The sequence below is a fragment of the Xanthomonas sp. AM6 genome, from assembly GCF_025665335.1.
In the GTDB taxonomy this organism is placed as follows: domain Bacteria; phylum Pseudomonadota; class Gammaproteobacteria; order Xanthomonadales; family Xanthomonadaceae; genus Xanthomonas_A.
Window position 1 is genome coordinate 4,718,821 of sequence record NZ_CP106869.1, and the last position, 57,671, is coordinate 4,776,491.

47 protein-coding genes (2 of these 47 only partly in view) are annotated in these 57,671 nt (G+C 70.7%); 15 read left to right on the forward strand and 32 right to left on the reverse strand.

What is annotated here, in order from left to right; genetic code table 11:
* The 5 genes from OCJ37_RS20235 to OCJ37_RS20255 all read left to right on the forward strand — a co-directional run.
* Window positions 1–171 carry the 3' end of an endonuclease/exonuclease/phosphatase family protein gene (locus OCJ37_RS20235; protein ID WP_263111469.1) on the forward strand. The gene continues 573 nt to the left of window position 1, outside the view, so the window shows 171 of its 744 coding nt (coding positions 574–744); the start codon falls outside the window, past its left edge; it ends in the stop codon at window positions 169–171.
* Window positions 168–1,388, forward strand: a complete 1,221-nt coding sequence (gene clsB, locus OCJ37_RS20240) for a cardiolipin synthase ClsB (RefSeq protein ID WP_263111470.1) — start codon at window positions 168–170, stop codon at window positions 1,386–1,388. Before OCJ37_RS20235 ends, clsB begins: the two co-directional genes overlap by 4 nt.
* Window positions 1,385–2,374 carry a lysylphosphatidylglycerol synthase domain-containing protein gene (locus tag OCJ37_RS20245; RefSeq protein WP_263111471.1) on the forward strand — a complete coding sequence of 330 codons (990 nt, stop codon included), beginning with the start codon at window positions 1,385–1,387 and terminating at the stop codon, window positions 2,372–2,374. Before clsB ends, OCJ37_RS20245 begins: the two co-directional genes overlap by 4 nt.
* Before the next feature lie 437 nt (window positions 2,375–2,811).
* Window positions 2,812–3,318, forward strand: coding sequence for a hypothetical protein (locus tag OCJ37_RS20250; protein WP_263111472.1), 507 nt, complete (start codon window positions 2,812–2,814; stop codon window positions 3,316–3,318).
* Between the two features lie 124 nt (window positions 3,319–3,442).
* Complete coding sequence (locus tag OCJ37_RS20255) at window positions 3,443–3,829, forward strand: VOC family protein (protein WP_263111473.1); 387 nt, start codon at window positions 3,443–3,445, stop codon at window positions 3,827–3,829.
* Window positions 3,830–4,500: 671 nt separating this feature from the next.
* Here the strand turns inward: OCJ37_RS20255 and uvrD are convergent.
* From uvrD to OCJ37_RS20275, 4 genes are all read right to left on the reverse strand, one after another.
* Entirely contained in the window at window positions 4,501–6,702 is a 2,202-nt protein-coding gene (uvrD, locus tag OCJ37_RS20260) for a DNA helicase II (protein ID WP_263111474.1), read from the reverse strand.
* 315 nt (window positions 6,703–7,017) lie between these two features.
* Window positions 7,018–8,451 (reverse strand): FAD/NAD(P)-binding protein, encoded by a 1,434-nt coding sequence (locus tag OCJ37_RS20265; RefSeq protein ID WP_263111475.1) that lies wholly within the window; start codon window positions 8,449–8,451, stop codon window positions 7,018–7,020.
* Window positions 8,452–8,565: 114 nt separating this feature from the next.
* The gene (gene cls, locus OCJ37_RS20270) at window positions 8,566–9,984 is read right to left on the reverse strand and encodes a cardiolipin synthase (RefSeq protein ID WP_263111476.1); all 1,419 of its coding nucleotides are present in this window, start codon (window positions 9,982–9,984) and stop codon (window positions 8,566–8,568) included.
* A gap of 62 nt (window positions 9,985–10,046) precedes the next feature.
* Window positions 10,047–11,306: a LysR family transcriptional regulator gene (locus OCJ37_RS20275; protein WP_317633202.1), complete on the reverse strand. Its 1,260-nt coding sequence runs from the start codon at window positions 11,304–11,306 to the stop codon at window positions 10,047–10,049.
* 100 nt (window positions 11,307–11,406) lie between these two features.
* Here OCJ37_RS20275 and OCJ37_RS20280 point away from each other — a divergent pair, with 100 nt between their 5' ends.
* The 6 genes from OCJ37_RS20280 (at window position 11,407) to OCJ37_RS20305 (ending at window position 17,894) form a co-directional block, all read left to right on the forward strand.
* Window positions 11,407–12,081, forward strand: coding sequence for a 4-carboxy-4-hydroxy-2-oxoadipate aldolase/oxaloacetate decarboxylase (locus tag OCJ37_RS20280; protein ID WP_263111477.1), 675 nt, complete (start codon window positions 11,407–11,409; stop codon window positions 12,079–12,081).
* A 73-nt stretch (window positions 12,082–12,154) separates the two neighbouring features.
* On the forward strand, window positions 12,155–13,189 hold the full coding sequence (locus OCJ37_RS20285) for a 4-oxalomesaconate tautomerase (protein ID WP_263113750.1): 1,035 nt from the start codon (window positions 12,155–12,157) through the stop codon (window positions 13,187–13,189).
* A 35-nt stretch (window positions 13,190–13,224) separates the two neighbouring features.
* On the forward strand, window positions 13,225–14,538 hold the full coding sequence (gene dctA / locus OCJ37_RS20290) for a C4-dicarboxylate transporter DctA (protein WP_263111478.1): 1,314 nt from the start codon (window positions 13,225–13,227) through the stop codon (window positions 14,536–14,538).
* Between the two features lie 71 nt (window positions 14,539–14,609).
* Window positions 14,610–15,944, forward strand: a complete 1,335-nt coding sequence (locus OCJ37_RS20295) for a carbohydrate porin (RefSeq protein WP_263111479.1) — start codon at window positions 14,610–14,612, stop codon at window positions 15,942–15,944.
* Window positions 15,945–15,972: 28 nt separating this feature from the next.
* Window positions 15,973–16,995 (forward strand): amidohydrolase family protein, encoded by a 1,023-nt coding sequence (locus OCJ37_RS20300; RefSeq protein ID WP_263111480.1) that lies wholly within the window; start codon window positions 15,973–15,975, stop codon window positions 16,993–16,995.
* Window positions 16,995–17,894 carry an amidohydrolase family protein gene (locus tag OCJ37_RS20305; RefSeq protein ID WP_263111481.1) on the forward strand — a complete coding sequence of 300 codons (900 nt, stop codon included), beginning with the start codon at window positions 16,995–16,997 and terminating at the stop codon, window positions 17,892–17,894. Before OCJ37_RS20300 ends, OCJ37_RS20305 begins: the two co-directional genes overlap by 1 nt.
* Window positions 17,895–18,150: 256 nt before the next feature.
* Here the strand turns inward: OCJ37_RS20305 and rpmG are convergent, their stop codons facing one another.
* From rpmG to OCJ37_RS20390, 17 genes are all read right to left on the reverse strand, one after another.
* Window positions 18,151–18,318: a 50S ribosomal protein L33 gene (gene rpmG / locus OCJ37_RS20310; RefSeq protein WP_170874102.1), complete on the reverse strand. Its 168-nt coding sequence runs from the start codon at window positions 18,316–18,318 to the stop codon at window positions 18,151–18,153.
* 10 nt (window positions 18,319–18,328) lie between these two features.
* Entirely contained in the window at window positions 18,329–18,565 is a 237-nt protein-coding gene (rpmB, locus tag OCJ37_RS20315) for a 50S ribosomal protein L28 (RefSeq protein WP_145704052.1), read from the reverse strand.
* 173 nt (window positions 18,566–18,738) lie between these two features.
* Window positions 18,739–19,404 (reverse strand): cation efflux transmembrane domain-containing protein, encoded by a 666-nt coding sequence (locus OCJ37_RS20320; protein ID WP_263111482.1) that lies wholly within the window; start codon window positions 19,402–19,404, stop codon window positions 18,739–18,741.
* 3 nt (window positions 19,405–19,407) lie between these two features.
* Window positions 19,408–22,620, reverse strand: a complete 3,213-nt coding sequence (locus OCJ37_RS20325) for an efflux RND transporter permease subunit (RefSeq protein ID WP_263111483.1) — start codon at window positions 22,618–22,620, stop codon at window positions 19,408–19,410.
* 143 nt (window positions 22,621–22,763) lie between these two features.
* On the reverse strand, window positions 22,764–24,053 hold the full coding sequence (locus OCJ37_RS20330) for an efflux RND transporter periplasmic adaptor subunit (RefSeq protein WP_263111484.1): 1,290 nt from the start codon (window positions 24,051–24,053) through the stop codon (window positions 22,764–22,766).
* Window positions 24,054–24,460: 407 nt separating this feature from the next.
* On the reverse strand, window positions 24,461–25,729 hold the full coding sequence (locus OCJ37_RS20335) for a TolC family protein (RefSeq protein WP_263111485.1): 1,269 nt from the start codon (window positions 25,727–25,729) through the stop codon (window positions 24,461–24,463).
* A gap of 54 nt (window positions 25,730–25,783) precedes the next feature.
* A complete protein-coding gene (locus tag OCJ37_RS20340) occupies window positions 25,784–26,158 on the reverse strand; it encodes a hypothetical protein (protein WP_263111486.1) in 375 nt (124 codons plus the stop codon).
* Window positions 26,159–26,472: 314 nt separating this feature from the next.
* Window positions 26,473–28,308 carry a DUF885 domain-containing protein gene (locus OCJ37_RS20345; RefSeq protein ID WP_263111487.1) on the reverse strand — a complete coding sequence of 612 codons (1,836 nt, stop codon included), beginning with the start codon at window positions 28,306–28,308 and terminating at the stop codon, window positions 26,473–26,475.
* Between the two features lie 329 nt (window positions 28,309–28,637).
* Complete coding sequence (locus tag OCJ37_RS20350) at window positions 28,638–29,135, reverse strand: REP-associated tyrosine transposase (RefSeq protein WP_263113751.1); 498 nt, start codon at window positions 29,133–29,135, stop codon at window positions 28,638–28,640.
* A 183-nt stretch (window positions 29,136–29,318) separates the two neighbouring features.
* Window positions 29,319–29,660, reverse strand: a complete 342-nt coding sequence (locus tag OCJ37_RS20355; protein WP_263111488.1) for a lipid-A-disaccharide synthase N-terminal domain-containing protein — start codon at window positions 29,658–29,660, stop codon at window positions 29,319–29,321.
* A gap of 1 nt (window position 29,661) precedes the next feature.
* Window positions 29,662–30,384 (reverse strand): glycosyltransferase family 2 protein, encoded by a 723-nt coding sequence (locus OCJ37_RS20360; RefSeq protein WP_263111489.1) that lies wholly within the window; start codon window positions 30,382–30,384, stop codon window positions 29,662–29,664.
* A 108-nt stretch (window positions 30,385–30,492) separates the two neighbouring features.
* Window positions 30,493–31,458, reverse strand: a complete 966-nt coding sequence (locus tag OCJ37_RS20365) for an NAD-dependent epimerase/dehydratase family protein (protein ID WP_263111490.1) — start codon at window positions 31,456–31,458, stop codon at window positions 30,493–30,495.
* 55 nt (window positions 31,459–31,513) lie between these two features.
* Window positions 31,514–32,239: a suppressor of fused domain protein gene (locus OCJ37_RS20370; protein ID WP_263111491.1), complete on the reverse strand. Its 726-nt coding sequence runs from the start codon at window positions 32,237–32,239 to the stop codon at window positions 31,514–31,516.
* 82 nt (window positions 32,240–32,321) lie between these two features.
* The gene (locus OCJ37_RS20375; RefSeq protein WP_263111492.1) at window positions 32,322–33,248 is read right to left on the reverse strand and encodes a ParB/RepB/Spo0J family partition protein; all 927 of its coding nucleotides are present in this window, start codon (window positions 33,246–33,248) and stop codon (window positions 32,322–32,324) included.
* On the reverse strand, window positions 33,248–34,045 hold the full coding sequence (locus tag OCJ37_RS20380) for a ParA family protein (RefSeq protein WP_263111493.1): 798 nt from the start codon (window positions 34,043–34,045) through the stop codon (window positions 33,248–33,250). Before OCJ37_RS20380 ends, OCJ37_RS20375 begins: the two co-directional genes overlap by 1 nt.
* A gap of 101 nt (window positions 34,046–34,146) precedes the next feature.
* Window positions 34,147–34,788, reverse strand: coding sequence for a 16S rRNA (guanine(527)-N(7))-methyltransferase RsmG (gene rsmG, locus OCJ37_RS20385; protein ID WP_263111494.1), 642 nt, complete (start codon window positions 34,786–34,788; stop codon window positions 34,147–34,149).
* A gap of 208 nt (window positions 34,789–34,996) precedes the next feature.
* Entirely contained in the window at window positions 34,997–35,620 is a 624-nt protein-coding gene (locus OCJ37_RS20390) for a 4'-phosphopantetheinyl transferase family protein (RefSeq protein ID WP_263111495.1), read from the reverse strand.
* A gap of 129 nt (window positions 35,621–35,749) precedes the next feature.
* Between OCJ37_RS20390 and OCJ37_RS20395 the strand changes: the two genes are divergently transcribed.
* Window positions 35,750–36,001, forward strand: a complete 252-nt coding sequence (locus OCJ37_RS20395) for a GlsB/YeaQ/YmgE family stress response membrane protein (protein WP_009573531.1) — start codon at window positions 35,750–35,752, stop codon at window positions 35,999–36,001.
* A 66-nt stretch (window positions 36,002–36,067) separates the two neighbouring features.
* Here the strand turns inward: OCJ37_RS20395 and OCJ37_RS20400 are convergent, their stop codons facing one another.
* From OCJ37_RS20400 to OCJ37_RS20425, 6 genes are all read right to left on the reverse strand, one after another.
* Window positions 36,068–36,499, reverse strand: coding sequence for a GFA family protein (locus OCJ37_RS20400; RefSeq protein WP_263111496.1), 432 nt, complete (start codon window positions 36,497–36,499; stop codon window positions 36,068–36,070).
* Complete coding sequence (gene xth / locus OCJ37_RS20405) at window positions 36,496–37,275, reverse strand: exodeoxyribonuclease III (RefSeq protein ID WP_263111497.1); 780 nt, start codon at window positions 37,273–37,275, stop codon at window positions 36,496–36,498. The genes OCJ37_RS20400 and xth overlap by 4 nt, the downstream gene beginning before the upstream one ends.
* Before the next feature lie 56 nt (window positions 37,276–37,331).
* On the reverse strand, window positions 37,332–38,768 hold the full coding sequence (locus OCJ37_RS20410) for a coniferyl aldehyde dehydrogenase (RefSeq protein WP_263111498.1): 1,437 nt from the start codon (window positions 38,766–38,768) through the stop codon (window positions 37,332–37,334).
* Between the two features lie 331 nt (window positions 38,769–39,099).
* Window positions 39,100–39,810 carry a pyrimidine 5'-nucleotidase gene (yjjG, locus tag OCJ37_RS20415; RefSeq protein ID WP_263111499.1) on the reverse strand — a complete coding sequence of 237 codons (711 nt, stop codon included), beginning with the start codon at window positions 39,808–39,810 and terminating at the stop codon, window positions 39,100–39,102.
* A gap of 213 nt (window positions 39,811–40,023) precedes the next feature.
* Window positions 40,024–41,682 carry an MFS transporter gene (locus OCJ37_RS20420; protein WP_263111500.1) on the reverse strand — a complete coding sequence of 553 codons (1,659 nt, stop codon included), beginning with the start codon at window positions 41,680–41,682 and terminating at the stop codon, window positions 40,024–40,026.
* A 131-nt stretch (window positions 41,683–41,813) separates the two neighbouring features.
* Window positions 41,814–43,220: a DcaP family trimeric outer membrane transporter gene (locus tag OCJ37_RS20425; protein WP_263111501.1), complete on the reverse strand. Its 1,407-nt coding sequence runs from the start codon at window positions 43,218–43,220 to the stop codon at window positions 41,814–41,816.
* Window positions 43,221–43,487: 267 nt separating this feature from the next.
* Between OCJ37_RS20425 and acs the strand changes: the two genes are divergently transcribed.
* The 3 genes from acs (at window position 43,488) to OCJ37_RS20440 (ending at window position 47,663) form a co-directional block, all read left to right on the forward strand.
* Window positions 43,488–45,431, forward strand: coding sequence for an acetate--CoA ligase (acs, locus tag OCJ37_RS20430; protein WP_263111502.1), 1,944 nt, complete (start codon window positions 43,488–43,490; stop codon window positions 45,429–45,431).
* Window positions 45,432–45,576: 145 nt separating this feature from the next.
* Window positions 45,577–46,242 carry a response regulator transcription factor gene (locus OCJ37_RS20435; protein WP_263111503.1) on the forward strand — a complete coding sequence of 222 codons (666 nt, stop codon included), beginning with the start codon at window positions 45,577–45,579 and terminating at the stop codon, window positions 46,240–46,242.
* Window positions 46,243–47,096: 854 nt separating this feature from the next.
* On the forward strand, window positions 47,097–47,663 hold the full coding sequence (locus OCJ37_RS20440; RefSeq protein ID WP_263111504.1) for a manganese efflux pump MntP: 567 nt from the start codon (window positions 47,097–47,099) through the stop codon (window positions 47,661–47,663).
* A gap of 75 nt (window positions 47,664–47,738) precedes the next feature.
* Here OCJ37_RS20440 and OCJ37_RS20445 read toward each other — a convergent pair whose 3' ends face one another.
* From OCJ37_RS20445 to OCJ37_RS20465, 5 genes are all read right to left on the reverse strand, one after another.
* Window positions 47,739–48,335, reverse strand: a complete 597-nt coding sequence (locus OCJ37_RS20445) for a 2OG-Fe(II) oxygenase (protein WP_263111505.1) — start codon at window positions 48,333–48,335, stop codon at window positions 47,739–47,741.
* Window positions 48,336–48,606: 271 nt separating this feature from the next.
* Window positions 48,607–51,363, reverse strand: coding sequence for a TonB-dependent receptor (locus tag OCJ37_RS20450; RefSeq protein WP_263111506.1), 2,757 nt, complete (start codon window positions 51,361–51,363; stop codon window positions 48,607–48,609).
* 283 nt (window positions 51,364–51,646) lie between these two features.
* Window positions 51,647–53,497, reverse strand: a complete 1,851-nt coding sequence (locus tag OCJ37_RS20455; protein WP_263111507.1) for a tetratricopeptide repeat-containing sulfotransferase family protein — start codon at window positions 53,495–53,497, stop codon at window positions 51,647–51,649.
* A gap of 260 nt (window positions 53,498–53,757) precedes the next feature.
* Window positions 53,758–57,195, reverse strand: coding sequence for a hybrid sensor histidine kinase/response regulator (locus OCJ37_RS20460; RefSeq protein ID WP_263111508.1), 3,438 nt, complete (start codon window positions 57,193–57,195; stop codon window positions 53,758–53,760).
* 45 nt (window positions 57,196–57,240) lie between these two features.
* Window positions 57,241–57,671, reverse strand: partial view of a sensor histidine kinase gene (locus tag OCJ37_RS20465; RefSeq protein WP_263111509.1) — the final stretch only. It continues 973 nt past the right edge of the window; only the last 431 of its 1,404 coding nucleotides appear in the window; the start codon falls outside the window, past its right edge — the gene reads right to left on this strand; its stop codon occupies window positions 57,241–57,243.

Here is a 57,671-nt window from a genome sequence, read left to right on the forward strand (position 1 = left end):
GAGCACGCGCACGGGCGCGTGGCGCGAACCTTCCCGTCGCGCTGGCCGCTGCTGCCGGTCGATCGCATCTACCTGCGCAACCTGCGCATCGAACAGGCGCAGGTGCTGTCCGGGCGGCCGTGGTCGCACCTGTCCGACCACGCGCCATTGCTGGCGAGGATCGCGCTGTGAAGGGCGCGCGCGGCATCGAGACGTGCTGGCGCCGCGGCCACCGCCTGCGCCTGCTGGAGAATGGCGAGGTGTTCTTCGCCCGCGTGTACGAGGCCATCGACGCGGCGCAACGCGAGGTGCTGCTGGAGACCTTCATCCTGTTCGAGGACAAGGTCGGCATCCCGCTCAAGGATCGCCTGGTGGCCGCGGCACGGCGCGGCGTGCGCGTGCACCTGCTGGTGGATGCGTTCGGCTCGCCCGACCTGTCGCCGGCGTTCGTCGGCGAGCTGCTCGACGCAGGGGTCGAACTGCGCATGTTCGACCGCACGCCGCGGCCGCTGGGCATGCGCCTGAACGTGTTCCGGCGCATGCACCGCAAGCTGGTGGCCGTGGACGGGACGATCGGCATGGTCGGCGGCATCAACTATTCGGCCGACCACCTCGCCGACTTCGGCCCGGAAGCCAAGCAGGACTACGCGGTGGAGGTCGAAGGGCCGGTGGTGGCCGACATCGTCTCCTTCATGCGCCACGCGATGGCCAGCCACGGCACCGGCGAAGGCTGGGCGCCGCAGGGCGCGAGCGCGGCGCCCGATACCGGCGCCGACGCCGGCACCGCCGACGTGTGCTTCCTGCCGCGCGACAACGGACGCCGGTCGCGCAGCATCGAGCTCGCCTACCGGCAGGCGTTCGGCGAGGCGCAGCGCGAGATCGTCATCGCCAATGCGTACTTCTTTCCCGGCTACGGCTTCCTGCGCGACCTGTGCGCCGCGTCGCGGCGCGGGGTCAAGGTCTGCATGCTCTTCCAGGGACAACCGGACACGCCGCTGGCGCTGATCGCCGCGCGCGCCCTGTACCGGCACCTGATCGACGCGGGCGTGCACATCTACGAGTACTGCGAACGCCCGTTCCACGGCAAGGTCGCGGTGATCGACGAGGAATGGAGCACGGTGGGATCGAGCAATCTGGATCCGCTGAGCCTGTCGCTCAACCTGGAGGCGAACCTGTTCGTCCGCGACGCGGCGTTCGCGCGCGAGCTGCGCGGGCGCCTGCGCCGGCTGATGGACACGCACTGCCGCGAGGTCGCGCCGGAGAGCGTGCCGCGGCGGCGCTTCTGGCAGGCGCTGACGCGGCCGTTGCTGTTCCATGTGCTGCGCAACTTTCCGCAATGGGCCAGCCACCTGCCCACGCGCACGCCGCGCACGGCGTTGATCCGCCAGGAAGGCGGTCCGGCGCCATGAGCGCCTCGCGCCAGCGCTGGCGGCGCGTGCGCCGGGTTGCGTATTTCGCGTTCCTGGCGCTGGTGGCGGTGCTGCTGGTGCGCTATGGGCGCTCGGTGGACTGGCCGCAGGTCGGCGCAACGCTGGCCGGCTACGGCGCCGGCACCCTGGCGCTGGCGGTCGGCCTGGCGCTGGGCAGCTACGCGCTGTACGCATGCTACGACCTGGCCGCGCGCCGCTACGCGGGCCATGCGCTGGCGACGCCGCGGGTGATGGCGATCGCGACGATCGCCTACGCCTTCAGCCTCAACGTCGGCGCGCTGGTCGGCGGCGCTGGCTTCCGCTACCGGATGTATTCGCGCGCGGGGCTGGGGTTGGGCACCATCGGCCGCATCGTCGCCTTCGCCATCGGCACCAACTGGATGGGCTACCTGCTGCTGGCCGGCGCGCTGTTCGCGTCCGGCCGCCTGCGCACGCCGCCGCAGTGGCCGGTGAGCGGTGCGCAGCTGCCGTGGCTGGGGACGGCGATGCTGCTCCTGGTCGTGGCGTACCTGCTTGCCTGCCGCCTGTCGCGCGGGCGCGAGTGGCAGGTGCGCGGGCACGCGCTGCGCCTGCCGCCGGTGACGCTGGCACTGCTGCAGCTGCTGCTCGGCAGCGCCAACTGGGCGCTGATGGGTGCGCTGCTGTTCGTGCTGATGCCGTCCGGCGTGGACTACGCCACGGTGCTCGGCGCGCTGCTGGTGTCGGCGGTCGCCTCGGCCATCGCGCACATCCCGGCCGGCATCGGCGTGATGGAAGCGGTGTTCCTGCCCATGCTCGGCCACCAGGCGCCGCAGGCGCAGCTGTTGGCCGCCCTGCTTGCCTATCGCGCCTGCTACTACCTGGGGCCGCTGCTACTGGCGGTGGCCGGCTACGCCGCAACCGAAGCACGCAGGCGACGCGGCAATGCCGCGATGTCGGACAGCCAGGGAACCGGCCACCGCGACGACCGCGCGCCAACGCGGTGACTCATGTGGCCGGCCCGCGGTCGATCCGGCAGGCGCCGCCGAGCAGCGACCAGGTGCGCATCCCGTTGCCGTCGCATGCGATCCCGGCCTACCCGAGCTGCACCCTCGTCGGCACGGCCGGCCTCAAGGAACTGGTTGGACATTTCGCCGGCGGATAGCTGGCACTGGTGCGCAAGTACCGCTTCGAGAACGAGCGCTCCCCTGACCCGGCCGTGTTTGTGAGGAGATGGGCGGGAATGCTAGTGTCGCACCGCACACGTCCAAAGTAGGAGTTCCCTCACGCACGCACGGACGGCGCCTTTCCTTTGGACGCGCTGGCGCGATGACGCGGTTGCGCGTGGCGGGCGCGGCGCTGCCCGGCTCGTGTGCGCGCCCTACTGCCGATCGACCCGTTGGCTTCCTCGTCCACTGCAGCCGTAACATCCTTGGGAGGTCGCATGAAAATGCTGTTTTCCGTCGCATTGGCGGCGGTCTTGATCCCGTGCTCGCCTGCGCACGCCGATTCGCCGAAGCCCTCGCCCTTGCTCGGCAGTTGGGCCGTGGATGTTTCGCGGTTGCCGATGCCGCCGCAGGAGCGGCCGAAGAGCGTCACCCTGACATTCGGCGAGGCCGGCAAAGGCAAGTGGGTCGCAAAGGTCGACATCATCGATCAGGGCGGAGGAAAGATGCATGCCGAAGGCGTCGCCGCCCTCGACGGACGCGCCACCCCGGTGAAGAACAATTTCGAAGCCGACACCTTCGCCTTGCGGACGCCTGCGTCCAATGTCCTGGTGATGATGCTGGCCAAGGACAGAAGCGCGGCATCGACTCGCATCTACACCGTTGCCCCGGATGGCCGATCGATGACCGAGATCGTCGCGGCGTTCGCGCCGGACGGCAGCCCGACGATGCGCACCAATTATTTCACCCGCCTCCCGACACCAGCGGCGCCGCCACGCCGCTGAGGCAGGCGCTATTCAACCGACCCGGGCCGGGCGCCGCGCCGGGGGCGCGTGGCACGCGGCGCTCCGCTCTGCCCGAAAGCGCATCCCATGCGCCTTCGCCATCCATTCTTTTCCGGAGGTTGCAATGAAGCGAGTCACCGGCATTGGCGGCATCTTCTTCAAGGCCCACGACGCTGCGGCGCTGCAGGCCTGGTACAAGCGGCATCTGGGCATCGATGTGCAGGAATGGGGCGGCACCGCGTTCGCCTGGACCGACGGCACAGGCCAGCCGGTGGCCGGCAGCACCATCTGGTCGATCGGCTCCGCGCAGGGCGAGCAGTTCGCGCCCAGCACGGCGCCTTTCATGATCAATTACCGGGTGGACGATCTGCACGCCCTGGTGAAGGTGTTGCGCGAGGAAGGCTGCAACGTGCTCGACAGGGTGGACGATTCCGAATACGGGAAATTCGCCTGGGTGATCGACCCGGAAGGCAACAAGGTGGAGCTTTGGCAGCCGCCTGCGGGGCAGTGATTGCACATCCGTGTGGCCCGCAGAACGCCGGACATCCAACACCACTCCTGTTGCCCCTGCCGGGTCATCGGCAAGACTTGCGGCGAGCTTGCCGGATGCACGGGGGCTGCGGCGCCGCCCGACTCCGAAGCCGGGTGGCTGCATAGCATCGTTCGTCGCGGCTGAAGTCGCTTCCACAAGGGACATGCGACGCGTTGACTGGTGCACTGTAGGAGGGACTTCAGTCCCGACTGTTCCCGAAGCCGGATGCCGGTATGGCGTCGTTCGTCGCGACTGAAGTCGCTCCCACAAGGGACTTGCGGCGCGTTGGCTGGTGCACTGTAGGAGGGACTTCAGTCCCGACTGTTCCCGAAGCCGGATGGCTACATGGCGTCGTTCGTCGCGGCTGAAGCCGCTCCTACAAAGGACTTGTGGCGAACTGGCGGGGTGCACTGTGGGAGGGCCGCAGTCCCGACTGCTTCCGAAGCTGGATGGCTGAAGCCGCCTCTACAGACACTCGTAGCGATGTGACTGGGTGCACTGTGGGAGGGACTTCAGTCCCGACTGCTTCCGAAGTCGGGGCTGACACGGCTGCGTGCGCCTTGCGGTGCCGCGCGCCATCGGTGCCATGGTCGGGGCGGCAATGCACTCGCCGCCCTTGCACTAACGAAACGCGATACAGCGCCCAGCCGTCAGATCACCGTCAGATTCGCGTACGCCATCACCAACCACTTCGCGCCGACTTCGTCGAACTGCACCTGCACGCGGGCGTGGGCGCCGTTGCCTTCGTAGTCCACGACCACGCCGCCACCGAACTTGGGGTGCTGCACGTTGGCGCCGAGCTTGATCGCCGGCGCTTCGATGACGCTGTGGCCGAGGTTGCGCTGCGCGCCCAGCGAGGCGGTGCGCGACACCTGCACCTTCGGCCGCACTTCGTGCAGCAGCTCGCGCGGAATCTCGCGCAGGAAGCGCGAAGGCACGTTGTAGTTGTCCTGGCCGTGGATGCGCCGCGACTCGGCATAGCTGAGCACCAGCTTGTGGCGGGCGCGGGTGATGCCGACGTACGCCAGGCGCCGCTCCTCCTCCAGCCGCCCGCTCTCTTCCAGCGAACGCGCGCTCGGGAACAGGCCGTCCTCCATGCCGGCCAGGAACACCAGCGGGAATTCCAGGCCCTTGGCCGAGTGCAGGGTCATCAGCTGCACGCCGTCCTCGCCGGCCTGGGCCTGGCCTTCGCCGGCCTCCAGCGAGGCGTAGGCCAGGAACGCGACCAGTTCGGTCATCGCCTGGCGGCCTTCGTCGGCGTCGTCCTCGCCGTCGGCGCGGACGAAGCGCGACGCGACCGAGACCAGTTCGTCGAGGTTGTCGGTGCGCGATTCCGAATCCAGCCCGCCGCGGCTTTCCTTGCTCCAGTGCTCGCGCAGCGTCGAGCGCGCCAGCACCTGGTCGATCTGCTCGGGCAGCGGCAGGCCGGCCACCTCGGCGGACAGCTGCTCGATCAGGCCCAGGAACTGCGCCAGGGCGTTGCGCGCGCGCGCCGCGAGGTCGCCACCCTGCTGCGTGGCCTGCTGCGCGGCGGCCCACAGCGACAGCGACTGCGCGCGCGCCAGGCGCCGCACTTCGTCCAGGGTGCGATCGCCGATGCCGCGGGTCGGCGTGTTCACCGCGCGCTCGAACGCCGCGTCGTCGGCGCGGTTGGCGACCAGCCGCAGGTAGGCCAGGGTGTCCTTGATTTCGGCGCGCTCGAAGAAGCGCATGCCGCCATAGACCCGGTACGGCACCTGCTCGGCGATCAGCGATTCTTCAAAGGCGCGCGACTGCGCATTGCTGCGGTAGAGCACCGCCGCCTCGCTGTAGCTGCCGCCGTCGCGCACCCACTGGCGCACGCGCTCGACCACGTAGCGCGCCTCGTCGATCTCGTTGTAGGCCGCGTACAGGTCGATCGGGTCGCCGTCGCCCGAATCGGTCCACAGCTGCTTGCCGATGCGGTCCGGGTTGTGCGCGATCACCGCGTTGGCGGCGTTGAGGATGTTGGCGCTGGAGCGGTAGTTCTGCTCCAGGCGGATGGTCTGCGCGTTCGGGAAATCCTTCAGGAAGCGCTGCACGTTCTCGACCTTGGCGCCGCGCCAGCCGTAGATCGCCTGGTCGTCGTCGCCGACCACGAACACGCGCCCGGTGTCGCCGGCGAGCACGCGTACGAACGCGTACTGGATCGCGTTGGTGTCCTGGAACTCGTCGACCAGGATCTCGCCGAAGCGGCTGCGGTAATGCGCCAGCAGCGCCGGGTTGTCGCGCAGCAGTTCGTGCGCGCGCAGCAGCAGCTCGGCGAAATCGACCAGGCCCGCCCGGTCGCAGCGCTCCTGGTACAGCGCGTAGGCGCTGCGCAGGGTGCTGGTCCACTCGTCGCGCGGCTCGGGCTGGATGTGCTGCGCGCGCCGGCCCTCGTCCTTCTGCTGGTTGATCCACCACACGATCTGCTTGGGCGGGAACTTGCCCTCGTCCAGCTCCAGCTGCTGCACGACGCGCTTGACCAGCCGCAGCTGGTCGTCCGAATCGAGCACCTGGAAGCTTTCCGGCAACTTCGCGTCCTGCCAGTGCAGGCGCAGCAGGCGGTGCGCCAGGCCGTGGAAGGTGCCGATCCACATGCCGCGGCTGCCGTTGCGCAGCTGCAGGTCGGTGCGGTGGCGCATCTCGCCGGCCGCCTTGTTGGTGAAGGTGACCGCGAAGATGCCGTGCACCGGCACGCCGTGGACTTCATTGAGCCAGGCGATGCGGTGGGTGAGCACGCGCGTCTTGCCGGACCCGGCGCCGGCCAGCACCAGGTAATGGCCGGACGGTGCGGAGACGGCCTCGCGCTGGGCGGGGTTCAGATCATCGAGCAAATGGGAGACATCCACCCGGGTATTTTACCGGTTGCGGCGGCGCATCGGCTGCGACGGCAGGCGCCGCCGCAAAAAAAGTTCGGCAGCACGCACGGTCGACCTGCCGGGAACCGGCGTTCGGCCCACGAAACCACGCTTTCGCGTGCGTCCGTACGGTGGCGAAGAACGCCCAACACGTTTCGGCAGATGTTCACGCGCCACTAACCTGGGGGCGCGACTTCAGTCGCGACGGGCTCCACCGGTAAAGCCCGTCGCGACCGAAGCCGCTCCCACAGCGGCCGGCGGTACGCTGGCGCGCTGCGCAAGCGCCCTGCCGCCGCCAAGCCACCGTCACTTCGTGCCGGCGCTCGCCGGCAGCAGCTCGCGCAGCAACGCCTGTGCCTGCTGTTGCGCCTGCACGCGCAGTTCCGGGATCGCCAGGCTTTCCCACAGGCTGCCGATACGCAGGCTGCCGAGCACGCGGATGCGCGGATCGGCGCGGCCGTCGGCGTCGCGCAGCGCGCCGTCGGGCGCGGTGGCCACGCCGATGCCGTGCGGGCCGGGCATGGCGTGACCGCAACCCAGCAGCTGGTGCAGCAGCGGGCTGCGCATGGTCTGCGCACGCAGTTCCACGCCGGTGGCGTTGACCAGGTAATGGGCGTCCAGTTGCAGCGCCAGGCCGTCGGGGCCGACCGCGTTGACCTGCACGCAGGCGCCGACCGGGAACACCGTGTCCAGCCGCGCGCGGTGCACGCGCAGCTGGCCGGCTTGGCGCATCGCCTGCAACTGATCGAATACCGGCGCGGCGATGCGGTGCCGGTGCACGTCCCAGTAGCGCACCGCATGGCGCAGGAAACGGCGTTGCTCGGTGGCCGACAGCGATTGCCACAGCGCCTGGCCCAGCGGCCGCAGCCGATCCATCACGCTCTGCCACGGCAGGCCGCGCGCCTGCGCGGCGGCCGCATGCCGGCGCAGCGCGCGCAGGCGGTGGCGCAACGGCAGCGCCAGCAACGGCTGCGGGTCGAAATCGGCCGCCGCGTGGTCGGCGTGCACGACATGCGGCAGCGGCAGCAAGGCATGCCGCGAGATCACGTGCACCGGGCCGCGATGCGCATTGGCCAGCAGGGTCAGCACGCTGTCGGCCATGCTCAGGCCGGCGCCGACGATGCACACGGTGGCCTCGCGCGGGATGGCGCGCAGCTGGGCGTGGTTCCAGGCGTCCACGCGCGCCTGCGCGGGCAGGCTGGAGGCGCCGCGCGCCGGCAGCGGACGCAGGCTGTTGCCCAGCGCCAGCACCGTCGCCTGCGCGCGCAGCGTAGCGCCGCCGTGCAGCCGCAATGCCTGGCCCCGGTCGTCGCGGTCCAGCGCCAGCGCCCGCTCCTGCCGCCATTGCAGCTGCGCCGGGCTTGCGGCCTGCGCCTGCGCCAGGCGCGCGCGCAGGTAATCGGCGTAGTGGCGGCGTTGCACGTAGGCCTGCGCCAGCGCGGCGCGGTCCAGCGCCGGATACAGGGCCTGCTGCTGCAGCCAGTCGAGGAAATCGTCGGGCAGCTCGGCGAAGGCGCTCATGCGCCCGGCCGGCACGTTCAGCAGGTGCTCCGCGCAGGGCGTCGCATAGGCCACGCCCTGCGCCAGCGCGGCCTGCGGTTCGACCAGCTGCAGCCGCAGCGCGCGCGTGGCCTGACGCAGCACCTGCAACGCGACCAGGGTGCCGGCCGCACCGCCGCCGACGATGGCGATATCGCAGTCGCAGTCGCCATCGGATGCAGTGGGCAGCAGGTCGCTCATGCCGGCGATTGTAAGGGATGCCCGCGCCGGCTCCGTTCGCGACTGAGAACCATCGCGCATGTGGCGACAAGGATCGCGCATGGCGGCGACATCATGCTGTCACCTGCGCGCATTTCACATCAGCGCGTCGGCCAGCCGCGCGATGCCTTCGCGGCTGCGCCGCCATGCCGGGCGCTTGCGCCACGCCGCCAGCGACAGGACGCGCGCATCGGCCAGGTAATCGGCCTCCACCGCGCGCAGCCGCTTCACCACCTCGCTGCAATAGCACAGCACGCCGATCTCCGCGTTCAGCGCGAAGGAGCGGATGTCCAGATTGATCGAGCCGACCAGGGCGATGCCTTCGTCCACGCTCAGGTGCTTGGCGTGCAGGAAGCACGGCCGGTACAGCGCGATCTTGACCCCGCTGCGCAGCAACTCGTCGTAGTAGGCCTCCTGCGCCCAGGCGGTGAGCCGCTGGTTGCTGCTCTCCGACAGGATCAGCTGCACGTCCACCCCGGACAGCGCGGCGATGCGCAGGGCGCTGAGCGTGGCCTCGTCCGGCACGAAGTACGGCGTCACCATCACGATCCGCCGCCGCGCCAGGTGGATCAGCGCATTGACCGCATCGCGCGCGTTCTCGAACGGATACGCCGGGCCGCTGGGCAGCAACTGGGTGGCGGTGTCGGCCCCGTGCACCGCGGTGACCTCGGTCACGCGCAGGCGCTGCCCGGTCTCGATGAACCAGTCGCTGGCGAACACCGCCTCCAGGTGCGCGACCACCGGCCCCTGCACCCGCGCCACCAGCTCGCGGTTGGGGTGGCCGCGCACGAACTCGGCGGCGGCCAGGTTCTGCGAGCCGATGTAGCCGACGCGGTTGTCGATCACCGCGATCTTGCGGTGGTTGCGCAGGTCCATGCGCCCGCTGCGGCGCCAGCGCAGCCCGCCCGGCAGCAGCGCCTGCACCTCGACCCCCGCCGCACGCAGGCGCTTGCGATAGCGGCGCAGGCCGCGGCGGCCGCCGCGCGCGTCGAGCAGCAGGCGGCAGCGCACGCCACGCGCGGCGGCGCGCAGCAACGCGGCCACCACCGCGTCGCCGACCGCATCGTCGAACATCAGGTAGTACAGCAGGTGCACGCGCTCCACCGCCGCATCGATGTCGTCGATCAGCGCCTGCAACGAGGCCGCGTAGCGGTCCAGCAGTTCCACCGTGTTGCCGTGGGTCGGCATGAAGTCGCCCTGGCGCTCGATCAGCGGCACCACCTCGGCGATCGCGGTGTCGGCCGGCGGGGTCCAGCGCAACGCGGTCAGCGGCACCTGCTGCTCGCGGATCACCTGCGAGGCCTGCGCCTGGCGCTGGATGCGCTCGCGCGACAGCCACGGATGGCCGAGCAGCAGATACAGCGGCAGCCCCAGCACCGGCACGAAGCCCACCAGCAGCAGCCAGCTGCGCGCCGCGCCGGGCGTGGTCCGCGCAGGGATCCACAACAGCGCCACCAGCCGGATCAGCCAGTCCAGCGCCAGCAGCCAGGTGCCTTCCAACCAGAACGGCAGCATCGCGACCCTTCGCAAGCCAAGTCGCCCGATTCTGCGGGCTGCGGCGGCAAACGCAAGCCTTCTCAGCGGTCCGGCGCCGGATGCCGGAACGGCCACGGGGCCAGCGCCGGCGATGCCTCGCGTTCGGCGCATACCCTGCGGAAGGTGGCCACGAACGCCGACTGCAGCCGCGTGGGATGCCAGTCGGCGCGCGTGGTCATGCCGATCCTGCGGCGCACGCTCGGGCCCGCCGTGCCGATTTCGCACAGCAGGCCGGCGCGGCGCTCGAACAGGAACTGGTCGCGCGACATCAGCGTCAGCCAGTCGTCCTCCAGCAACAGGCCGCGGATGATCAGCACTGAGCCGCACTCGATGCGCAAGCGCGGCGGCTCCAGCGCCTGCTCGCGGAACATGCGCTCCCAGCGCGCGCGCACCGGCGCGCCGGTGGCGGCCACCACCCACGGAAACTCCAGCAGCCGCGCGAAGCCGAAATCGCGCCCGGCCAGCGGATGCCCGGCGCGGCCGACGATGACCGGGTCGTCGTCGAACAGGCCTTCCTGCACCACGTCGCGCACCGGCAAGCGGTCGCGCAGCGCACCGATCAGCAGATCCAACCCGCCTTCGCGCAGATGCCCGAGCAATTCCGCGTACGGGCCTTCCACCACGTTCACGGTGGCGCCGGGGTGCGCGCGCGCGAAGCGCGCCAGCACCTGCGGCAGCAGGATCGCGCGCGCCAGCGGCATCACCCCCAGGGTGACGCGGCCGGCGTCCTTGGAGCGCAGCCCGGCCACTTCCTCCATGCCGGCGCCCAGTTCGGACAGCGCCAGCCGCACCAGCCTGAGCATGCGCATGGCCGCCGGCGTGGGCTGCACGGTCCTGCCGCGACGCACTGTCAGCGGCACTTCGATCGCCTCGGCCAGCTCGTGCACCGCGCGGTAGATCGCCGGCTGCGACACGCCCGAGCGTTCCGCCGCCAGCGAATAGCTGCCGGCGGTGTCGACCGCGGCCAGCGCGCGCAGCTGGCCCAGCGTCACCCGCCGCTCCACCGCCGCGATCGCCGGCAGGCGCTGCGAACGCCGCGCCAGCTGCACGCCGCGGGCGATGTAGCCCAGTGCGCGCTCGATCCGCGGCACCAGCAGCTGCGCCGCCTCGGTGGCGGCCATGCCGCCGGGCTGGCGGTCGAACAGGGCCAGGCCGAACTGGCTTTCCAGGCGTGCGACCGCCTGCGTCAATGCCGGTTGCGAGAGATTGACCAGCGGCGCGGCCGCGCTGATGCCGCCGACGTGGCGCACCACGGCCAGCGCGTGCAGGTGCCGCAGGTTGAGTTCGGTTTTCGCTTGCACGTCCGAACTATAACCAAAGCCAATGGGCGTGTCGCAAAACGATCTTGAGCTGTACGAGGTTCCACACACAGACTTCGCCACCCCTAACGAGGATGGATGGATGTCCAAGGTCGTCACCCGGATCGAGCGCGCCGCGCCGGCACTGCTCCACGGCCTGGCCCAGGTCGGCGTCGCCACCGCGCACGAGGCGCAGGGGCGCAACGGCCTGCTGCACCACCGGCTGCGGCCCGTCTATGCCGGCGCACGCATCGCCGGCAGTGCGGTCACCGTGTCGGTGCCGCCGGGCGACAACTGGATGATGCACGTGGCGATCGAGCAGCTGCGCGACGGCGACGTGCTGGTGGTGGCGCCGACCAGCGACTGCTGCGATGGTTATTTCGGCGACCTGCTCGCCACCTCGGCGCAGGCGCGCGGCTGCCGCGGCCTGATCATCGATGCCGGGGTGCGCGACGTGCGCGACCTCACCGCGATGCGCTTCCCGGTCTGGAGCCGCGCGATCTGCGCGCAGGGCACGGTCAAGGAGACGCTGGGCTCGGTCAACCTGCCGCTGGTCTGCGCCGGCGCGCTGGTGCAGCCCGGCGACGTGGTCGTGGCCGACGACGACGGGGTCTGCGTGGTGCCGCGCGCCGATGCCGCGCGCGTGCTGGCCGAGGCGCAGGCGCGCGAGGCGCGCGAACAGGCCAAACGCGCGCGCCTGGCCAACGGCGAGCTCGGCCTGGACATCTACGCCATGCGCGAGCGCCTGGCGGCCAAGGGGCTGACCTATGTCGACTGACCCGGTGCGCGCAACCACGCCGGCGCCAGCCGCGACGGCGGCGCGCGATCCGCACGGACACGGCGTGCGTGCGATGTGGATGCGCGGCGGCACCTCCAAGGGCGGCTTCTTCCTGGCCGACGACCTGCCGGCCGACGTCGCCGCGCGCGATGCGTTCCTGCTGCGCGCCTACGGCTCGCCGGATGCGCGCCAGATCGACGGCATGGGCGGCGCCGATCCGCTGACCTCCAAGGTCGCGGTGGTATCGCGCTCCAGCCGCGACGACGCAGATGTCGACTACCTGTTCCTGCAGGTCTCCGTCGAGCAGGCGCTGGTCAGCGATGCGCAGAACTGCGGCAACATGCTCGCCGCGGTCGGCCCGTTCGCGCTCGAGCGCGGCCTGGTCGCCGCCAGCGGCGAGCGCACCGACGTGCGCATCTTCATGCGCAACACCGGCAAGCTCGCCACCGCCACGGTGGAGACGCCCGGCGGCCGCGTGCGCTACGACGGCGACGCGCGCATCGATGGCGTGCCCGGCAGCGCCGCGCCGGTCCCGCTGGCGTTCGCCGATATCGCCGGTTCGTCCTGCGGCGCGTTGCTGCCCAGCGGCAACGCGGTGGACACGATCGACGGCATCGCGGTGACGCTGATCGACAACGGCATGCCGTGCGTGGTGCTGCGCGCCAGCGACGTCGGCATCAGCGGCTACGAAGACCGCGCCACGCTCGACGCCGACGCGGCGCTGAAGGCGCGGCTGGAGGCGATCCGCCTGCAGGCCGGCCCGCGCATGCGCCTGGGCGAGGTCGCCGACAAGACCGTGCCGAAGATGATGCTGGTCGCCGCGCCGCGCGACGGCGGCACGATCTGCGTGCGCTCGTTCATCCCGCACCGCTGCCATGCCTCGATCGGCGTGCTCGGCGCGGTCAGCGTCGCCAGCGCCTGCCTGTTGCCGGCGTCGCCGGCGCATGCGCTGGCGACGCTGCCCGGCGGGCGCCGCCAACAGCTCCAAGTCGAGCACCCCAGCGGCAGTACCGCCTGCGTGATCGATCTCGACGAACACGGCGCGGTGGTCCGCGCCGCGGTCCTGCGCACCGCACGCAAGCTCTTCGACGGCCGCCTGTTCGACTGAACCGGCGTACACCATCATTGCCTGGGAGGGTAGTCATGACAATCGTGGAGAAGCGGCCGCGCCGCTTCGGAATCTTCGGGCAACTCTGGTTCCAGGTGCTGATCGGCACGCTGATCGGCGTGTTGCTGGGCTGGCTTGCGCCGGGCACCGGCACTGCGATGAAACCGTTCGGCGATGCCTTCATCAAGCTGATCCGGATGATGATCGGACCGATCATCTTCGTCACCGTGGTGCACGGCATCGCCGGCATGCGCGACATGCGCAGCGTGGGCCGGCTGGCACTGAAGTCGCTGATCTACTTCGAGGCGATCACCATCCTGGCGCTGATCGTCGGCCTGGTCGCGGTCGACCTGTGGCAACCCGGCGCCGGCATGAACATCGACCCGGCCAGCCTGGACGGCAGCAGCATCAAGAACTACGTCAACACCGCGCACGATCAGTCGGTCACCGCGTACCTGATGAACATCATCCCCACCACGCTGGTCAGCGCGTTCACCGAGGCGCACGTGCTGCAGGTGCTGTTCGTGTCGGTGCTGTTCGGAGTGGGCCTGGCGGCGATCGGCGAGCGCGGCGAGCCGGTGATGCGGGTGATCGAAGGCACGTCGCAGACGCTGTTCCGGGTCATCGGCTACGTCATGTACTTCGCTCCGGTCGGCGCGTTCGGCGCGATCGCCTTCACCGTCGGACAGTTCGGCGCCGACTCGCTGATGGCGCTGGGCGAACTGATCATCGAGTTCTTCTTGGTCTGCGCGCTGTTCACCGCGGTCGTGCTCGGCGCGGTGTGCTGGTGGTGCGGGGTCAGCCTGTGGCGGCTGCTGGTGTACATCCGCGACGAGATCGTCATCGTCGCCGCCACCACCTCCACCGAGACGGTGCTGCCGCGGCTGATCGAGAAGATGAAGGCGCTCGGCTGCGAGGAGGGCGTGGTCGGCTTCGTGATCCCCGCCGGCTATTCGTTCAACCTCGACGGCACCTGCCTGTACCTGACCACGGTGGCGGTGTTCCTGGCCCAGGCGACCAACACGCCGCTGACCGTCTGGCACGAACTGGGCCTGATCGCGGTACTGCTGCTCACCTCCAAGGGCGCGGCCGGGGTGGCCGGCGCGGCATTCGTGGTGCTGGCGGCGACGCTGTCCACCACCGGCACCATCCCGGTGGCGAGCATCGCGCTGATCCTGGGCATCCACCGCATCCTGGCCGAAGGCCTGACCTTCGTGAACCTGGTCGGCAACTCGGTGGCCACCATCGTGATCGCCAAGTGGGAGGGCAAGCTCGACCACGCCGTGCTCGCCGAACGCGTCGGCAACCGCGCGCTGCGCCGCCGCTACCTGGCCGCCACCACGCCCTGATCGCATGCCCCGGTCGCACCGGGGCGCCGCCCGAACCGTCGTTCCGGCCGCCAGGCCGGACAGGAGGCTCCGTGTCTCGCATCACCCCTTCCTCGCTGACCCTGCTGCTGGGCGGACTCGCCGGCGGCGGCATCGCACCGGCGCTGGCGCAGGTCCAGACCGCCCCGCCGTCCACGCCGGCCGCCAAGGTCAAGGCCGGCAAGGCGCCGGACGGCATCGATCTGACCTTCGACTTCGTCGGCAACCTGGCCGGCAATCCGGTCGGCGGCGTCGATCAGGGCACCGCCGCCTCGTACTGGTTCATGGCCCAGTCCAGGCTCGACCTGGACACGCTGTTCGGCGTGCGCAAAACCGAGGTCGACGTGCAGGCCGCGTGGTTCGCCGGCGACAACCTGGCGCGCGAGGAGATCGGCAGCTCGATCAGCGTGCAGCAGACCTGGCGCCCGGTCGCCGGCGGGCGCCTGACCCGGCTCACCGTCAAGCACCGCTTCGACAACGGGCTGAGCGTCACCCTCGGCCGCGCGCCGTTGAACAGCTACTTCAACAATTCGCCGCTCAACTGCGCGTTCATGAGCAACGCGATCTGCCTGACGCCGTTCGGCCCGATCACCGACATCGGCATCACCGCCTACCCCAACTCCTCGTGGGCGGCGATGCTGCGCTACGACGTCGATGCGCGCTGGTACGCACAGGCCGGCGTGTTCGACTACGACAACGCGCTCAACGCCGCCGGCAAGAACGGCGTGGACTTCTCGCTCGGCAAAGGCACCGGCACCCTCAGCGCCGGCGAGATCGGCTACCAGACCAGCTTCGCCAACGCGCGCCTGCCGCGTACCGTCCGCATCGGCGCCTATCGCAACAGCGACGGCGGCAAGAGCCCGTACTTCGACGTCAACGGCAACTCGGCCGGGCGCACCGGCAAGGCCTTCGCCAGCCTGGACGGCGCCCGCACCGGCGCCTACGCGATGCTCGACCAGACCGTGTGGCGCGGCGCGGGCAAGCGCAACCTGGCGCTGTTCGGGCGCTACTTCGTCAACACCGGCAACGTCGCTCCAGTGCAGTACTTCGCCGCCGCGGGGCTGGTGAAGACCGGCACCTTCGCCGGCCGCGACCAGGACACGTTCGCGATGTTCGTCTCCGATACCCACTTCGACCCCGAGCAGATGGCCTACCTGCGCGACCGCCGCATCCGCCACGGCGGCAGCGGCACGCCGCACAACGACGAGATCCTGGGCGAGATCAGCTACGGCTACGCGCTGCGTCCCGGCATCGTGCTGATGCCCAACATTCAGTACGTGATCAATCCCGATCCGATCTACGCCCCCACCCGCACCACCGACATCCCCGATGCGCTGATCCTGGGATTGCGCGTGGACGTGCATTTCGCCCAGCTGTTCGGCTGGTGACTCCTCCCCTCCCCCACCGAGGCTTCCCATGATCATCGACTGCCACGGCCACTACACCACCGCCCCGGCCGCACACGACGCCTTCCGCAAGGCGCAGGTCGCGCATTTCGACGACCCCGCACAGCCGGCACCGGACTATCCGCGCATCTCCGACGATGCGATCCGCGACAGCGTCGAGCAACACCAGCTGCGGCTGCTGCGCGAACGCGGCGCCGACATGACCATCTTCTCGCCGCGCGCCAGCGCCATGGCCCACCACATCGGCGACGAGGCGGTGAGCCAGGCCTGGACGCGGCGCTGCAACGACCTGATCGCGCGCGTGGTGCAGCTGTACCCGGAGAGCTTCATCGGCGTGTGCCAGTTGCCGCAATCGCCGAACGTGCCGATCGCGCGCTCGATCGCCGAACTGGAGCGTTGCGTGAACGAGCTCGGCTTCGTCGGCTGCAACCTCAACCCGGACCCGTCCGGCGGGCACTGGACCGGCCTGCCGCTGACCGACAGGGCCTGGTATCCGTTCTTCGAGAAGATGGTCGAACTGGACGTGCCGGCGATGGTGCACGTGTCCGGCAGCTGCAACGGCAACTTCCACGCCACCGGCGCGCACTACCTCAACGCCGACACCACCGCGTTCATGCAGTTCCTGCAGGGCGACCTGTTCCGCGATTTTCCGGACCTGCGCTTCGTCATTCCGCACGGCGGCGGCGCGGTGCCCTACCACTGGGGCCGTTTCCGCGGCCTGGCCGACATGCTGGGCAAACCGCCGCTGTCCGAGCACGTGATGCGCAACGTGTTCTTCGACACCTGCGTCTATCATCAACCCGGCATCGACCTGCTGTTCGAGGTGATCGACATCGACAACATCCTGTTCGGCTCGGAGATGGTCGGCGCGGTGCGCGGCATCGATCCGCAGACCGGCCACCATTTCGACGACACCAAGCGCTACATCGACGCGCTGGCGATATCCGACGCCGACAAGCGCAAGGTGTTCGAGGCCAACGCGCGGCGCGTGTATCCGCGCCTGGATGCGCAGCTGAAGGCGAGGGGTCTGTGATGGGTACGCTGGCGACGGGCACGTTCCAGAAGGATGCCGACTGGCTGGATTTCGATCCGGCCCCGAGCAAACCGCGGTTCGTGCCGCCGCCGGGCGCGGTGGACGCGCACTGCCACGTGTTCGGTCCGGGCGAGGTGTTCGCGTATGCGCCCGAGCGCAAGTACACGCCGTGCGACGCCGGCAAGGAACGGCTGTTCGCGCTGCGCGATTTCCTCGGCTTCGAGCGCAACGTGATCGTGCAGGCCACCTGCCACGGCGCCGACAACCGCGCTATGGTCGATGCGCTGCGCGCCGCCGGCGCGCGTGCGCGCGGCATCGCCACGGTGCGCGACAGCGTCGGCGACGCGGAGCTGCAGGCACTGCACGACGCCGGCGTGCGCGGCGTGCGCTTCAACTTCGTGCGCCGGCTGGTCGATCCCAAGCCCGATGCCTACTACCGCCGCATCATCGACCGCATCGCCGCGCTCGGCTGGCAGGTGGTGGTGTATTTCGAGGCCGCCGACCTGGCCGAGCGCTGGGATTTCTTCACCTCGCTGCCGACCACGGTGGTGGTCGACCACATGGGCCGGCCGGATGTGACCCAGCCGGTGGACGGACCGGAATTCCAGCGCTTCGTGCGCCTGCTGGCCGAGCACGGCAACATCTGGAGCAAGGTCAGCTGTCCGGAGCGGTTGTCGCGCTCCGGTCCGCCCGGCTACGACGACGTGGTGCCGTTCGCCAGGTACCTGGTCGAGCGCTTCCCGGATCGCGTGCTGTGGGGCACCGACTGGCCGCATCCGAACATGAAACAGCACATGCCCGACGACGGCGCGCTGGTCGACGTCATCCCGCGCATCGCGCCGACCGCCGAGCTGCAGCGCAAGCTGCTGGTCGACAATCCGATGCGGTTGTATTGGTGAGGCCGGGAGTCGGGAGGGGGGAGTCGGGATCGGCAGAAGCGGGGCGTGCGCGCCGAAGCCGACGGCACGGATGATGCGCGGGGCTTGCGCGCCGGCAGCGCGTCGCTGATTCCGATCCGGCGCCGCCGGCCTCTGTCGCGCGGCGCACACACCGCTTGGGCCGATGCTCACAAGTGACACCGCACGCCACAAAGACGAAACCCGCCTTGCGGCGGGTTTCGTGTCGACCTCGAAAAGCGATCCAGCGATCAGGCGATCACTTGATCTTGCCTTCCTTGTACATCACGTGCTTACGCACGACCGGGTCGTACTTCATCATTTCCATCTTCCCCGGAGTGTTCTTCTTGTTCTTGTCCGTGGTGTAGAAGTGGCCGGTGGCGGCCGAGGAAATCATACGGATCTTGTCACGCTTGCCTGCCATGATTGCTTGCTCCTCAGACCTTTTCGCCGCGCGCGCGCAGCTCAGCCAGAACGGCGTCGATGCCGTTCTTGTCGATGGTGCGCAACGCGTGCGCGGAAACCTTCAGCTTGACCCAGCGGTTCTCGCTGGCGACCCAGAAGCGGCGCTCGTGCAGGTTGGGCAGGAAGCGGCGACGGGTTCTGTTGTTGGCGTGGGAGACGTTGTTACCCGTCTGCACACGCTTGCCGGACACTTGGCATACGCGGGACATTACGCACCTCGATAGATAGTTTGAGTCGCCCATAGCCTGGGAGACGGCGGCCCCGGCAGCCTTGCGGGCCGCCACGCGACGTGGGAAATCAAGCAGTTACGCTGGGGAAGGCCGGCCGGAGATCGCGTGTCCGGCCGCCGTTCCGACCGAAGCCGGGCACAGCGAGCCGCGCATTATGCATGGCTTTCCTTTGTGCCGCAAGCACTTACCGGCAGCGCGCGGGCCTGGCGCAGCTCCGCCCAGGCGCGCCGCGCCACCCGCCAGGCCGAGCGCAGGAACAGCAGCAGCAGCGCCGCGGCGATCAGCAGGTCCGGCCAGCCGGCGCCGAACGCCCACACCGCCACGCTGGCGGCGATCACCGCGCCGCCCTCGTAGACGTCGTTGAGCGAGCACGCCCAGGCCGAGGCCAGGTTGATGTCGCCGCGGCGGTACGGCCACAGCAGGCGCAGGCACAGCAGGTTCGCCGCCAGGTTCAGCGCCGCGGCCACGCCCATGCTCTCGAACAGCGGCAGCTGCGGATGCAGCAGCTTCCAGCCGATGCCGGCGGCCACCGCCAGCGCCGCGGCCAGGATCAGCGCGGCCTTGAGCAGGGCCACCCGCGCCTTGGCCGCCAGGCTGGCGCCGACCACCGCCAGGCTCAGCGCATAGGTCAGCGCGTCGCCGAGGTTGTCCAGGCTGCCGGACAGCAGCGAGGCCGAGCCGCTGTGCCAGGCGCTGCCCAGCAGCATCGCGAAGGTGCCGGCGTTGATCGCCAGCACCCACCACAGCACCCGCCGCTGGCGGGCGTGCAGCGCCGCCACGTCCACGGTTTTGCCGCACCCGCAGCAGCTGTCGGCCATCGCTCACCTCGCCAGCGTCGCAGCATCCGCGGTGGCGGACGCCGATGCGGCATTGTCGCGCCGGTGCAGCCAGCGGTACAGCACCGGCAGCACCAGCAGGGTCAGCAGCGTGGAGGAGACGATGCCGCCGATCACCACCGTGGCCAGCGGCCGCTGCACCTCCGCGCCGGCGCCGACGTTGAACGCCATCGGCACGAAGCCCAGCGCCGCCACCAGCGCGGTCATCAGCACCGGCCGCAGCCGCGCCAGGGCGCCCTCGCGCAGCGCCTGTTCCAGCGCCAGGCCGTCCTCGCGCAGCTTGCGCACGAAGGCGATCATCACCAGCCCGTTGAGCACCGCCACCCCGGACAGCGCGATGAAGCCGACCCCGGCGGAGATCGACAGCGGGATGCCGCGCAGCGCCAGCGCGACCACGCCGCCGGTCAGCGCCAGCGGCACGCCGCTGAACACGATCGCCGCGTCGCGCAGCGAGCCGAACGACCAGTACAGCAGGACGAAGATCAGCAGCAGCGTGGCTGGCACCACCCAGGCCAGGCGCTGCCCGGCCGAGATCAGCTGCTCGAAGGTGCCGCCGTAGCCGATCCAGTAGCCGCTGGGCAGGGCGACGTCGGCCTCGACGCGGCGCTGCAACTCGGCGACGAAGCCGCCCAGGTCGCGGTCGCGCACGTTGGCGGTGACCACGATGCGGCGCTTGCCGTCGTCGCGGTTGATCTGATTCGGCCCCAGCACCGTTTGCACCTTGGCCACCTCGCGCAGCGGCACGGTGATCGGCGCGCCGCTGCGCCAGCCGGGCGCGCGGCTGGACTCGTCGGCGTCGCCGCGCTCGCCGTCGCCGCGCAAGGGGATCGGCAGGTCGGCCAGTGCCGCCGGATCCTGCCGCAGCGCTTCGGGCAGGCGCACCACGATGGCGAAACGGCGGTCGCCTTCGAACAGTTGCCCGGCGTCCTGCCCGCCCACCGCGGCGGCCACCGTGTCCTGCACCACGCCGGGATTGAGTCCGTAGCCGGCCAGCGCGGTGCGGTCCGGCAGCACCGTCAGCATCGGCAGGCCGGTGGCCTGCTCGAGCTTGACGTCGGCCGCGCCGGGCACGGTGCGGGCGACGTCCTCGATGCGCCGGCCGACCGCCACCAGCGTGTCCAGGTCGTCGCCGTAGAGCTTGATCGCCACGTCCGCGCGCACGCCGGAGATCAGCTCGTTCATGCGCATCTGGATCGGCTGGGTGAACTCGTAGTTGTTGCCGGGCAGCTGCTGCACCGCCGCCTCGATCTCGGCCAGCAGCTGCGCCTTGGGCTTGCGCGGATCGGGCCACTGCGCGCGCGGCTTCATGATCAGGAAGGTGTCGGCCACCGACGGCGGCATCGGATCGGTGGCGACCTCGGCGGTGCCGAGCTTGCCGAACACGTGCGCCACTTCCGGGAACCGCTTGATCCGCCGCTCCAGCGTGGCCTGCATGGCGATCGCCTGTTCCAGGCTGGTGCCGGGAATGCGCAGCGCGTGCAGGGCGATGTCGCCTTCGTCGAGGTTGGGAATGAACTCGGTGCCCAGGCGCGTGGCCAGCACGCCGCACAGCAGCACCAGCGCCAGCGCGCCAGCGCCGATCCAGCGCGCGTGGCGCAGCGCGCCGTCCAGCAGCGGCGCGTACGCCTGCCGCGCCCAGCGCATCGCGCGGTTGTCGTGCTCGGCGACCTTGCCGCCCAGCGCCAGCGCGATCGCCGCCGGCACGAAGGTCAGCGACAGCAGCATCGCCCCGGTCAGCGCCAGCACCACGGTGATCGCCATCGGGTGGAACATCTTGCCTTCGATGCCGGTCAGCGCGAACACCGGCAGGTACACCGCGGCGATGATGCCCACGCCGAACAGGCTGGGACGGATCACCTCGGCGGTGGCCTGCGCGGTCAGCTCGAAGCGCTCGGCGGCGCCGAGCACGCGGCCCAGGCGCTGCTGCGCGTCGCCGAAGCGGCGCAGGCAGTTCTCCACGATGATCACCGCGCCATCGACGATCAGCCCGAAATCCAGCGCGCCCAGGCTCATCAGGTTGCCGGACACGCCGCCGCGGACCATGCCGGTGAGGGTGAACAGCATCGCCAGCGGGATCACCGCCGCGGTGATCAGCGCCGCGCGGAAATTGCCCAGCAGCAGGAACAGCACCGCGATCACCAGCAGCGCGCCTTCGACCAGGTTCCTGGCCACGGTGGCGATGGTGCGGTCGACCAGCGCGGTGCGGTCGTACACCGGCACCGCCCGCACGCCCGGCGGCAGGCTGCGGTTGGCCTGCTCGAGCCGGGCCGCCGAGGCCTGCGCCACCGCGCGGCTGTTGGCGCCGACCAGCATGAACACCGTGCCCAGCACCACTTCGCTGCCGTCCTGGGTGGCGGCGCCGGTGCGCAGCTCCGGCCCCTCGCCGACCTGGGCCACGTCGCGCACCCGGATCGGCACGCCTTCGCGCCGGTCCAGCACGATCGCGCCGATCTCGGCGAGGCCGCTGACCTGTCCCGGCACCCGCACCAGGAACTGCTGGCCATTGCGTTCGATGTAGCCGGCACCGACGTTGCGGTTATTGGCCTGCACCGCGCGCGCCACGTCGTCCAGGGTGAAGCCGAGCGCGACCAGCCGCGCCGGGTCCGGGGTGATGTGGATCTGCCGCGCATAGCCGCCGATGGTGTTGACCTCGGTCACGCCCGGCACGTTGCGCAGCTGCGGCCGCACCACCCAGTCCTGCAGCGTGCGCAGGTCGGTGGCGGTCCACGCGGTGCCGTCGGGCTTGCGCGCGTTCGGCTTGGCCTCGACCGTGTACATGAAGATCTCGCCCAGGCCGGTGGCGATCGGCCCGAGCTGCGGCTCCAGTTCCGGCGGCAACTGCGACTTCACCTGCTGCAGGCGTTCGGCCACCTGCTGCCGTGCGAAATACAGGTCGGTGCCGTCGGCGAATACCGCGGTGACCTGCGACAGCCCGTAGCGCGACAGCGAGCGGGTGGATTCCAGCCCCGGCAATCCGGCCAGCACCGTTTCCAGCGGGAAGGTGACGCGCTGCTCGGCCTCCAGCGGCGAGTAGCCGGGCGCGGCGGTGTTGACCTGCACCTGCACGTTGGTGATGTCCGGCGTGGCATCGATCGGCAGGCGCGAGAAGCTCCACGCGCCGACCGCGACCAGCACCCCGGTCAGCGCCAGCATCAGCCAGCGCTGCGCGATGGCGAAGCGGATCAGGTTAGCGAGCATGGCGGCGGCCTCCGTGCGCGGCGTCAAACGCGGTGCTTTTCTGTAGGAGCGACTTCAGCCGCGACCGCTCTGCCGGCATCGCGTTTACGTTCGGGTGTCGGTCGCGGCTGAAGCCGCTCCTACAGGGGCGCGCGATGCGCAGCTCAATGATCATGCGATGCCCCCGACTTCTCGATGTCCGCCTTGACCAGGTAGCTCTGCTCCACCACCACCTGGTCGCCGGCCTGCAGCCCGGACAGCACCTGCACCTGGCGCGCATCGCGCGCGCCGATCCGCAGCGGCCGCACTTCGTAGGTGTCGCCGACGCGCACGAACACCACGTCCCAGTCGCGGAAGCTCTGCAAGGCGGTCGCCGGCACCACCAGCGCGGCCGGCTGCTGCGCCACCGTCACCTTCGCCTTCACCGCCGAGCCCGGCCGCCACAGGCCGTCGTCGTTGCGCAGCACCGCGCGCGCCACCGTGCTCTGGCTGGCGGTGGCGGTGCCCGGCAGTACGCGTTCCAGCGTGGTCTGCGCGACCGCGCCGTCGCTGATCCGGGTCACCGTCACCGGCGCGCCGGCGGCGATGTGCCCGGCGTCGGCGCCGAAGATGTGCAGGTCCACCCACAGCGTGGACAGGTCGGCGATCTCGAACAGCGCCTGGCCTTCGCCGGCCGCGCTGCCCACGCTGGCGTTGCGCGCCAGCACCGTGCCGGCGATCGGCGCGGTCACGGTGTAGGTGGTCAGGCTGAGGTTGCTCTCCACCGTGGCCAGCGCCTGCCCGGCGCGCACGCGGTCGCCGACGTTGGCGCGCAGGCTGCGCACCGGCCCGGGGAAACGCGCGGTGGCCTGGGCCTGCGCGCCTTCGGCCGGGGTCAGCAGGCCCTGCACCTCGTGCTCGTCGGCGATGCTGCCGGGGCCGACCGGCGCGACGCGGATGCCGGCGTCGGCGGCGATCTTCGCCGCGATCCCGGTGCGCCCTTCGTAGCTGGGATAGGTCCAGCGCAGCGCCTTGCCCTGCACCGTGGCGCGCACCTCCACGTCGAAGGAGTGCGGCTCCTCCACCACGCTGTCGGCCAGCAGGCTGCCGTCGTCGCGTGCGCGCAGGCGATGCGTCTCGGCGGCGCCGCCCAGGCGCTTGAGCCGCACCTCGACGCTGCCGGCGGCGGGCGGCAACGGCTTGCCGTCGCGGTACAGCCAGGCCTGGTAGGCCGGCGGCGTGCCGTCCTCGGCGATCGCCAGTTCGACCGCGTGGCCGTCCTGCTCGAGCAGGCGGCCGCCGTGCGCGCCCTTGCGCGCTTCCTCGGCGTGGGCGTCGCCGGCTGCGCCGTGCGCGTCGGTTTCATCGTGAGTGCCGTGGGTGTCGCGGCCCTCGCCGCCGGCGCAGCCGCCGAGCAGGAGTGCCAGCAACGCCAACAGCGATGGCGCGATCAGCGCGGTGGATTTGGTTTTCATCGTAGGCAGTCCTGAGAGACGCCGGCGGTGGACGCCAGGCGTTGGGAAAGGGTGGTCGCGAGCGATGGCGTTCGCCGGCGCTGCGTGGCGCGGCTCGCGCGGCGCCACGTCAGGCGGCAGCGACCGGCAATGGCAATCGCCGTGCCCCGCACAGCGGCTGGCATCGCCTGGCGCCGTGCACGACAGCCGCGCTGCGTTCCGCTCGCGGCGCAGGCGCTGCGGGCGGCGTGGCGCAGCGGGCCCGAGGACGGCCGTGCCGGTCGGCAACCAGTGGCACGAGGCATCCGCGGCGCTGCCGTTGACCCGACCTGTGGACCACGGCCACGCGCGTCTTTGCGCCGGTGCCGCAGCCAGCGGGGACGCCAGCCGACGCCACGCGCAACGGATGCGCGACAGCGGCGCGCGGCTCATCGCGGCGCCTCCGCGCCCGCGGTCACGAACGGCTGCCCGGTCAAACGCTGGATCTCGATCAGCGCGGTCTGCGCCTCGATCGCGGCGGCGAGCTGCTGCCGCCGCGCATCGCCGTGCTGGGCCTGCAGTTGCGCCCACTCCAGATAGCTGATCGCGCCGCCGCGGTAGGCGCGCTCGGCGGCGGCCTCGGCGCGCGCCAGGATCGGCAGCACCTCCTCGCGCGTGCGCGCCACTTCCAGCTGCGCGGCGCGGTAACGGCCGTGCGCGTCGGCGAGCGTGGAGTACAGCGCCAACGCCTGCGCCTGGCGCTCCACGCCGAGCAACTCGCGCTCGGCTTCGGCGGCACGGATCTCCGGCTGCGCGCGCGACGCGCTGCCCAGCGGCAGCGAGACTCCGGCAATCAGCGCGGTGGCGTCGCCGTCCTGCAGCCGGCGCACGCCGAACTGCCAGTCCAGATCCGGCCGCGCCTGGCTGCGCGCCAGCCGCAGCCGCGCCTCGCGCACGCGCGCCTCGCCGGCGAACCGCGCCAGTTCCGGCGTCGCATCGAGCAGGGCAACCAGCACGTCGAACTCCGGCACCGCCGGCAGCGCCAACGGATCGCCGGCCACGCGCACGAAGCCCGGATCGCGCTCGCCCCACAGCACCGACAGGTGGCGCCGCGCGGCGGCGTGCTCCTGCTGCGCGCGGTCGCGGTCCAGTTCGGCGCGGGCCTGCAGCGCCTGCGCGGTCAACAGCACCGATTCGGGCGAGGCGCCGGCCTGCAGCCGCTGCCGCGCGGCGGCGACGGTGCGCTGGCGCTGCGCCAGGTCGGCGGCGGCGATGGCCTGGCGCTGCGCCGCGGCGGCGATCGCCAGGTAGCGGCGCGCGACCTCGGCGAGCAGGTCCAGCCGCGCCAGTTCGCGCTGCGGGGCCAGCGCGTCGATGCGCGCCTGGGCCAGGGTCCTGCGCGCGTCGAGCTTGCCGCCGCGTTCGAGCACGCCGGCCAGGCTGACGGTCAGTTCGGCCTGGTCCAGGCCGCGCGCGTCGCCGCTGCCGAAGGCGTTCTCCAGTTCCGCGCCCAGGCGCAGCGGCGGGCGCAGCGCGTCGCGCTCGGCCTCGGCGGCGAGCACGCGGCGCTGGCCGTCGGCCAGGCGCAGGTCGGGATGGGTCCGGGCGACGCGGGCGAAGGCGTCGTCCAGGGTGAGCACAGCATCGGGCGGCACGGCCTGCGCCCACGCGCAGGGCGCGACCGCGAAGGCGGCAACAGCCGCCAGTCGCAACCACATGGGATGTCTCCGGAGTCGGGGATGATGGACGGGCCGGCAGGCGCCGGCGGTGCATCACGCCGCGATCGGAGGGCGCAGCGGGGTATCCAGCAGGTGCGAGCGGTAGTCCTGGTGCGCGGCGACCGGGCGCAGCTGCGCGGCCGGCGGCAGCGCCTGCCACAGCAGCGACGACAGCAGCGCCGGGCTCTGTCCATGGCAATAGCCGCTGTGCATCAGCGCGTGCATCAGGCCGGCGCCATCGCGTTCGCCGCTGCCGTCGCCATCCGCGCGGTGCGGGGCGTCTTCGTCCACATGCGCCTGGTCGTGCGCCAGCGCATGCACGTCGCCCAGCGCGCAGGCCACCGGCGCCACCAGCACACCCAGCGCCAGCATCGCCAGCGCCATCAGGCGCAGCAACGGGGACAACAGGCGGGCACGGCGGAGGGACATGGCGCCAGCCTAGCGATGCGGCAGGGGTTACACAATCGCAGGAGGCTGGGTGGGAGCGCAGGTGGTTGGCGGCGGGCGCGCCCCGTGCGGCGCTGGTTGCCTCTTCGTTGGCTGGCGTGCTGCGCTGGCTGTTACGCCTCGCTGGCTGTCCACTGGCAGCCACACCTCGTTGGGTGGCCCGCTGGCTGCGACACCTGGCAGGTGGTCCGCTGGCTGCGATACCTCATTGGCAGCCGTCCCCTCATCCGGCGCTGCGCGCCACCTTCTCCCGGTGGGAGAAGGAGGAGCATTGCGCACTCTATTGGTTGCCAGGGTTACTCGGGCGTGCGCGCTGCGGGCTTTGCGGCGGCGGCCCGATGCTGCTGCTTGCTCTGGGCGATAAACGCGCGCACCTGCTGCTGCAGGACCGGCAGCGGCACCGAGCCCTGCTTCAGCACGGCGTCGTGGAAGGCCTTGATGTCGAAGTCCGCGCCCAGTTCGCGCTCGGCCTCGGCGCGCAGCTTGACGATGGCGATCTCGCCGAGCTTGTAGCTCAGCGCCTGGCCCGGCCAGGAGATGTAGCGGTCGACCTCGGTGGTGACCTCGTGCTCGCTGAGCGCGGTGTGCTCGCGCAGGTAGGCCAGCGCGCGGTCGCGGCTCCAGCCCTTGTGGTGCACGCCGGTGTCGATCACCAGCCGGCAGGCGCGCCACATCTCGTAGCTGAGCCGGCCGAAATCCTCGTACGGGGTCTCGTAGATGCCCATCTCCTTGCCCAGCTTCTCGGTGTACAGCGCCCAGCCCTCGCCGTAGGCGGAGATGTAGTTCTCGCGGCGGAACGCCGGCTGCGCGCCCTGCTCCTCGGCCAGCGCGCCCTGCAGCGAATGGCCGGGCGAGGATTCGTGCAGGGTCAGCGCCGGCAGGTTGTACAGCGGGCGCGACGGCAGGTCGTAGGTGTTGAGCCAGTAGGTGCCCACGCCGCCGCGGCCGGCGGTCCAGAACGGGGCGATCTCCGGCGGCACCGGCACGATGGTGAAGCGCCCGCGCGGCAGCGTGCCGATGAACTTGCCGACTTCCCCGTCCACCCGCTTGGCGATCCACGCGGCGCGGTCCAGCAGTTCCTGCGGCGTCTTGACGTAGAACTGCGGGTCGCTGCGCAGGAACTGCAGGAACGCCGGGAACGTCTGCTGCCCCGCCGGCGCCTTGAAGCCGACCTGCTTGATGATCGTGTCCATCTCCTTCTGGATCCGCGCCACTTCCTGCAGGCCGATCTGGTGGATCTGCTCGGGACTCATTTCCAGCGTGGTGTATTCGCGGATCTGCTGCCGGTAGTAGGCCTTGCCGTCGGGCATCGCCTCGGCGGCCAGCGTGGTGCGCGCCTGCGGCACGTATTCCTGGCGGTAGAAGGCCAGCAGTTGCGCATAGGCCGGGATCACCTTGTCGCGGAGCGCCGCCTGCGCCTGTTCGCGCAGCGCCTGCTGCTCGGCGGCCGGAATCTGCGCCGGCAGCCGCTTGAACGGCGCGTACAGCGCCGCGGCGGTGGGGTCCTTCAGTTCGGCGACGCCGGCGATCGAGCCGTCGCGGCCTTCCAGCACCGCGCGCGGCACGCTGAAACCGCGCTTGAGCCCGGCGCGCATGTTGTCGGTCTGCTGCGCGAAATAGCGCGGCACGTCGTTCAACCGCGCGATGTAGGCGCGGTATTCGGCCGGCGTGCGCAGCGTGCGCCGCGCCATGAAGCTCAGGTCCGACCAGAACGAGCTGTCGGAATTGAACGGCATCTCGTAGGCGCGCAGGCGCACCGCGGCGGCCAGGTTCTCGATCTGCGGGCGGTACACCGCCAGGTTGACCTGGTTGTCGGCCGACAGCTGCGCCGGATCGATGCCGTCGAGCTGGCGCAGCACGTCCTGCCACACCTGCAGCCGCGCGGCCTGCGCCGCCGCGCCGACGTCGGGCAGCTGCGGGTTGTCGCCGCTGCTGTCGCTGTCCTCGTCGGCCTGCCCGACCTGCGCCTGCCGCCACTTCCATTCCTTCTCGTAGATGGCCTGGAAACGGGCATCGGCGGCGGACGCGGCCGCCGCTGGCGGCGCGGCGGCTGGCGCGGCGGCCAGCGCCGGCGTGGCCAGTGCGAGGGCGAGCAACAGGGAAGCGGCCAGCGGGGTCTTGGCGATCGGCATGGGCGGTGGCGGCAAGTGGGAACGGGATCCCGATGATCGCACCCCCGGCGCGGCAGGGGGTGGGCCGGAAGTCCTGGCACGGCGCCGACCGGAGACGGCGACACTGAGCGGCGACGCGCTGCGCATCATCGAACCAATCGGGTCGACAGTCACCGCTGGCATTGGGGCCGATGTTCCTGCCACAGTGCCCTTCCGCTGTCGGCGAGTCGCTGTGGGAGCGACTTCAGTCGCGACGCGGAGCAGGACGACATCGCCGCCTCGCTCGTCGCCGGGAGCGACGACCGGACGCTATCTAGATTCCCTCGGCTCATCCATGTGCGCCATCCGGATCACGCTGTCGCGGCAGGCGTTCCGTCCTTCGCCGCACCCAACCAGACCGCATCCCAATAGGGATAGCTGCCAAGCCTGTCCACCAGGCCCGCACGCAACGGATTGGCGACGATGTAGCGCGCACTCGGCAAGATGTCTCGCTCGTGGCGCAGCGCATGGTCGTGAAAGCCCGGCATCCATACCGATCCGCCGCGCCCCCGTGCCAGATTCACCGCCCTGGCCGCACTGCCCTTGGCGTTTTGCATGACGGCCGAGAGCGGGCCGGACCCGTCCAGCAGAAGCAACCCATGCCAGTGATCGGGCATCAACACCCAGCACAGCAACCGTGCGCAATCCCAGGTCGCCGGATTGGAAAGACAGGCCGCGGCGGCCCAGGCGCAACGCCAGTCCTCGAACAGGTGTTGGCGCTCGCAGGTCACCGTGGTGACTAGGTAGATTCGGCCCGGCTCGGTGCAACGCCCTGCGCGCAGGGCGCGATAGCCTTTGGCGGGTTGCATGTGCATGGCGCCAGCTTCGCGGCGCCGGCATGGTGGCGCTATCGGGGATCGCCCGTGAGCCGTGTCGGAAAAATGCGCGAGAGCGCGATGGCGGAAATGGCAAGGCGTCGGGACTGAAGTCCCTCCCACAAGGAAGCGCTCGCAACGAGCGCTTTGGCTTTCCTCAGCGCTACCGCACCACCCTCAATGCGACGCGCGGTCGCGGTGCCAGCCGCGGTGCTTGATGTCCAGGTACAGGCTGTAGAAGGCGGTGAAGGCGGGGAACAGGTTCTGCAGCACGCCCACCGAGTCCTGCTTGGCCGAGAACAGGAAGTAGCTCAGCGTCATCAGGCTGCCCACCACGCTCATGTACCAGAACAGGCGCGGGATCACCGGCTTGCCGGCGCGCTTGGAGGCGACGAACTGCACCAGCCAGCGGCCGCCGAACATCAGCGCGCCGACGTAGCCGATCAGCTTCCAGCCGGTGACGTGCAGGCCGGTCCAGTACAGCGCCTGGATCGGTTCGTTGAGGAAATGCACTTCCATCTCAGCGCTCCTGCACCACGGTGCGGCGGCTGCGCGCGATCAGCCAGGCTACGCCGCGCAGGTCGCGGATGCCGACCAGCGCGCGGTTGAGGTTGTTGTACTTGGACACGCCCGAGGTGCGGTGGCGGTGGTTCACCGGCACGCTCAGGGTCCGCCAGCCGGCGCGCTGCATCAGCGCCGGCAGGTAGCGGTGCATGTGGTCGAAGTACGGCAGGTCCAGGAACGCCTCGCGCTCGAACAGCTTGATGCCGCAGCCGGTGTCGGGAGTGTCGTCGCGCAGCATGCGCGCGCGGATCGCGTTGGCCCACTTGGAGGCCCAGCGCTTGCTGCCCGAGTCCTGCCGCGACACGCGCCAGCCGGCGAACAGCTTGACCTGCGCATCGGCGGCGGCGCGCGCGGCGAGCAGCTTGGGGATGTCGGCCGGGTCGTTCTGGCCGTCGCCGTCCAGGGTGGCGATCCAGGCGCCGCGCGCGGCCTTGACCCCGTTGCGCACCGCGGTGCTCTGCCCGCTCTGGGTGACATGGTGCAGCACCCGCAGCTCCGGCACGCTCGCCTTCAGCGCGTCGAGCACGGCCAGGGTGTCGTCGCGCGAATGGTCGTCGACATAGACGATCTCGAAGTCGGTCACGCCGCGCAGCGCGGCGACGATCTCGGCCACCAGCGGCGGCACGTTGTCGCGTTCGTTGAACACCGGGACGACGACGGAAAGGGAAGGCTGGCTCATGGCTCGACTGGGCTCGACGGCAACGCAAGGGGGGAACACGGGGAACGCCGGCAACGGCGCAAAAAGACCGCGCATTGTGCCCTGGGCCGGTGACCCGGGGCTGAAGCGTCAGGCCGCGGCACCGAAATAGTCCCGGCACCACTGCACCACCTGCGGCAGCCCGACCTCGATCGGTGTGCTCGGATCGAAGCCGAAGGCGGCGTGGGCACGCGCAGTATCGGCCATCGTCTCGACCATGTCGCCCGGCTGCATCGGCTTGTAGACCTTCTCGGCGCTGCGCCCGGCGGCGGCCTCGATCACGCCGATGAAGCGCTCCAGCTCCACCGGGGTGTGGTTGCCCAGGTTGAACACGCGGTGCGGCACCGGGTCCTGCGACGGGTGGTCGAGCGCGCCGAGCACGCCGGCGACGATGTCGGCGACGAAGGTGAAGTCGCGGCGCATGCGGCCGTGGTTGAACACCTCGATCGGGCGCCCGGCCAGCACCGCGCGGCTGAACAGCAGCGGCGCCATGTCCGGCCGGCCCCACGGGCCGTACACGGTGAAGAAGCGCAGGCCGGTGGCGCGCAGGCCGTACAGCTGCGCATAGGTGTAGGCCATCAGTTCGTTGGCGGCCTTGGTCGCCGCGTACAGCGAACGCGGCTGGTCGATGCGCTGCTCCTCGGAGAACGGCGGGGTCGCCGAATCTCCGTACACCGAGCTGCTCGACGCATAGGCCAGGTGCTGCACGCCGCGGTGCCGGCACAGTTCCAGCACGTTGACGAAGCCGACCAGGTTGCTGTCGACGTAGGCGTACGGGTTCTGCAGCGAGTAGCGCACGCCGGCCTGCGCGGCCAGGTGCACCACGCGCGCGGGCCGGACCTCGTCGAACAGCGCGGTCAGGCCGTCGCGGTCGGTCAGGTCGAGCGGGCGGATGTCGACCTGCGGGCACAGCGCGGCGACGCGGTCGCGCTTGAGCTGCGGGTCGTAGTAGTCGTTGTAGTTGTCCAGGCCCACCACCGCCTCGCCGCGCGCGGCCAGCGCGCGGCAGGTGTAGGCGCCGACGAAGCCCGCAGCGCCGGTAACGAGGATGGTCATGGCAAGCGTCCTGGGTTGAGCGGGGATTGCAGGGTGTCCGGAAGCGGCGGCGCGTTCAGAACAGGCCGAAGCGCTTCCTGGCCACGTTGACGCGGCCGGGGTCGACGATGTCCTTGACGCCCTTGGCATCGAAGCGGTCCAGCAAGGCGTCGCAGCCCTTCTTCAGCTTGAGCGCCATCTCTTCCGGATACAGCGGCACGATCGCCATGAACGCGATGGTCTTGTCGGCATCGATGACCAGCTCGCCGAACGCGTCCGGCGCGCTCAGCGGCGGCAGCACGATCGCCCCGTCGAAGCCGACCCCGGGCGCGTACGGCTCGGCCGGGTCGCCGTTGGGAACGGTGTGGCCGAAGCCCAGCCAGGTGGCGTGCTTGTGCGGCAGCCGCGCCAGGGTCTTGAGCAGGCGCACCGGCCAGTAGTGGCGTTCGTCCTGAAAGTCCTCGTGCTGGACCGGCCAGTCCGCAGGCAGGGTCAGCATCAGCTCCATGTGCCGCGGCGCCCCCACATCCTCGGGCAGCGCCATCGGCAGATCGCTCATGCCCGAGGTCACCAGCCGCAGGTAGGGGACGTCCGCGGTGGCCGGCACCACGTGCACGTCCAGGTGTACGGTATCGGAGACGATTTCGTGGAACACGCCCGAGATCGGCCCCAGGTGCCGTTCGATATGCGCGCTGATCTGCTCGATGCAGGCATCGCCTTGGGCCGGCGCGACGTCCTTCTCCTGCGTGTGCAGCAGGATCGGGCTGCCGCCCGGGCTGATCTCGTCGAATTGGTCGCTCATGCAGTGCTCCCGGTTGGTGGCCACGGGTGGTTGCGGCAGTGCTCCGGTCCGGGCCGGCGAGGGTGCCGTGGCCGGCGTGGACTCAGCCCTGCCGCGCGCGCAGCCGCTCCAGCACGCCGTCCAGCGTGTCCAGGTCGGTGTAGTGGATCACCAGCTTGCCCTTGCCACCGCGGCCATGGGCGATGGCGACCTTGGTGCCCAGCGATTCGGACAGCTCGGTTTCCAGCGAGGCGATGTCGGCCTGCGGCGCGGTGCGGCCGGGCTTGGGCTTGCGGTTGTTGGGCACCTTGCCGGCGGCGAACTGCTGCGCGCGGTGCTCGACCTCGCGCACCGACCAGCCCTGGTCGGCGGCGTCGGAGGCCAGGCGGCTGGCCAACTCCGGCGACAGCGTCAGCAGCGCGCGCGCATGGCCCATCTCCAGGCGCCCGGCTTCCAGCAGCGCGCGGATCGCCGGCGGCAACTCCAGCAGGCGCAGCAGGTTGGACACCGAGGCGCGCGAGCGGCCCACCGCTTCGGCGGCCTCGGCGTGGGTCAGCGCGAATTCGTCGATCAGCCGCTGCAGCGCCTGCGCTTCCTCCAGCGGGTTGAGGTCCTCGCGCTGGATGTTCTCGATCAGCGCCATGGCGATGACGGTGCGGTCGTCGAGCTCGCGCACCACCACCGGCACTTCGCTCAGCCCGGCCAGCTGCGAGGCGCGCCAGCGGCGTTCGCCGGCGACGATCTCGAACCTGCCCGGCTCCAGCTCGCGGGCGACGATCGGCTGGATCACCCCCTGCGCCTTGATCGACTCGGCCAGCTCCTGCAGCTTGCCCTCGTCCATTTCCTGGCGCGGCTGGTACTTGCCCGGCTGCAGCTGCCCGACCGGCAGCTGGCGCAGGCTCTCGCCGGGCTGCGCCTCGTCGTTGGGCGCCGGCGCGGCCGTGGCGCCGCCCTTCGGGCCCAGCAGCGCTTCCAGGCCGCGGCCGAGGCCGCGCTTCTTCGCTCCGAGGGCGGGGGGCTTGGCGCTCATCAGACGGTCTCCATGGCCGGGGCGGCCCTGTTGCGTTCGTTGCGGCGGCGCACGATCTCGCCGGCCAGGCCGAGGTAGGCGACGCCGCCGCGCGAGGTGCGGTCGTAGCCGACGATGCTCTGGCCGTGGCTGGGCGCCTCGGCCAGGCGCACGTTGCGCGGCACGATGGTGCGGAACACCTTGTCGCCGAAGTGGTTGGTCAACTCCGCCGACACCGCGTTGGCCAGGTTGTTGCGCACGTCGAACATGGTGCGCAGCACGCCCTCGATCTCCAGGGTCGGGTTGAGGTTGGCGCGCAGCGCCTCGATGGTCTCCAGCAGCGCGGTCAGCCCTTCCAGCGCGTAGTACTCGCACTGCATCGGCACGATGATCGAGTCGGCGGCAGTCAGCGCGTTCAGGGTCAGCAGCGACAGCGCTGGCGGGCAATCGATCAGGATGAAGTCGTACTCGGCGCGCAGCGGCGCCAGCGCGGTCTTCAGCCGCTGCTCGCGCGCCGGCTGGTCCATCAGCTGGATCTCGGCGGCGGTCAGGTCGATGTTGCCGGGCAGCAGGTCGAAGCCTTCCGGCGCGGTCACCCGGATCTGCGCGGCGCTGCTTTCGCCCAGCAGCACGTCGCAGGTGGAGGCGGCCAGCTCGCGCTTGTCGATGCCGCTGCCCATCGTCGCGTTGCCCTGCGAATCCAGGTCCACCAGCAGCACGCGCTGCGGCTGGCGCGCGAGCGCCGCCGCCAGATTGACCGCGGTGGTGGTCTTGCCGACGCCGCCTTTCTGGTTGGCGATGGCGATGATGCGGGCCATGCGGGGAGCCTCGTCGGCGATGGGTGGGACCGGGCATTATGCGGGCACACCCCCCCGGGGCGGAAATCGGCGTCGGCGTCCGGGCCGCCGCCCTCCCCGGCTCAGCCGCGCTCGACCACCACCAGGTGGCGGTCCGCGCCCAGGCCCGGCACCTGCAGCGGGTGCACCGCCTGCGCCACCCAGCCCGGCGGCAACGCGGCGATCTCCTCGTCCGGGCGCACGCCCTTCATCGCCAGCAGCAGCCCGCCCGGGCGCAGCAGGTGGCCGCCGACGGCGACGATGCCGGCCAGCGTGTCCAGCGCGCGCGCGGTCAGGAAATCGTAGGCCCCGGGCTCGTCCACCGCCTCGGCGCGCGATTCGGCCACGCGCGCGTTGTCCAGGCGCAGCTGGCGCACCGCCTCGCGCAGGAACCGCGCCTTCTTGCCGTTGCTCTCGACCAGGGTCACCCGCAGCCGCGGCCGCGCGATCGCCAGCGGGATCCCCGGCAGCCCGGGGCCGGTGCCCAGGTCGGCCAGCGTGCCCGCTTCCACGAACGGCTGCATCGCCAGCGAATCGAGCAGGTGCCGGGTGACCATCTCGTGCGGGTCGCGGACCGCGGTGAGGTTGTAGGTGCGGTTCCAGCGCGCCAGCAACGCCAGGTAGGCCAGCAGTGGCGGCGCCAGCGCGGCGGCGTCCAGGCCTTGCGCGCGCAGGCCCTGGTCGAGCGCGGCGCGGACGGAGTCGGGGAGGGAGGCGTCGTTCATCGCAGGATTATCGCAGGTGCCGCCACTCCGAGCGCCGTGGCTGTGCGCCACGTCTCCACGCGAGAGCGCTGCGTGGCCGCGGCAGGCGCGCCGGCGCTGCCTATGTGGGAACGACGTCGGTCGCGACGGGCATTCCCAGGAGAGCGCGTCGCGACTGAAGTCGCTCCTACAGGAACACCGCACAACGCCTGGTGGCGGCGCGTTGGCGCTACGCCGGCTCCAGCGGGTACCAGGCCAGCGCGGCGCGGTAGGCCGGCGCCGGCACCCATTCGTGCACCTGCCAGCGCGCGGCCGCGCCCAGCGCCGGGTCGCACCAGGCCAGGCGCAGGGCGCCGCCGGCGTCCTCGGCGAACCGCAGCCGGTGCAGCCCGAACGACAGCCCGTGGCCGTGCGCCTTCAGCAGCGCTTCCTTGGCGCACCACAGGCGGAAGAACAGCGCCTCGCGCGCCGGCTCGGCCAGCGCCTGCAAGCGCGCGACCTCGTCGGGATGGAAGAACCGCTGCGCCACCTCCAGCAGCCGCGGCCGCGGGCGTTGGTGCTCGATGTCCACGCCCAGCCGCGCGTGCGCGCCGATCCCCACCAGCAGATAGTCGCCGCTATGGCTCCAGCCGGTGCCGACGTGCGCCAGCGGCGCGTGCAGCCACGGCCGGCCGCGTTCGTCGCGGCGCAGCGGCAGTTGCGCTTCCGGGGTCGCCAGTTCGGCGGCGAGCAGGCGCCGCGCCTGCGCCTCGCCGGGCGTGCGCGGCGGATGCGGGCGCAGCCACAGCGCCACCGGGCCGAAGCGCCAGTCGGGCGGATCCGGCCGCAACGGGGCGTCGGCGGACGTACTCACGCCGCGTCCACGAACCGCAACGCCCGCTGCGCCGCGCGCGCCTCGGTACACGGTCGCTTCACGGCAGCGCTCCTTAAATGGCCCCCGCCACACCGCTCCCGGTGCGGGCAAAACCGAGGAGTCTCATCCATGGGCATCATCATCTGGTTGATCGTCGGCGGCATCGTGGGCTGGCTGGCCAGCATCATCATGCGCCGTGACGCACAGCAGGGCATCATCCTGAATATCGTGGTCGGCATCATCGGCGCGTTGATCGCCGGCTGGTTGTTCGGCGGCGGCATCAACCAGGCGATCACCCTGTGGACGTTCCTGTATTCGTTGATCGGCGCCGTCATCCTGCTGGCCATCGTCAACCTGTTCACCCGCGGCCGCGCGCGCTGAGCGCAGGCGCCACCGCAGGTGTGTGCAAACGCCCGGTCCGCCGGGCGTTTGCGTATGCGGCGGCGCTCACGGGTCGTCGCGGTCGGACGGATGGTGCACGCCGTCGCTGACCGGCACCGCGATGGCCAGCGCATACGGGTCCACCCCTTCCAGGCAGCCGACGTTGTAGCCGTACTCGTTGGGATCGGAGCGGCGCTGGTGGTGCGTGTAGATCCCGCACACGCCGCAGAAATAGTGCTGCGCGGTCCGGGTATGGAAGGTGTACAGGCGCAGCGCCTCCGCGCCCTCGCGCAGGTGCAGCGCGGCCAGCGGCACCGAGGCGACGATCGCGCCGCGGCGGCGGCACAGCGAGCAGTTGCAACGGCGCGGGTCGACGATGCCGTGCGGCAGCTCCAGATCGATCTGCACCGCGCCGCAGTGGCAGCTGAGCCGGTGCAGCGGCGCGATCGCGGTGTCGCCGACCCTGTCCACGCAGCGGCGCAGGTGGCGCTCGTTCATGCCTCGCCCTCCTCCAGTTCGATCCAGGCCGGCGCGTGGTCGCTGGGGCGTTCCCAGCTGCGCGGTTCGCGGTCGATGCCGGCGGCGCGGGTGCGCGCCTTCAGCGCGTCGGAGACCAGGGTCAGGTCGATGCGCAGGCCGAGGTTGCGGCGGAAGCCGGCCTGGCGGTAGTCCCACCAGCTGAAGACGCCGCCGTCTTCGTGGTGCAGGCGGAAGCCGTCGTGCAGGCCCAGCGCCTGCAGCCGGTGCAGCGCGCCGCGCTCGGCGGTGGAGGTGAGGATGTGGTTGTCGCTCCACACCAGCGGGTCGTGCACGTCGCGCGCGTCCGGGGCGATGTTGAAGTCGCCCAGCACCACCATGCGCGGGTGCCGCTGCAGCTCGGCGGCGAGCCAGTCGTGCACCGCGTCGAGCCAGCGCAGCTTGTAGGCGTACTTGTCGGTGCCCACGTCCTGGCCGTTGACCACGTACAGGTTGACGATGCGCAGGTCGCCGACGGTGGCGGCGATGACCCGCTTCTGTTCGTCCTCCAGGCCGGGCACGCCGACCTGCACGTCGCTGGCCGGCGAGCGCGACAGGATCGCCACGCCGTTGTAGGTCTTCTGCCCGGCGAACACGCTGCGGTAGCCGGCTTCGGCCAGCGCCGTATCCGGGAACTTGTGGTCTTCCAGCTTGGTTTCCTGGATGCCGACCACGTCCGGCGCGAAGGCCGCCAGCCACTGTTGCAGGTGCGGCAGGCGCACGTTGAGCGAGTTGACGTTCCACGAGGCGATTTTCATGGCGCGCAGTTTAACCGCTGGCGGCGCGGACGCCGCGTCCCGCGCGCGTGGCGCCCTCAGCGCAGCAGGACGTCGATCATGCGCTGGATGCGCCGGTACGGCGGCTTCAGCAGGTCGCTGCCGGCCCAGCGCGACTGCCACAGGATCGGCAGCGCCTTGCTGAAGGCATCGAAGCCGGCGCGGCCGTGGTAGGCGCCCATGCCGCTGGGGCCGATGCCGCCGAACGGCAGCGCGTTGGCGGCGAAGTGCAGCAGGCTGTCGTTGACGGTGACGCCGCCGGCGACGGTGGCGTGCAGGATCGCGTCGATCTGGGCGCGGTCGTGGCTGAAGGGATACAGCGCCAGCGGCCGGTCGCGGCCGTTGACCAGCGCGATCGCCTCCTCCAGCGTGCGGTAGCTGCGCAGCGGCAGGATCGGGCCGAAGATCTCCTCCTGCATCAGCAGCGCGTCGTCGCCGGGCTGCAGCACCACGGTCGGCACGATCAGGCGTTCGCGCTCGGCGCGTTCGGGCTCGACGCTGGCCAGTTCGACCACCTCCAGGCCGCGCGCGCGCGCATCGTCCAGGTAGCCGCGCAGGCGCCGGTACTGGCCTTCGTTGACGATGCGGGTGTAGTCCTCGGCCACGGCGAAGTCGCCGTAGCGCGCCAGCACCTGCGCGCGCAGCGCCTGCACCAGCGCCGCGCGGCGGCCGGCGTCGATCAGCACGTAGTCCGGGGCGATGCAGGTCTGCCCGGCGTTGAACCACTTGCCGGTGGCCAGGCGCGCGGCGGCCTGCTCGAGCGGGTAGTCGGCGCAGACGATGGCCGGCGACTTGCCGCCCAGCTCCAGGGTCAGCGGGGTCAGGTTCGGCGCGGCGGCGGCCATCACCTTGCGCCCGACCGCGGTGGAGCCGGTGAACACCAGATGGTCCAGCGGCAGCGCGGCGAAGGCGCCGGCCACCTCGGCGCCGCCCAGCGCCAGCGCCACGCGCTGCGGCGGGAACACCTCGGCCAGCAGCGACTGCAGGAAGCGCGCAGTGCGCGGGGTGTGTTCGGAGGGTTTCAGGTAGACGTGGTTGCCGGCGGCGATCGCGGTGGCCAGCGGGATCAGCGCCAGGTTGACCGGGTAGTTCCACGGCGCGATCACTCCGACCACGCCGACCGGCACCGGCCGCACTTCGGCGCGCGCCGGCCACAGCCGCCAGCCGGCGCCGACGCGCTGCGGCCGCATCCAGCGCTTGAGGTGGCGCAGCAGGTGGTCGATCTCGCCGAGCACGGTCATGCCGTCGGCCAGCAGCGATTCGTGGCGCGAGCGATGGCCGAAATCGGCGGCGATGGCGTCGGCCATCTCCGGCAGGCGCCGCTTCAGCGCCGCGCGCAGGCGCAGCAGGTCGTCGCGGCGCTGCGCCCGGTCCGGCTTGGCCGCCTGCCAGGCCGCGCGCAGCCGCTGCAGCGTGGCCGGCAGGTCGGCGAGCGGCGTGTCGGTGGCGCTGGGTGCGGGGTCGGGTGTGGACATGGACGCACTATACGATGCGGGCGCATGGCCCGATGTGGGTACTGCAGGACAGGCGTGGCGCGTCGGCGGCAGGCTAGCCGGGCCGCTTGTGCAGGTGCCGCAGGGTTTGCCGCGTCGCGACTGAAGTCGCTCCTACAAGGGGCGATCGGTGCGCGGCTCTTGTGGAGGGGCGTGGCCCCGACGGCTTCCGGCGTGTGGATGTGTGTCGCTGGCAATCCTGCAGGAGCCTCCCTGCCCTAGCGAACATGACGTGCGCCGAGTTGGTGTGTCGCGGCTGACGCCGCTCCTACAGGAGGCGTTTCGGCGCTGGCACGCGCGGCAACGCGAGCGGTCATGTCTCCCCGAGCAGCAGGACCTGCAGCTGCGCCAGCGTCGCCACTTCGTAGTGCGGCACGATGCCGTCCGGCGCCGGTACACCGTGCGCGTTGACCCAGCAGGTGTGCAGGCCGGCGGCCAGGCCGCCGGCGATGTCGGCGTGCGGGTTGTCGCCGACCATCAGCACCTGCGCGCGCGGCGGATCGCCCAGTTGCGCCAACGCGTGTTCGAAGATGCGCGGATGCGGCTTGGCCACGCCCAGCTGCTCGGAAATGGCGAGGACCTCGAAACGGTCGTGCAGGCCGGTGCGCTGCAGCCGCGCCTGCTGCAGCGCGGTGAAGCCGTTGGTGACCAGGCCCAGCCGCGCATGCCCGCGCAGCGCGTCCAGCAAGGCCACCGCACCGTCCAGCGGCGCGCACAGCTCGGCCATCGCCGCCAGGAACGCGGCGTTCAAGGTCTCCGGCGTGGTCTGCAGCCGCTGCGCCCACGCGTCGAAGCGGCGCTGCTGCAACTGCAGCGCGGTGATCGCGCCGTTCTGGTACTGCACCCACAGCGGCTGGTTGCGCGCGGTGTAGTCGGCGTAGTCCTGCTCGGCGAAGGCCACGCCGTAGCCGGCGAACATGCGCTGCAGGCCGGCATAGGCATCGAAGCGGAACAGCGTGTCGTCGGCGTCGAACAGGATCCAGCGGTAGCGCATGCGGCGGCCCGGAGAGGGATTGGCGCGCATGGTAAACGCTTGCCGGCGTCGGCCGCCCGGCCGCACGCGGCGTGGCGCTGCTGCGGCTGGTCGGTACCACCGCGCCAAGGCAGGTTGTCGCCCGCGTTCGGATCGACGCCACCGGTGCCTTCGATCGCGATGGGCGCGCCTGCCGCAAACGACGACGCCGGCACAGGGCCGGCGTCGCAGTGCCGGGACATCCCGGCGCAAGGGTGCGCTCCGTTACTTGGTGATGTCCACGTCCTTGGTCTCGCGCAGGAAGAACAGGCCGATGACGAAGGTCATCACCGCGATGCCGATCGGGTACCACAGCCCGTAGTACATGTTGCCGGTGGCCGCGACCAGGGCGAAGGAGATGGTCGGCAGGAAGCCGCCGAACCAGCCGTTGCCGATGTGGTACGGCAGCGACATCGAGGTGTAGCGGATGCGGGTCGGGAACAGCTCGACCAGGTAGGCGGCGATCGGGCCGTAGACCATGGTCACGTAGATCACCAGGATCCACAGCAGCAGCAGCGTCATCGGCTTGTTGATGCGCGCCGGGTCGGCCTTCTCCGGGTAGCCGGCGGCGGTCAGCGCGCCCTTCAGCTGCTTGCCGAATGCATCGGACTTGGCCTTGGCTTCGTCCTTGCCGAGTCCGGCGGCCTCGTAGGCCGGCACCTGGGTGCCGCCGATGCTGACCTGCGCCAGCGAACCGGCCGCGGCCGGCTTGATCTCGTAGGGCACGCCGGCCTTGGCCAGCGCCGCGGCGGCGACGTCGCAGGAGTTGGTGAACTTGGCCTTGCCGATCGGATCGAACTGGAAGCTGCAGGTGGCCGGATCGGCGACCACGGTGGCCGGCGCGCTCTGCCGCGCTTCCTCGACCGCCGGATTGGCGAAGTGGGTCAGGCCCTTGAAGATCGGGAAGTAGGTGATCGCCGCCAGCAGGCAGCCGGCGAGGATGATCTTCTTGCGCCCGATCTTGTCCGACAGCCAGCCGAAGATCACGAAGAACGGGGTGGCCAGCGCCAGCGCCGCGGCGATCAGCAGGTTGGCGGTGGTACCGTCGACCTTCAGCGTCTGGGTCAGGAAGAACAGCGAGTAGAACTGGCCGCCGTACCAGACCACGGCCTGGCCGGCGGTAGCGCCGAGCAGCACCAGCAGCATCAGCTTGAAGTTGCCGTCCTTGAGGCTGTCGCGGAACGGCTTCTTGGAGCCCTTGCCTTCGGACTTCATCTGCTGGAACAGCGGCGACTCGCTCAGCTGCATGCGGATCCACACCGAGATGCCGAGCAGCACGATCGAGACCATGAACGGAATGCGCCAGCCCCAGTCCTCGAACACCTCGGTGCCCAGGGTCATGCGCGTGCCCAGGATCACCAGCAGCGACAGGAACAGGCCCAGCGTGGCGGTGGTCTGGATGAAGCTGGTGTACAGGCCGCGCTTGCCCGGCGGCGCGTGCTCGGCGACGTAGGTCGCCGCGCCGCCGTATTCGCCGCCCAGCGCCAGGCCCTGCACCAGCCGCAGCACGATCAGGATGATCGGTGCGGCCATGCCGATGCTGGCGTAGTTGGGCAGGATGCCGACGATGAAGGTGGACAGGCCCATCAGCACGATGGTGACCAGGAAGGTGTACTTGCGGCCGATGCGGTCGCCCAGGCTGCCGAAGAACGCCGCGCCGAACGGACGCACCGCGAAACCGGCGGCGAAGGCCAGCAGCGCGAAGATGAAGCCGGTGGTCTCGTTGACCCCGCTGAAGAACTGCTTGGCGATGATCGCGGCGAGCGAACCGTACAGGTAGAAGTCGTACCACTCGAACACGGTGCCCAGGCTGGAGGCGAAGATCACCTTCTTGTGGCCTTGGGTCAGGGTCTTGCCCGACGGGTTGATGGCGGTGCTGGACATAGGAAGCTTCCCCTCCGAAGCGGGTGGTGTGGCGGTGGTGAACGTGGGCGGGTGGCGCGGTCCGTCGCGTGTGCGTGGCAAGCCCGCGGCGGGCGCGGCGCGCCCTCCCGGGCGCCGCGCCGGCCGCGGCCTCAGAAGCTGTACTTGGTGGTGAACTGCAGGCGGGTGATGTCGCCCTTGGCGCCGCTTTCGATCTCGCGCTTGCCGTACATCAGCTCGGCGCCGACGTCGACCTTGGGCATCGGCGTATAGAAGATGTTGCCGCGGATGCTCTGCACGCTCTTGGTCACGCCCAGCCCGGTCAGCGCGGTGTCGTTGTCGTAGTCGCTGCGCGCGTAGATCAGGTTGGTGCGCAGCTTGGGCGAGAACGCATGGCGCCAGCCGATGTAGCCGGCGACCACGCCAACCGTGTCCAGGTCGCGGTCGGCCGCGTCGTAGACCGCGTTCTGGGCGATGCCCAGGCCGATGTAGCGGCCGATGCCCTCGCCGCCGCTGAGCTGGTAGAACAGGCTGTCGCTGTCCCCGGCCACCCACTTGCCGCCCAGGGTCAGGCCGCCGGAGACCTTGCTGGCGTCGGCGCCGGTGGCGCGGTTGTCCACCTTCTGCTGGCCGAGCAGGCCGCCGATGCCGAAGCTGCCCCAGTCGCCCTTCCAGCCGTAGCGCACGGTCAGGTCCGGCAGCGAGCCGCGGTCGGAACTGACGCTGGTGACCACGCCGATGGCGCTGCGGTTGTAGACGGTGGTTTCCGGGTTCTCCAGGGCCACGCTGAAGCCGCCGTTGGTGTAGCGCAGCTGCGCCTGGCGCACGAAGATCACGCCGTCGGTGGGGCCGATGAAGTCGGCCGCTTCCGGCAGCGCCGCCGGATCCATGAAGTTGGACCAGGTCTGGCCGGCCAGCCAGTGGTTCCAGTACATGTAGGCGTGGCGCAGGGTGGCGCCATAGGTGTTGGTGGCGGTCTGGGTGCCCAGGGAATTGCCGAAGAAGTCCAGTTCCACCAGCGCGCCGGCCTTGTTGCCGGCGTCGGTGACGCTGTCCACGCCGAAGTTGATGCGCGAGAACTTGGCGTGCGCGTTGTAGTCGGTACCGGACTTGGCGCCGCCCACCGGGGTCTGCCCGGGCAGGTACAGCGCGCGGCCGGTGGCGTCGTCGGCCAGCTGGCCGTCGCCGGTGCGGGTGGCCAGGAAATCGGCCTTGATGAAGCCGCCGACCTTGAACGTGGTGCCGGGCGCGGCGCCGGGGGTGATCGTGGTCACCTGGATCGGCGCCTTGCCGGCCGGCAGCGCCGGTTGCGCGGCCTGGCTGGACTTGACCGCGGCCACCTCGGTCTGGGTCTGCGCGATCTGGCCCTGCTGCTGTTGCTGCGAGGACAGCAGCAGCTGCACCTGCCGCTCCAGCTCGGCCACGCGGGCCTCCAGCGCCTGCTCGCGCGCCGACGGGGTCTTGCCGCTCTGGGCGAAGGCCGCGCCGGGGGCGACCAGGGCCACGAACAGCGCGGCGGCCAACGGGCGCCGTGCCAAGGATGCGATGCGGTTGCTCATTACTCCCTCCCGAATAATGGATGTCCACCGCGCGCAGGCACGGCCGAGGCCCAGGGTGCGCGCCGCCGCGGGCCGCGCCTATTGGCCATTAGTCGAACGCTGGGGCTGTCCTCCACTCCCGAGCGCGGCGCGCTCGGGAGTGGAGGGCAGGCCCTAGGGTTACGACCATCGTCTAAAGCCCGGTGGGTGCGCGCTTAACGGCGGATGCGGCACACTGCGCGATGACGCGCCGCCGCATGCGGCGCCCCGTTCATTGCAGAGGGAACCATGGCCGATCTCTATCCCGTCGATCCGCAGTTCGCCGCCCAGGCACGGATCGACAAGACCCAGTACCAGACCCTGTACCGGCAATCGGTCGAACAGCCGGACGCGTTCTGGGGCCAGGCCGCCGAGCGCCTGGACTGGTTCAAGAAGCCGACCCGGATCAAGGACGTGAACTTCGCCCTGGACGATTTCCACATCCGCTGGTTCGACGACGGCGAGCTCAACGCCAGCGTCAACTGCCTGGACCGCCAGCTGGCCACCCGCGGCGACAAGACCGCGCTGCTGTTCGAGCCGGACAGCCCGGATGCGCCGTCCTACCCCGTCAGCTACCGCGAGCTGTACGAGCGCGTGTGCCGGCTCGGCAACGCGCTGCGCAACCTGGGGGTCAAGAAGGGCGACCGCGTCACCATCTACCTGCCGATGATCCCCGACGCGGCGGTGGCGATGCTGGCCTGCGCGCGCATCGGCGCGATCCACTCGGTGGTGTTCGGCGGCTTCGCGCCCAACTCGATCGCCGACCGGGTGATCGACTGCGGCAGCAAACTGATCATCACCGCCGACGAGGGCCTGCGCGGCGGCAAGAAGATCCCGCTCAAGGCCAACGTCGATGCGGCGCTGAAACTGCCCGGCACCACCACCGTGGAGACCGTGCTGGTGGTGCGCCACACCGGTGGCGCGGTGGACATGCAGGCCCCGCGCGACCGCTGGTTCCACGACGTGGTCGACAGCCAGCCGGCCGAGTGCGAGCCCGAGCGCATGAACGCCGAGGACCCGCTGTTCATCCTCTACACCTCCGGCTCCACCGGCAAGCCCAAGGGCGTGCTGCACACCACCGCCGGCTACCTGCTGTACGCGGCCTACACCCACGAGGCCGTGTTCGACCTGCGCGAGGACGACATCTACTGGTGCACCGCCGACGTCGGCTGGGTCACCGGCCACAGCTACATCGTCTACGGGCCGCTGGCCAACGGCGCCACCGCGCTGATGTTCGAGGGCGTGCCGAACTACCCGAACGTGTCGCGCTTCTGGGAGGTCATCGACAAGCACCAGGTGACGATCTTCTACACCGCCCCGACCGCGATCCGCGCACTGATGCGCGAGGGCGAGGCGCCGGTCAAGCGCACCTCGCGCGCCAGCTTGCGCCTGCTCGGCAGCGTCGGCGAGCCGATCAATCCCGAGGCCTGGCGCTGGTACTACGACGTGGTCGGCGACGGCCGCTGCCCGATCGTGGACACGTGGTGGCAGACCGAGACCGGCGGCATCCTGATCACCCCGCTGGCCGGCGCGATCGACCTCAAGCCCGGCTCGGCGACGCTGCCGTTCTTCGGCGTGCAGCCGGCCCTGGTCAACGCCGACGGCGAGATCCTGGAAGGCGCCACCGAGGGCAACCTGGTGCTGCGCGACTCCTGGCCGGGGCAGATGCGCACCGTCTACGGCGACCACCAGCGCTTCATCGACACCTATTTCCGCACCTATCCGGGCAGCTACTTCACCGGCGACGGCTGCCGCCGCGACGAGGACGGCTACTACTGGATCACTGGCCGCGTGGACGACGTGATCAACGTGTCGGGCCACCGCATCGGCACCGCCGAGGTGGAGAGCGCGCTGGTCTCGCACCCGAAGGTGGCCGAGGCCGCGGTGGTCGGCTTCCCGCACGACATCAAGGGCCAGGGCATCTACGCCTACGTGACCCTGGTGGCCGAGGAAGCCCCCAGCGAGGAACTGCACAAGGAGCTGGTGGCCTGGGTGCGCAAGGAGATCGGCCCGATCGCCGCGCCCGACCACCTGCAGTGGGCGCCGGGCCTGCCCAAGACCCGCTCGGGCAAGATCATGCGCCGCATCCTGCGCAAGATCGCCGAGAACGCCCCGGACCAGCTCGGCGACACCTCGACCCTGGCCGATCCGTCGGTGGTCGATTCGCTGGTGAACGAGAGGCTGACGCGCTGACGCGCGTGCAGCCGGGATTGGGGAGTCGGGATTGGGGATTCGCCAAAGCGGTCCCCTGCCCCCGCCCACGCTCCTGACGACGTCACGCTCCGCTGTTGCTTTGCTTCACGAATCCCCAATCCCCTATCCCGAATCCCGGCCCCCCATGCCCACCCTGCTGATCGCCGACGACCATCCCCTGTTCCGCGAGGCGCTGCGCGGGGCGGTGCAGCGGGTGATGCCGGGGGTGCAGCTGTACGAGGCCGACAGCGTCGAGGCGTTGTACGCGCTGGCCGACCACCACGCCGATGCCGACCTGCTGCTGATGGATCTCAACATGCCCGGCGCGCAGGGGTTCAGCGCGTTGGTGCACATGCGCGCGCTGCATCCGCAGCTGCCGGTGGTGGTGGTGTCCGCGCGCGAGGAGCCGACGGTGATGCGGCGCGCGCTGGACCACGGCGCGTTCGGCTTCATTCCCAAGTCGGCCGATTCGGACACCATCGGCCTGGCCCTGGGCACGGTGCTGGACGGCGAACGCTGGGCGCCGCCGGAAGCGCACACCGTGCCGCCCACCGACCGCGCCGAACGCGAGGTCGGCCAGCGCCTGCGCGAACTGACCCCGCAGCAGTTCCGCGTGCTGCAGATGCTCGGCGCCGGCCGCCTCAACAAGCAGATCGCCTACGACCTGGGCGTGTCCGAGGCCACGATCAAGGCGCACGTCACCGCGATCCTGCGCAAGCTCGGCGTCACCAACCGCACCCAGGCGGTGCTGATGGCCGGCAAGCTGGCCATCGACAGCGACGGCATCGTGCTGCCGTTGGAAGAGGACTGAGGGCATACGTTTCGGCAACGGTGCAGATGCGCCGCTTCGCGCGGCACGCGCGGCGTTGCGCGGGACCGGCCTGGCGGCCTGATCGCTTCGCGATGGGACGCGCAGCCGCGGCGACGGTCGGCGAGCATCGGGAACGGGAGCGGCCAGGAATTGCGTGAGGATGGCGCGGCTTGCTTGGCGGGTTCCTTGCCTTGACTGTTGCTCGCGTTCCTCGTGCATCGCCGTTGCACCGGTCCTGTCTCATGCCGGAATCGCTATCGGCGCAACGAGGTTCGGTCGCGGCTGAAGCCGCTCCTACAGAGAGCCAGGTGGGCCACCACCCACTCAGAAGCATTTTCAATCCGACCGCTGCGCGCGTACTGGACCCTCGCCAGCGCATTCGCGCTCACCGGACTGTGGGACCGCTGGAGGTCTCGGTCGCAGCTGAAGCCGCTCCCACGGTGCGTTGGCATCACACCGCGATGTCCCCTGTAGGAGCGGCTTCAGCCGCGACCGCTGTCCGCAGCGCTCGCCCTCGCCTGCATTCCATCACTTGCCGGTGTGCTGGACGGCCCTCCGGCACCACGCCGCCGCAGCGCCGACGACGCGCTGCATATAGCCGCTGCTAAGAAAAAAAGCTGCAGGCTCGCGTGCGTTCGCCGCGTATTCGCCGGCATTTGCCGCTGTTAGACTGCGCGTCCCCTTGGGGAGTAGCCTGCTGTCCGGCCTGTCCGGACGGCGCCCGCATCAACACACTCGGCCATTGCGCCGTGGTGCGGGCAGCCTTCGTGGTTGGCGAGACCAGCGGCGAGCTTGCGTGGCGAAAGCCGGGCGCGCGCGCTCGTCGTCGTCTCCTGCCCCGGCGCGGTCCCCCCATGTCGTTTCTTTCGATTCTGTTGCTCGGCATCGCCATGTCCACCGACGCCTTCGCCGCGGCGGTCGGCAAGGGCGCGGCCATGCGCAGGCCGCTGTGGCGCGACGCGCTGCGCGCCGGCCTGATCTTCGGCTGCATCGAGGCGCTGACGCCGGTGCTGGGCTGGTTGCTGGGCCAGGCCGCGGCCAAATACGTGGCCGCGTTCGACCACTGGATCGCGTTCGGCCTGCTCGGCGCGCTGGGCGTGCACATGATCGTCGCCGGGCTCAGGCCGCAGGAAGCCGAGCAGGCCGACGACGCACCCAAGCGCCACGGCTTCTGGAGCCTGGCCGCGACCGGGCTGGCGACCAGCATCGACGCGATGGCGGTCGGCGTGGGCCTGGCTTTTCTCGACGTGAACATCGTCGAGGTCGCCGCGATCGTCGGCCTGTGCACGCTGACCATGGTGACCCTGGGCATCATGCTCGGCCGCGTGCTCGGCGCGCTGGCCGGCAAGCGCGCGGAGATCGTCGGCGGCGCGCTGCTGATCGCGATCGGCAGCACCATCCTGTTCGAGCATCTGCATTGACGCCGGGATTGGGGAGTCGGGATTGGGGATTCGTAACGGCGAAGCGCGTCGCTGCCTTGTCCCTGATCGACCGCTTCAGCCGCGCGGCGGCGGGGACGGTCTGGCGGTGAATTCCAGGTAGGTGGAGAGGATGTACTTGTCGCCGCTGCGCGGCGGCAGTGCGGCGTGCATGTACATCCAGTACGGCGGGAACATCAGCAGCCGCCCGGTGCGCGGCGCGACCTCCAGGTCCAGGTCGACGAAACGGGTCTGCCCGCCCTCGGCCACGTCGTTGAGGTACCACAGCAGCACCAGGTAGCGGCCCGTCTCCTCGTCGCAGGCGTCGAAATGCGGCTGGAAGCGCTCGCCGGCGCTGGCGCGGTAGCGCTTGATCCGCAGGTCGGCCAGGCGCGGGCGCCACGGGACCGGCGCGGACAGGCCGAGGTCGGCGTTGTAGCGCGCCAATGCCGCGCGCACCCGTTCGAGGAAGAAGCCCTGGAACGCCGGATCGGCGGCCTGGGTGACGTTGAGTTCGGTCCAGGCGCTGTCGTGCAGACCGGCGCGCGCGCCGGCGCCGTTGTGGCGGTGCTGCGCCGATGCGCGCTCGAACTGCGCGACCAGCTGGCTGCAGAAGCCGGCCCCCAGCGCGGCGTCGTAGACGCGGACGTAATGGCGAAGATCGGTGTGGGTCATGGCGGTGGGTGCCTGTGCGTGGTGGCGGGACGGCGGCCGCGGGGCATCACGTCACCTGCGCAGCGCGGTCGCCGTCGACCCGCGTGTGCGCCACGACGCGCCCGCCGCCACGCATCGCGCAGCCCCCGCCGCACCGCGTCTGCGGCCCCCTCGCGGCATCCCGCTCGGCCGCCATCGGCGCATCTCTCAAAGAAACGGCGCGCCCAACCGGGCGCGCCGCGTGTCGCGACCTGGCGCCCCTGCGAACGCAGGAGATGCCGGCCGAGGCCACTCAGAACCGATAGGTGGCGCGCATCCAGTAGTAGCGGCCGACCGTGTCGTAGGTGCTCACGTCGGTGTTCGCGTTCAGCACGTTGTTCTGATACAGCACCGGCGGCTGCTTGTCGAACAGGTTGTCCACGCCCAGGTCGAAGCGGATGTTGGCGTCGGCCATGTCGTAGCCCAGCTGCAGCGCGTGGTACATGTAGCTGCCGTAGTTCAGCACCACGCCCTTGTCGGCGGCGTCGGCGGACATGTTCTCCGACAGGTCGGTGCTGCCGACCTGGATCTTGCCGATCCAGCGCGTGGTCCAGGTCGCGTCCCAGTTGCCCAGTTTCCAGCCGATCTGGCCGCGGGCGCGCCAGCGCGCGTAGTTGCCGTAGGACGAGTTGTACTTGCCCGCCATGTGCACCACCGAATCGCCGGTGTCGATGTCGTAGCGCTGCAGGTAGGTGCTGTCCAGGGCCAGGGTGAACTTGCCGTAGGCGGTCGCCGGCAGCGCGTAGTTGGCGCCGACGTCGATGCCTTGGGTGTCGAGCTTGCCGATGTTGACCACCGGGGTCTCGATGTAGTCGATGTTGCCGGCGCTGGCCGTGCCTGCCGCATAGCGGTGGATGTAGCCGCAGTACGGGCTGCTGTCGTCGTTGTAGCAGAGATTGGCCACGGTCTGCGCGGAGATCGACTGGATCAGGTCGTCGAGCTTGACCTTCCACCAATCGACGTTGAGCGACAGGCCCTGCACCGCTTCCGGGCTGTAGACGAGGCCGTAGTCGTAGGACGTGCCCTTCTCCGGCTTCAGGTTGTAGTTGGCGTAGGTCGAGCCGGACACGATCGCGTTGGTCTGCGACAGGCCCGAGCCGGTCCAGCCGGCGGACACGCCTTCGCAGGCGTTCTCGTGGCCGCTGCCGCTGTAGCCGATGCACGGATCGGTGAAGGTCGGCGAGTTCGCGGTCGGACCCTGGTACAGGTCGTAGATGGTCGGCGCGCGGAACACCTGCGCCACGGTGCCGCGCACCATCAGGTCGTGGATCGGGCGCCACTCCAGCTGGAACGAGGCGCTGTTGTTGGTTGAGCTGACGCTGCTGTAGTCGGAGAAGCGATCGCTGAGCGTGACGTTGAGCGCGCCGATCGGCGAGGATTGCGCCAGCACCGGGATGAACAGCTGTGCATAGGCTTCCTTGACGCTGAAGGAGCCGCTCAGCGGCGAGGAGCACGCTTCGGAGGAGATCTCGCAGGTGTTGTCGCTGTTGATCACCGCGTTGCTGGACACGGTGTAGCCCAGGTTCTCCTTGCGGTACAGCGCACCGACCGCCAGCTGCGCGCTGCCGGCCGGCAGCTCCCACACCGTCCCGTTGGCGCTGGCTTCCCATTGCCGGGTGATGTGCGTGGTCTGGTAGCGCGGGATCGACTCGTGGCTGTTCATCCAGGCGACGGTGTCCGCATCGGTCTGGTCGAAGATGTTCACTTCGCCCGTGTCGATCGCATCCTGCAGCGCGGCGTAGTCCACGTAGCCGTGGCTCCAGTTGCGCTGCTTGTAGTGGCCGTAGTTGAAGTTGACGTCCCACACCCAGCTGGTGTCGCCGATGCTGCCCTTCAGGCCGAGCACGTCCTGGTCGGTGGCGGTGTCGTAGAAGCCCTCGCGCTGGCCCAGCGAGGTGAAGCGCGAGCGGTACTCGTAGCCGTCGGGGCCGAACTCCACGCCGAACGGGTTGTAGGGATTGTCGGCGGCGATGGTGATGCCGTCGCTCTGCGCATCGAACGGCAGCGGCGCGATCGCGTAGTGCGACATCGTGTGGTTGTGGTAGGCGTTGACGTAGGCCTGCACGTCGTCGGTCACGTTGAAGGTGCCGAGCACGAAGCTGTTGACGCGCTGCTGCGGGGTCATCAGCAGGTTCTGCGCCTGATAGTTGTAGGCGTCGGCGGAGGAGGAGTAGCACTTGTAGCCGCCGTTGCCGTCGCTGGTCATCGCGCCGCCGGTGCTGCAGCCGTTGGCGGCCAGCGTGCTCGCCGGCAACTTGTAGTAGCCGCTGGGGGTGCGGCTGGAACCGCCCTTGTAGACGCTGCCGCTGGACAGGTACATCGCGTCCTTGGAGAACGCGCGGTCGGCCGAGGAGATCTCCTTCTGCTTGTTGTAGTCGATGCCGACCACCACGTTGCCGCGGTCCCAGGTCTTGCCGAAGGTGAAGCTGCCGCCCTGGCGGGCGCCGTCGCCGCGGCTGGCCTGGCCGTAGTTGGCGACGAATTCGCCGCCTTCGTAGTTCTTGCGCAGGATGAAGTTGACCACGCCGCCGATGGCGTCGGAGCCGTACAGCGCCGAGGCGCCCACCTTCAGCACCTCCATGTGGTCGATCATGCTGGCCGGGATCGAATTGATGTCGTTGTTGAGGATGCGGTGGCCGTCGATCAGGATCAGCGTGCGCTGGTCGCCGAGGCCGCGCAGCGACACGGTCGAGGCGCCGTCGCCGCCGCCGTTGTTGACCTGCGGATTGGTCGCATCGCCGGCGATGCCGGGCAGCGACTGCACGAGGTCGCCGAGGGTCTGCTTGCCGCTCTGCTGGATCTGCTGGCGATCGATCACGGTGACCGGGCTGGCGGTCTCCACGTCCACGCGCCGCACCAGCGAGCCGGTCACGGTGACGCGGTCCAGGTCGACCGCGCCGTTGCCCGCGGAAGCCCCCGCGGTATCGGCGCTCTGCGCGTAGAGCGAAGCGGGAAGCGTCGCCAATCCCAGGCAGATGGCCTGGGCGAGTCTGTTCTTTGGTGCGGGCATTGGGGAAAACCTCATGTGATGGGCAACAGCGCGCCAGCGGTGCACGCGGACGCGAACCGATTCCGATCGCGCAGGGCGCGATGTCTTTTTTTGTCGGATACCTCGGGCAGGCGGCCGTCGAGACCGTCGAGCACTTGTTAGTTTTTTATAAGAGAAGTGTTGTTTCGATGTGCCGGATTGCGCCAGGCCCTGGCACAATCGCTACACCGTCCGAAATACAGGCGTCCATCCGCATGGAGGCGCGCCGCGTGGGCGCCTGCCGCAGACGGCGCACAGGCGCCGATCAGTCGACGCGATAGCCCCAGCGCTGCAGGTAGGGCTGCAGCAGCGGCAGCACCGGCTCGAAGAACCCGCGATACGGGCGCCAGCGGTCCAGGCCCTTGCGGTTGATGCCCTCGACCACCTGCGCGTAGCTCGGCGTGCTGATGAAGCCCTTGGCGCGCGCATGGCGCTGGAACTCGAGCAGCCGCGCCGGCTGTTCGAGTTGCAGGAAATCGCCCAGCCGCGCGACCTGCGCCTGCGGATCGGCGACCAGGTCCTCGTAGCGCAACTCCAGCGCGCGCGGCTGCAGCAACTGGACGTGGTGCAGCCAGAATCCCATCGCATCGGCGTAGCCCTGCGCCAGGCGTTGCGCGCTGGAGCACAGCAGCGCGAACGCTGGCGAACGGAACGCCTGCATGTAGCAGCTCAACAGCACATCGCACGGATGGCGCAGCGCCAGGATCACGTGCGCCTCGGGAAACAGCCGCCGGATCAGCGGCAGGCGCAGCAGGTTCAGCGGGTTCTTGTCGACCAGGCGCTGCCCGGGCTGCAGTTGCACCACGCCGCGCACCGACTGCCAGTAGTCGGCGCGCAACGCGGCGCAGGCGGCGTCGTCCAGCTCGCCCAGGCCATCGGGCCAGGCCACGCCGCGCCGCTCCAGGCGCTCGGCCACGCCCTGCAGAAACGGGCGTTCGTCCATCGCGCACAGCTGCGGATGCGCGTCGAGCATCTGCTCCAGCAAGGTGGTGCCCGAGCGCGGGAAACCGACCACGAAGATCGGCGAGGCCTCGCGCGGCGGGCTGGCCACCGGCAGCGCCGCGGCGTAGCGCGCCGGATCCCAGCGGCGCCGCGCGGCCGGCAGCGGCGCCGCGTCCGCTGCGGCCAATTCGGGCACCAGCGAGGCCACGCCGTCGACCTGCCCGGCATGCCCCTGCGCGCATGCCGCCAGCGCCTCGCCGTGGCGGCCCAGGCGGTCGCACACGCGCGCCAGCGCGAAGAACAGGTTGCTCTGCTTGCGCGTGTCGGTAGCCGCGCCGAGCAGGCCGGACAGCAGCCGGTAGGCGTGGTCCCAGTGCCCGTCGCGCATCGCCAGCACCGCCAGCGCATTGAGCGCATCGTGGCGCGCGTCCAGGTCCTCGATCCGGTCCGGTGCCGGCAGGTGCGCCGCCGCCTGGCGCGCCTCCTCCAGCCGGTTGGCGCGTTCGAGCACCAGCACCAGCCGCGACCAGGCGCGCGCCGGCTGCGGCATCGGGCCGGCCGCGCAAGCGCGTAGCATCTCCACGGCGGTCTCGGTGTGGCCGGCCTGCGACAGCAGCCAGGCCAGCTCCAGCGTGGTCTCCGGGTTCTGCGCCGGCCATCGCCGCCAGTGAGCGAGCAGCGCCTCCACGCGTTGGACATCGCCGCACTCGTGGCAGGCCATCGCGGCGTGGACGCTCAACTGCGGCGACTGCGGCGCCAGCGCGTGCGCGTCCAGCAGGTGCCCGCGGGCCGCGCCGTAGTCGCCGTCGTCCATCGCCAGCAGGCCCAGGTTGTGGTGCGGCATCGGATCGTCCGGCGCCAGCGCGCACGCCTGCGCATACGCCTGCCGCGCCTCGGCGAAGCGCCGCGCCTCGCGCAAGGCGGTGCCCAGGTTGTTCCAGTGCACCGCGTCCTGCGGCTGGCGCTCGGCCAGCGCGCGGTACAGCGCGGCCGCCCGCGCCGGATGGCCCTGCATCTGCAGGCTCATCGCCAGCAGGCTGCTGGCCAGGGCGTCGCCGGGCACGTGCTGCAGGTAGCGGCGCGCACCCTGCTCCAGTTGCAGCGCCTGCCCGGCCTCCAGCGCAGCCAGCAATGCGGGAACCGACGGGATCGCGGCGTCGTGCGGTGAGGTCATGCGCGTGGGGTGCGGACAGGAGAATGGAACGGGTCGCCACGATAGCCGCGCGGGATCGCGTCGCAACGCGGTGCGTGCCGGCTGCCGGCAAATCGCGAACACATTGCAGCTACGTAGCGCCACCGCCTGGCCTGCCAACGCGATCGGCAGCCCAACGCCGTCGACGCGATCGGGAGCGCCGCCCGACGTGGACGTGCACGGGGCCGCGGCACGTCCCATAGTGTGCGGCCTGGGCTGCGCAGGCGATCGCGTCGCGGGCGCTAGTCGCCCTTGATCGGATCGTGGTACGCGGTCAGGAAGGCGCGCAGCGAGGCCGGCTTGACCGGCTTGGTCAGCACCCGGTAGCCGCGTTCGCGCGCCTGCAGCTTCAGTTCGTCGCGGCCGTCGGCGGTGAGCAGCGCGCCGGCGACCGGGCCGGGCATCGCCTCGCGCAGCGCGTCCAGCGTGTCCAGCCCGTCCAGGCGGTCGTGCAGGTGGTAGTCGACCAGCATCACGTTGGGCGCGCGCCCCGCCAGCGCCAGCGCGTCGTCCACCGTGCTGGCGCAGATCACCTCCACCTGCCAGCGGCCGAGCAGCGCGCGCATGCCGTCGAGGATCTCCTGGTCGTTGTCCACGCACAGCACGCGCAGCCCGGCCAGCGAATCGGCCGCGGCGGCGGCGCGTTGCTGGCGCAGCTGCTTCTGCGGCACCGGCGCCACCCGCGGCAGGGTGATCGAGAACATGCTGCCGTGGCCGACCGCGCTGCGCGCATCCAGGTCGTGGCCGAGCAGGCGCGAGATGCGCTGGCAGATCGACAGGCCCAGGCCCAGGCCCTGCTCGCCCCAATCGAACGGCTGCTGGTAGCGCTGGAATTCCTCGAAGATCTGCTGCATGTGGTGCTTGGGGATGCCCGGGCCGGTGTCCCACACCTGCAGCTCCAGTTCCGCGCCGCGCCCGCGCATGCCCAGCACGATGCGGCCCTGGCGGGTGTAGCGCAGCGCGTTGGCGAGGAAGTTCTGCAGCACGCGGCGCAGCAGGCGGCGGTCGCTGCGCACCCAGATCGGCCGCGCGTACACGTGCATGCGCAGGCCGCGGCCGGCGGCCACCGGCGTGTACTGCGCAGCCAGTTCGCGCAGCAGCACGCTGGCGTCGAAATCCTCGATGGTCGGGCGCAGCCCGCCGGCGTCCAGCCTTGATACGTCGAGCAATCCGTCGAGCAGTTCCTCGGCCGCGCGCAGCGAGGCGTCCACGCGCTCGGCCAGGTGCCGCTGCTCCTCGTTCTGGTGCGCCTCGCGCAGCGCCGAGGCGAACAGCCGCGCGGCGTTGAGCGGTTGCAGCACGTCGTGGCTGATCGCGGCCAGGAAGCGGGTCTTGGACTGCTGCGCCAGCTCGGCCTCGCGCGAGCGCGCGGCCACGCGCTGCTCCAGCGTCTCGTTGGCCTCCAGCAGCGCCTGCTCGGCGCGCTTGTAGTCGGTGATGTCGTTGTAGCTGGTCACGTAGCCGCCGCCGGGCAGCGGCTGGCCGCGCATCTCGATCACCTTGCCGTCGCTGCGGGTGCGCTCGAACACGTGCGAGGTGCCGGCGCGCAGGTGCGCGATGCGGCGGCTGATCTGGTCCTCGATCTGGCCCTCGCCCAGTTCGCCGCGCTCGGCGTTGTAGCGGATCAGGTCGGCGACCGGGCGGCCGACGTAGAGCATGCCGTCCGGATAGCCAAACATCTGCTGGTAGCGCCGGTTCCACGCGGTCAGGCGCATCGCCGGATCGACCACGCTGACTCCGGCGCTGATGTTCTCCAGCGTGGTCGACAGGATCTCGCGGTTGAAGCGCAGTTCCTGCCCGGCCTCGTCGAGCACCGCCACCACTTCGCCCAGGTCCATGCCCGAGCCGCGCAGCAGGCTGGTCAGCACCAGCCGCGCCGAGGCCGCGCCGATCGAGGCGGCAAGCAGGCGTTCGGTGAACTGCACCCAGACCCGGTCGGCCACCGCGTTGGGTTGCGGTTCGCGGCCCAGCAGCTGCGCCTGTTCGGCGAAGGCGCGGCGCGCGTGGCGCTCGCCGACCATGCGCTCGGCCAGGGCCTGCAGGTCGACCACGTGCACCAGCCCGATCCAGTCGCCGGCCACCGCCGGCCGCTGCGAATACGGCTCCAGGAACGGCGCCGCGCGCAGCCGCTCGTCCAGGCCCGGCCGCCAGCGCGCCGACACCAGCATCATCGTGCCGACGTTGAGCAGCAGCGACCAGAACGTGCCGTGCGCCAGCGGGTCCCAGCCGCTCATGCCGAACAGCTGCTGCGGGCGCAGCCAGGAGATGCCGAACGGCCCGTCGTGCAGCCACTGCGGCGCCAGCCAGCCGGCCTGGGTCAAGGCCGGCAGCAGCAGGGTGTAGATCCACACGACGAAGCCCAGCACCATGCCGGTCTCCACGCCCTTGCGGCTGGCGCCGCGCCAGTACAGCCCGCCGATCACGCCCGGCGCGAACTGCGCCACCGCGGCGAAGGCCATCAGCCCGTACGAGGCCAGGGTGCTGTCGTTGCTGCTGCTGCGGTAGTAGCCGTAGGCGATCAGCGCCAGCAGCAGGATCGCCAGCCGGCGGATCCACAGCACCCGCGAGGCGACGTCGGCACCGGCGGCCTGGTGCCCGCGGCGGCGCAGCAGCACCGGCATCACCAGGTCGTTGCTGATCATCGTCGCCAGGGCGATGCTGGAGACGATGACCATGCCGGTGGCGGCGGAGAAGCCGCCGACGTAGGCCACCAGCGCCAGCGCGGTGCGGCCCTGGGCCAGCGGCAGCGCCAGCACGATGCTGTCGTCGGCCACGTCGCCGCCGCCGAACAGGGCGATGCCGGCCGCGGCGATCGGCACCACCATCGCCGAGATCACCACCAGGTAGAACCCGAACAGCCAGCGCGCGCGGCGGATGTCGCCGATGTCGCTGCACTCCACCACCGCCACGTGGAACTGCCGCGGCAGGCACACGATGGCCAGGAAGCTGAGCAGGGTCTGCGAGATGAAGCCCACCGGCGGGGTGTTCTGGAACAGCGTGCGCGCTGACTGCAGCACCTGGCCGTCGCGGCCGCTGAGCCACACGTAGGCGAACACGCCGACGGCGACCATCGCCAGCAGCTTGACCACCGACTCCAGCGCGATCGCCAGCATCATGCCGTGGTGGTGTTCGGTGGCGTCGACCTGGCGCGTGCCGAACAAGGTCGCGAACAGCGCCATCAGCAGCGCCACGTACAGCGCCGGATCGGCGTAGAACGGCGCGCCGGCGCTGGACTGGCCGCTGAGCACCTGCAGGCTCATCGCCACCGCCTTGTACTGCAGCGCCAGGTACGGCACCACCCCGATCAGCGCGATCACCGCCACCAGCGCCGCCAGCCGCCGCGAGCGGCCGTAGCGCGAGGAGATGAAGTCGGCGATGGACACCGTGTTCTCGCTGCGCGCGATCAGCGCCAGCCGTTCGATGATGCGCCAGCCGAACAGCAGCAGCAGCAGCGGACCCAGGTAGATCGGCAGGTAGCCGGCGCCGTTGCGCACCGCGCTGCCGACCGCGCCGTAGAACGTCCACGACGAGCAGTACACCGCCAGCGCCAGGCTGTACACCGCCGGGCGCAGCCACGGCCGCTCGGGATACAGCGGGCGCCGGTCGCCCCACCACGCCACCGCGAACAGCAGCGCGGCGTAGCCGACCGACACCAGCAGCAGGATCCAGCTAGACACCATGGGCGCGGTTCCCACAGCGATCGCGGCGGTCTGCCCGGCCGCCGCTCACGTGGCCGCCGCCGTGCCGGCGTGCAGCGGCAGCCGCAGGCGGAACACGCTGCCGCGCCCGGGCGCGCTCTCCACCAGCAGCGCGCCGCCGGCCGCGGCGATCAGGTTGGCGCTGACCGCCAGGCCCAGGCCGGTGCCCTGGCCGCTGGGCTTGGTGGTGAAGAACGGCTCCAGGCAGCGCGTGCGCACGTCCTCGCTCATGCCGTGGCCGTTGTCGCGAGCGACGATCTCCAGCATCGCGTCGGGCTGCGGCGCCAGCGCCAGTTCGAACTGCCCGCCCTCGGGCATCGCCTGCTGCGCATTGGCGGCCAGGTTGAGCACGATCAGTTCCAGCTGCGCGCGGTCGAAGCGCACCGGGCACGGCGCTTCGTGCAGCTGCAGGCGCACCTGCACGTCCGGGCCGAACAGCTGGTCGAGCATCGGGCGCA

Coding starts and splice junctions, on each gene's coding strand:
- OCJ37_RS20245 (WP_263111471.1), top strand. CDS start 1,385: ATGAGCGCCTCGCGCCAGCGCTGGCGGCGCGTGCGCCGGGTTGCGTAT.
- OCJ37_RS20250 (WP_263111472.1), top strand. CDS start 2,812: ATGAAAATGCTGTTTTCCGTCGCATTGGCGGCGGTCTTGATCCCGTGC.
- OCJ37_RS20255 (WP_263111473.1), top strand. CDS start 3,443: ATGAAGCGAGTCACCGGCATTGGCGGCATCTTCTTCAAGGCCCACGAC.
- OCJ37_RS20265 (WP_263111475.1), bottom strand. CDS start 8,451: ATGAGCGACCTGCTGCCCACTGCATCCGATGGCGACTGCGACTGCGAT.
- cls (WP_263111476.1), bottom strand. CDS start 9,984: ATGCTGCCGTTCTGGTTGGAAGGCACCTGGCTGCTGGCGCTGGACTGG.
- OCJ37_RS20280 (WP_263111477.1), top strand. CDS start 11,407: ATGTCCAAGGTCGTCACCCGGATCGAGCGCGCCGCGCCGGCACTGCTC.
- OCJ37_RS20285 (WP_263113750.1), top strand. CDS start 12,155: ATGTGGATGCGCGGCGGCACCTCCAAGGGCGGCTTCTTCCTGGCCGAC.
- dctA (WP_263111478.1), top strand. CDS start 13,225: ATGACAATCGTGGAGAAGCGGCCGCGCCGCTTCGGAATCTTCGGGCAA.
- OCJ37_RS20300 (WP_263111480.1), top strand. CDS start 15,973: ATGATCATCGACTGCCACGGCCACTACACCACCGCCCCGGCCGCACAC.
- OCJ37_RS20305 (WP_263111481.1), top strand. CDS start 16,995: ATGGGTACGCTGGCGACGGGCACGTTCCAGAAGGATGCCGACTGGCTG.
- rpmB (WP_145704052.1), bottom strand. CDS start 18,565: ATGTCCCGCGTATGCCAAGTGTCCGGCAAGCGTGTGCAGACGGGTAAC.
- OCJ37_RS20320 (WP_263111482.1), bottom strand. CDS start 19,404: ATGGCCGACAGCTGCTGCGGGTGCGGCAAAACCGTGGACGTGGCGGCG.
- OCJ37_RS20325 (WP_263111483.1), bottom strand. CDS start 22,620: ATGCTCGCTAACCTGATCCGCTTCGCCATCGCGCAGCGCTGGCTGATG.
- OCJ37_RS20330 (WP_263111484.1), bottom strand. CDS start 24,053: ATGAAAACCAAATCCACCGCGCTGATCGCGCCATCGCTGTTGGCGTTG.
- OCJ37_RS20335 (WP_263111485.1), bottom strand. CDS start 25,729: ATGTGGTTGCGACTGGCGGCTGTTGCCGCCTTCGCGGTCGCGCCCTGC.
- OCJ37_RS20340 (WP_263111486.1), bottom strand. CDS start 26,158: ATGTCCCTCCGCCGTGCCCGCCTGTTGTCCCCGTTGCTGCGCCTGATG.
- OCJ37_RS20345 (WP_263111487.1), bottom strand. CDS start 28,308: ATGCCGATCGCCAAGACCCCGCTGGCCGCTTCCCTGTTGCTCGCCCTC.
- OCJ37_RS20350 (WP_263113751.1), bottom strand. CDS start 29,135: ATGCAACCCGCCAAAGGCTATCGCGCCCTGCGCGCAGGGCGTTGCACC.
- OCJ37_RS20355 (WP_263111488.1), bottom strand. CDS start 29,660: ATGGAAGTGCATTTCCTCAACGAACCGATCCAGGCGCTGTACTGGACC.
- OCJ37_RS20360 (WP_263111489.1), bottom strand. CDS start 30,384: ATGAGCCAGCCTTCCCTTTCCGTCGTCGTCCCGGTGTTCAACGAACGC.
- OCJ37_RS20365 (WP_263111490.1), bottom strand. CDS start 31,458: ATGACCATCCTCGTTACCGGCGCTGCGGGCTTCGTCGGCGCCTACACC.
- OCJ37_RS20370 (WP_263111491.1), bottom strand. CDS start 32,239: ATGAGCGACCAATTCGACGAGATCAGCCCGGGCGGCAGCCCGATCCTG.
- OCJ37_RS20375 (WP_263111492.1), bottom strand. CDS start 33,248: ATGAGCGCCAAGCCCCCCGCCCTCGGAGCGAAGAAGCGCGGCCTCGGC.
- OCJ37_RS20380 (WP_263111493.1), bottom strand. CDS start 34,045: ATGGCCCGCATCATCGCCATCGCCAACCAGAAAGGCGGCGTCGGCAAG.
- rsmG (WP_263111494.1), bottom strand. CDS start 34,788: ATGAACGACGCCTCCCTCCCCGACTCCGTCCGCGCCGCGCTCGACCAG.
- OCJ37_RS20395 (WP_009573531.1), top strand. CDS start 35,750: ATGGGCATCATCATCTGGTTGATCGTCGGCGGCATCGTGGGCTGGCTG.
- OCJ37_RS20400 (WP_263111496.1), bottom strand. CDS start 36,499: ATGAACGAGCGCCACCTGCGCCGCTGCGTGGACAGGGTCGGCGACACC.
- xth (WP_263111497.1), bottom strand. CDS start 37,275: ATGAAAATCGCCTCGTGGAACGTCAACTCGCTCAACGTGCGCCTGCCG.
- OCJ37_RS20410 (WP_263111498.1), bottom strand. CDS start 38,768: ATGTCCACACCCGACCCCGCACCCAGCGCCACCGACACGCCGCTCGCC.
- yjjG (WP_263111499.1), bottom strand. CDS start 39,810: ATGCGCGCCAATCCCTCTCCGGGCCGCCGCATGCGCTACCGCTGGATC.
- OCJ37_RS20420 (WP_263111500.1), bottom strand. CDS start 41,682: ATGTCCAGCACCGCCATCAACCCGTCGGGCAAGACCCTGACCCAAGGC.
- OCJ37_RS20425 (WP_263111501.1), bottom strand. CDS start 43,220: ATGAGCAACCGCATCGCATCCTTGGCACGGCGCCCGTTGGCCGCCGCG.
- acs (WP_263111502.1), top strand. CDS start 43,488: ATGGCCGATCTCTATCCCGTCGATCCGCAGTTCGCCGCCCAGGCACGG.
- OCJ37_RS20435 (WP_263111503.1), top strand. CDS start 45,577: ATGCCCACCCTGCTGATCGCCGACGACCATCCCCTGTTCCGCGAGGCG.
- OCJ37_RS20440 (WP_263111504.1), top strand. CDS start 47,097: ATGTCGTTTCTTTCGATTCTGTTGCTCGGCATCGCCATGTCCACCGAC.
- OCJ37_RS20445 (WP_263111505.1), bottom strand. CDS start 48,335: ATGACCCACACCGATCTTCGCCATTACGTCCGCGTCTACGACGCCGCG.
- OCJ37_RS20450 (WP_263111506.1), bottom strand. CDS start 51,363: ATGCCCGCACCAAAGAACAGACTCGCCCAGGCCATCTGCCTGGGATTG.
- OCJ37_RS20455 (WP_263111507.1), bottom strand. CDS start 53,497: ATGACCTCACCGCACGACGCCGCGATCCCGTCGGTTCCCGCATTGCTG.
- OCJ37_RS20460 (WP_263111508.1), bottom strand. CDS start 57,195: ATGGTGTCTAGCTGGATCCTGCTGCTGGTGTCGGTCGGCTACGCCGCG.